Genomic DNA, 57671 nt, shown 5'->3' with positions numbered 1-57671 from the left:
CTGCCGCAGGGCGCGGCCAGCGGCACGGTGGGCCGTCAGGCGACCACCGCGATTCTGGTGCTGGGGGCCATCTGGTTACTCAATGACTATCGCGGCGTGCCGACGCCGGTATTGCTGCTGGTCATGCTGTTGCTGGCGGGCATGTTTATGGCTACCCGCACCGCCTTTGGCCGTCGTATCTACGCCATCGGCGGCAATATCGATGCTGCGCGCCTTTCGGGCATTAACGTGGCGCGCACCAAGCTGGCGGTGTTTGCCATCAACGGCGTGATGGTGGCGATCGCCGGGCTGATCCTCAGTTCGCGGCTGGGCGCTGGCTCGCCGTCGGCGGGTAACATCGCGGAACTCGACGCGATCGCCGCCTGTGTCATCGGCGGCACCAGTCTGGCCGGGGGCGTCGGTTCCGTGGCGGGGGCGGTGATGGGCGCCTTTATCATGGCATCGCTGGATAACGGCATGAGCATGATGGATGTGCCGACCTTCTGGCAGTACATCGTCAAAGGGGCGATTCTGCTGCTGGCGGTGTGGATGGATACGGCCACGCGGCGTCGGGTGTAATCGCGCGGACGATCACATTGTGGCGCAAACAATTTTTTTGCCCCTGTCAGCCGTGCTATGCAATGCGCTGAGCATTTAAGGGAACGCGCCACCATGCATGACAAACGCTATCGCATTACCCTGCTGTTTAACGCCAACAAAGTGTATGACCGCCAGGTTGTGGAGGGGGTCGGGGAGTATCTGCAGGCATCGCAGACTGACTGGGATATCTTCATCGAAGAAGATTTCCGCTGCCGCATCGACAACATCCGCGAATGGCTGGGAGATGGGGTGATCGCCGATTACGACGATCGCTCCATCGAAACCCTGCTGTCGAATGTCTCCGTGCCGATAGTGGGCGTCGGAGGCTCCTACCACCGGCCGCAAGATTATCCGCCGGTGCACTACATCGCCACTGACAACGCCGCGCTGGTAGAGAAAGCCTTTCTGCACCTGAAAGAGAAGGGGATCAACCGCTTTGCCTTTTATGGATTACCGGCCTCCAGCGGCAAGCGCTGGGCGCAGGAGCGGGAACAGGCGTTTCGCCAGCTGGTGGGGCGTGAGCGCTATCAGGGCGTGGTCTATCAGGGAATGGAAACCGCGCCAGCCAACTGGCAGCACGCCCAGAACCGGCTCGCCGACTGGCTGCAGACGCTGCCGCCGCAAACCGGGATTATCGCCGTCACCGACTCACGGGCGCGGCACCTGCTGCAGGCGTGCGAACACCTGAAAATTCCGGTGCCGGAGAAGCTTACGGTGATCGGGATTGATAATGAGGAGCTGACCCGCTATCTGTCGCGCGTGGCGCTCTCTTCCGTGGCGCAGGGCTCGCGGCAGATGGGCTATCAGGCGGCCAAGCTGCTGCACCGGCTGCTGGATAAGCAGCCTCTGCCGCTTCAGCGCATTCTGGTGCCGCCGGTAAAAGTGATCGCCCGCCGCTCGACCGACTTCCGCTCGCTGCGCGACCCGGCGGTGATTCAGGCGATGCACTACATCCGCTTTAATGCCTGCAAGGGGATCAAGGTGGAGCAGGTGCTGGATGCAGTCGGGCTGTCGCGTTCCAATCTGGAAAAACGCTTCCGGGATGAAACCGGCGACACCATTCATGCGATGATCCACCGCGAAAAGCTGGAAAAAGCGCGCGAACTGCTCGCGTCTTCCTCGCTTAACATCAATGAGATCTCACAGATGTGCGGCTATCCCTCGTTGCAGTATTTCTACTCGGTCTTCCGCAAAAGCTACGACACCACCCCGAAAGAGTACCGGCAGCATCACGGGGAGAATGTGTTGTAGGGGAGAGCCTCTGCGGCCTCACACCCGCTGCTCACTCTGCTCCAGCACCGCCAGCGCCAGCCCGTTCGCCGGATCAATCCGGGTCGCGGGGAAGTGCAGCTGGGTGTGCGTGGCGGTAAAGGCGAAGGCGTTGCCATGCGCCGTGTCGCGCACCGCTTTGCAGAAAAGCTCGCTGGCGCTCCACGGGCAATCAATAATGATGGTGGCGGGGTTCAGCAGCAGCATGATCTGACTCAGCGCCGCACCGAGATAGCCACCCGCCTGGGTCATCACCGTATCCACCACGCGTGGCGCGCTGTCGCGGTTCTGCCAGCTCAGGCCAGGCTGATGCTGCGCCAGCAGCTGATTCACGGCAGGTTTGCTGACCAGCGCCTCCAGACAGCCGCGCCGGCCACAGCTGCAGCGTGGCCCGCCTGGCTGAACGATCAGATGTCCCGCCTCACCTGCCGTCCAGCTGTGCCCGGTAAAGACGTCGCCATGCTGGATCAGTGCGCCGCCGATGCCCTCGGCAATCCGCAGATAAAAATGCCCGCTCTCCACGGAGAGTCCGTGCTGCTCGACGGCCAGCAGCGCCGCCGCTTTGACATTGTTCATGATGCGGATGGGCAGGCGAACGTGTCTGCGCAGCGTGCTCAGCAGGTCAACATCCTGCCATTCAAGCGGCAGGGAGAGATGCATCCAGCCCCGGCGGGGATCGACGATGCCGGGAAAGCCAAGGCCGAAGCCAAGCAGATCGGGATAGCGCTCTGTCAGTTCCCGGCAGAGCATCGCCAGCTCCGCCAGCAGGCGGGTCGGGTTACTGGTCTCGGTGCGCAGCGTCTGTTCCGCCAGCACCTGCGAAAAGTAGTCGCAGACCCGCCAGTGGATGACGTTGCGTTCCACCATAATGCCCGCGCTCTTGAGCTTTTCCGGCCGCAGGGCGATGCCGATTTTAGGCCGTCCGGCGGCCGCCACGCTGACCGGTCCCAGCTCCTCAATCAGCCCCTGATCCAGCAGGTCATCGATGATGAGCGAGACGGTGTTCTTACTGAGTTCCAGTGCCTCCGCCAGATCCTGACGCGACGTGACGCGCAGTTTACGTAACCGGGCCATTACCCGTTTCTGATTGTTCAGTCGCAGGAGTGCAGGGCCTTTGCCGTTTGTTTTCATCACGGATCCACCCAACAGAGGAGACAGATTTCAGTGTATCAGCCCGTGAGAAACGTTGATCTGACACTTTTGTGTGCTGTTTCACACAACCTCGCTATCAGGGATAACCCTCGGCAGCAGGCGGGCGGGTAAGCGAAACGGTGCGCGTTTCGGATAAGAGGGAGAGAACGAGAGGACAGCGGTGCGGCCCCGGAAGGAGAGCCGCACCAGCGGAGAGAGGCGTCAGCGCGCGGTGGAATTAATATTCGTCGCCGCGCACCCGGCTGCGGTAACTTTCCCAGTCAAACCGCACCCACAGGCTGTTGCCAAGCCGCATACGATCCATCACGCGCTCGCCCAGCAGGGCATTCATACCGGCATGGTCGAGGTTCGATAACATGCCGGTCGGGCGTTTGGAAGAGGAGCGGCGATCGACGATCTGGTTAATGATCACTTTTTCATAGCGCGATTCGCTCTGCATACCGATCTCATCGATCACCAGCAGGTCGACACTGCTCAGATCCTGAATCAGCCGCTCTTCGGTAATGCCGCTGCTGCCGCTGAAGGTGCCCTTCATGCTCGACATCAGGTCAGCGACCGTCACGATCAGCACGCTTTTGCCGCGCAGGATCAGGTCATTGCCGATCGCCGCGGCCAGATGGTTCTTACCGGTGCCGGGACGTCCTGAAAAGACAAAGCTGGCGATGCTGCCGTCAAATTCTGCGGCATACTGCCGTGCCAGCTCCAGCGCCTTACGCTGGCCCTCATTCTCAACCCGGTAATTATCAAACGAGCAGTTGATATGCAGTTCGCGAATGCCGGAACGGCCCATCACGCGCTGCATTTTCATGGCGCGGTTCTCGCGTACTATCGCCTCTGAGCGCAGGCGACCCTGCTCCTGATTCCACGCCAGCAGCTCCTGGCCATTGGCAAATTTGGGGCGGGTGCCTTCAGGCATCATTTTTTTCAGACGGCTAAAGAGATCGTTTGGCGTTTTCATCATTCACCTCGGAAACCATCGGGAATGGTACGGTCAGGATCGGGCAACTGGGTGATATCACGCTTCGGTTGCCCGCCATTTGCGGCGCGGTTCATCTGGATGCTGCGCGCCAGTTTCTGCTGCCACTGGACATGATGGAACATCCGGCCTTCCGCCTGCCAGTAGGCGACAAAGGCCGCCAGCTCGCCCGGCGTGACGGCTTCAGCCAGCGCCACGCCCCAGATCGCGGCCTGGCGCGTAAAGTCGGCATCCGGCTGCCAGCCCGGATACATGGCGAACTTCCCGGCCGGTGTGTGGATCGCGGCGGGCGCATCGTCATACAGGCTGTCATCCAGCGCCACATCATTCGGTTGCCGGGCGGCAGCTTCCAGCGCCAGCAGCTCGGCCAGACGCGCCGGGGTGATGGCATACATCACCGGCGCATAGTTATCTAACACCGCCAGCGTGCCCTTTTCCGCCTGCTGCAGGGCAGTCAGCGGATCCTGTCGGAAGGCATCCAGGCCAATGAGCGTTGAAGTTAAGATTTTAGCTGACATGAAAAGACCTGAGGTTAACGAACACCTTGCGCCGGGAACCTGTCGCCGGCGCAGAAGGGGTTATTGTACCTTTTTTAACGGAGGGGATCGCTTAAAAAGCAGGAGTGCGGGTCAGTGTGAGGTCACCGGCGACGTGGCATGGCGGGCCGGTGCAGATTCCGGTGCGCGCACGGTAAGGGCGGCAGCGGCGGGGCGGGTCTGCCATACATAGCGAACCGAGGCGAGCCAGCACAGGCTGTATCCCAGCAGCTCAGTCCCCTCTTCGGCCATGTTTTTCACCACCCGGTTGTAATCCCCCAGCATCAGGTGCTGCCACAGCACATGCACACCAAACAGCCGGGAGAAGACCAGCACCACTAAAAAGCCGGAGGCCATGACCGGCCAGCTGCGGTGCTGCACCAGGGCAGCCAGCGCATGCACGCTTTTTTTCGGCGTGCGCAGCGCCACGGCCAGTGAGCCCGCGGTGACGGCCAGCGCAAACCAGACCCAGCTGCCATGCTGAATGGCATCAAACACGAAGTCGAGTTCACGGATCAGCATACAGGCGTAAAAACCGGCGACCAGCGTCAGCGCGCCGCGCTGATCGGGACGGCGTCGGGCCGCGATAAAAAAGAGTGCGGCGATGGTCGCCAGCATCACTTCCTGAGTGGTTTCGGTGAATGAGGTCTCATGCAGTGCGTCGTTCATCCAGGCGACGTCGATGTAGACAGGAACGATGGTGAGGGCAAGAAACAGGGCTGCCAGCAGAAAAACCGCGATTTCGCGGCCAATAAGAGTGAGATCGTTGCGCATAGTGTTACCAGTATAATGATTAGCAGGCTCATTATATTTTAAACGCCCGACCGCCTTTCTCTTTTTATGCCCCGCTCAGAAGCTGGCGCTGAAGCCGAAGCTGTAAAGTTGCTGTTCCTGATTATTCAGCGCTTCGTTTTGTGAAAATGAGGCGAAAGCCGCCAGATTGTCGTTCAGCGGCAGCTGCGCCCCGATACTCAGGTCGATGCCCTCGCTCTGATCCGGGCCGTTCGTCGCCTCGCGGCGGGGAGTCTGGGGTGTCTCCGCCAGCAGATAGCGATAGCTGAGCTGCGCCCAGGGCGATATCCATCCCTGCTGCGAATCGATGCGCCAGCCGACGCTGGCACTCTGCTCGCGACTCTGCTGATCGCTGTAGTCACATTGCAGACAGTTCATGGGTTGCGGATCGACGGCATACTGCGCCACCGGCCCGGTGGTGAGCGACGGCGCAACAGGCATCTCCACGCCAGCCCGGTAGCGTTTTCCCAGCGGGGTGGTGCCTGCGCTGCCGGTTTCACTGTGCAGCGCGATGGGTGAGGCGGTGGGAGAGTTAATGGCGGCTTCAAACAGGGCGCGGTTTTCATCACTGAAGGTGAGGGGCGTCAGCGCGATCTTCTCTGCCAGTATCGTATCGTAGTCCGGCAGAAAGTCGGCGTGCGGGGGCGCAGAGAGGCCGCTCCGGGCAAAAGCCGGTGCCATTAAGATTAACAGCCATGCAGCACAGCAGGTTCTCAGACCTTTCCAACCGCTTTTCGGCGACATCTCTTCTCCAGGCAGGGCTGAAGTTATTATCCGGCGTCGTAATTAAAATTCGCGCTGTCTCTGTTATTTAACCGCTGATCGTTTAACTATCAACCGATTAATTTTAAGATCAAGCGGACCGCTAAAATATTCTCGTTAAAAGGAACAAAGCGATGCAACGATGTGGTTGGGTAACACAGGATCCCCTCTATCTGGCTTATCACGACAGGGAATGGGGGGTAGCGCAGAGAGACAAGCGTGCGCTGTTTGAGATGCTCTGTCTGGAAGGACAGCAGGCGGGACTCTCCTGGATCACCGTGCTGAAAAAGCGGGAAAATTATCGCGCGGCGTTTCACCAGTTTGATCCGCAGGCGATTGCGCAGATGGACGCGCCAGCGATCGACCGGTTGCTGCTGAACAGCGGCATTATCCGCCATCCCGGCAAAATCGCCGCCATTATCGCGAATGCCCGCGCTTACCTGGAAATGGAGGCGAAAGGTGAGGATTTCAGCCATTTCGTCTGGCAATTTGTCGATAACGTGCAAATCGTTCACCATTATCCCGACTACAGCCTGGCCCCCACCACGTCAGAGCAGGCCATTGCGCTCTCAAAGGCGTTAAAGCAGCGTGGTTTTAAATTCATCGGCCCGACAATCTGCTATTCCTTTATGCAGGCCTGCGGGCTGATAAACGATCATCAGAGCAACTGTTTCTGCCATCCTGATGCCATTACCCGCTGATTCTCCATAAATCAGGATTTTTCCTCATACATCCCTGTTCCACAGGCGGCATAATCGTGCCACTTATGGGGAAGGTTTTCCCCTGTGTCTCGACTGTAAGGGAACAAAAATGCAGAAGAAATTAATCGCGATCACCCTGTTACTGAGCGGCAGCCTGGCCCTGCCTGGCTGCACCACCAATCCTTACACCGGTGAATCACAGGCGGGTAAGTCAGGCGTAGGCGCTGGCCTGGGCGCATTAGTGGGTGCCGGTGTCGGCGTGCTTTCATCGTCGAAGAAAGATCGCCGTAAAGGTGCTCTGATTGGTGCCGCAAGCGGCGCGGCACTGGGCGGTGGCGTGGGCTACTACATGGACGTGCAGGAAGCGAAACTGCGTGACAAGATGCGCGGCACCGGCGTCAGCGTGACCCGTAATGGCGATAACATCGTCCTGAACATGCCCAACAATGTCACCTTCGACTCCAGCAGCAGCAATCTGAAACCCGCAGGCGCGAACACCCTGACCGGTGTTGCAATGGTGCTGAAAGAGTATCCAAAAACGGCGGTAAACGTCGTGGGTTACACCGACAGCACCGGCACCCGTGCGCTGAATATGCGTCTCTCTCAGCAGCGTGCTGAAAGTGTCGCCAGCGCGCTGATCGTGCAGGGCGTGGCCAGCGATCGCCTGCGTACGCAGGGGGCAGGCCCGGATAACCCGGTTGCCACCAACAGCACCGAAGCCGGCAAAGCGCAAAACCGTCGCGTTGAGATCACACTCACCCCGCTGGGCTAACCGTGGTCGCCCCCTCCCGGGGGCGCCCTTTTTTCTGGAAAGTCTCACGTTAAAAGCACCAGAAAGCGTTCTGTGGATAGAGCCAGCAGAGGCTTTATGGTAGCCTGATCAAAAATTGATCAGTGGAAATTCCCCTATGTCTCTTAAAGCCATCGCGGCGGTTTTAGGTCTCTCTGTCACCACCGTCAGCCGCGCCCTCAATGGTTACCAGGATGTCGCTCAGGAGACGCGTAAACGCATCGAAGCGGAGGCGCAACGGCGCGGCTACCGGCCTAATGCGGCGGCCAGACGGCTGAAAACCGGTCGCGCTAATGCGGTGGGCCTGGTCTGTCCGTCGGGGGCTTCGCCTCTGAGTGGCAGCGATTTCAGTGACATGTTACTGGCACTGGAGCATCATCTGGCCGCTTATGATATTAACCTGCTGCTGCTGACAGATAAGCAGCAGAATCCTCCGGCGCTCACCCGCCTGTTGCGCAGCGGGGCTGTCGATGCCCTGATTATCGGCCACACCCGGCCAGATGACTGTCGGCTTCATGCGCTGCTGCAGACCGATTTTCGCTTTCTGACGCTGGGTCGCAGCGATCTGCCCGCAACCTATGCCTGGTTTGATGTTGACCACCTTGCCGGTTCGCAGCTGGCGGTGGAGTGGTCGCTGGCACAGGGACGGCGGCGGATCGCCTGGCTTGGCAGTGAGGAGAACAGCAGCCGCGCGCGCGACCGGCGTCAGGGCTATCTGACGGCGCTGGGTGATCTCGCGCCTTATGCGATGGCGGCAGTGGCACCGACGCGCCGTGCCGGCTATCAGCAGACCCGGCAGTGGCTGGCAGAGGGGCCGATGCCGGAGGTGATCATCACCGACTGTGGTGCGCTGGCGGAAGGCGCGGCTGTGGCGCTGCATCAGGCCGGACGCGCAGCGGGTGAGGATGCCATCCTGCTGGCAGGCTGGGAGGGATTACCGGGGGATGCGATTCTCGATCATCCCATTGTCGCGATTCGTCAGGCAACGCCACATCAGGCTGGAGAGCAGGTGGCGGAGATGATTGTCCGGCTGATCGAGGGTGCGCCGCCGGAGACGTTACAGACCCTGTGGCAGCCCTGGCTGCAATTACCGGCGTAGCGCTTTTTGCTCCGGGCTGCGCTTGTGCTAGTCTCTGCCGAATTTATAATTTTGCAGGATATCTCATGAAAACCAGGCCGCCTCGCGCCACCATCAGCGATGTTGCTCACGCGGCTCGGACCGGTAAAACCAGCGTTTCACGTTATCTGAACGGTGAACTGCATCTGCTCTCCGCCGATCTGAAAGCGCGGATTGAACAGGCGATAGCGGACCTCAGCTATCGTCCGAGCCAGATGGCACGCGGTCTGAAACGCGGGCGTACGCGCCTGATTGGGCTGATTATCGCCGATATCACCAACCCCTATTCCGTCGATGTCATGAGTGGCATTGAAGCCGCCTGTCGTGAGCAGGGCTTTACGCTGCTGATGTGTAATACCAACAACGAAGTGGATCTGGAGCAGCACTACCTCCAGCTGCTGAGCAGTTATCAGGTTGAAGGCATCGTAGTCAATGCGGTCGGGATGCGCGAAGAGGTGCTGAATCATCTGCAGCAGTCCCTGCTGCCGATGGTGCTGATTGACCGCAAAATCCCCGATTTTCCCTGCGATGTGGTGGGCCTGAACAACGCCGAAGCCGCCGAAACCGCTACGCGCCATCTGGTCGACAATGGCTATGAGGCACTGATGTTTCTCAGTGAGCCGCTGGGCAGTGTCAACACGCGCCGCGAGCGTCTGCAGGCGTTCCGCCATCTGCTGGCGGCGCATCCGCAGGTTGAGCATCAGAATGTGGAAGTGGTGCTGCATCAGCCCGAGGCGCTGGACGCGGCGCTACTGGCATTCCATCAGCAGCATGCGGGCAAACGCTGTGCGGTAATGGTCGCCAACGGGGCGCTGACGTTGCAGGTGGCGCGATCGCTGCAGCGACTCAACCTGCAGTGGGGCCGCGATATCGGCCTGCTCGGTTTCGATGAGCTGGAGTGGGCGGCGCTGGCCGGTGTCGGGATTACCACGCTGAAACAGCCGACCTGGCAGATTGGCTTCAGTGCGCTGGAGCGACTGATTGCCCGTATTGATGGCAGTGACCTGCCGGTTGCCGAACAGGTGTTCTCCGGCGAACTGATCGTTCGCGGCTCCAGCCAGCCGCTTCCCTGAGATTCAGGTTTGTTCTTACTTCGGGCTGTGCGGGCAAATCAGAGAGTGTGCCGTTAAGGTATTGTCGAAAGGGACGAAAGAAGCCTGCTCAGGACAGGCTTCTTACTGGCTTACAAAGGCAGGCCGGAAAGAGTTAAATTAACAGCACACACGCTGAGAGGGCCTGGGCCTGGCGTCGAGAAAACTTTTATATTATCAAACCATTCATCCGGGCTTCCCCCGAAGATAATAAAGTTTTTTTCTGGCTCGCCTGAATTACTCATATTCACGGCGCCAGCAACGCGTTCGGCTTCTGACTTATCTATGTTTCTCATTTCGATCTCCTTAATTTGCATCCGTGTAGTCGTATATTTTCGATAACCTTTTCTAAGGATTCCTGCCTGAGGATGTCGCCCGTTAATAGCGTTACAGGCAGAGCTTTATATTCTTTTCTTACTTGTATTTTGTCTATCTCTTTTTTCTGCCAAAGACCGCATGCCGCAAAGGCTTTACTTTCAGGCGTGGCGGTTGCAGATTCCATCACACTTTCAAATATCTTTACGGAGTTGTTATCTTTTAAAGCTTTTTCGTATATCATTTGTTGCGGCATTTCCTTCGCAATAAATCCATTGAAGCCCATCGAAAATAGAGTGGCAGTGGAGAGTTCCTTTTTTATGTCCTGATCGGGTTGGGCTGAAACCGTTGTTAATCCTGAAGCAAGTAATAATGTTATTAAAATCCATTTCATCTGCAAAACCTCCGTTTGCTATCTTATTACCGACTATAAATGACGCTGAGCAATAATAGGATGGAAATAAAGGAATTAAATTTAACAGCATCATAAAATGACGGTTTTTGTTTTTTCCGATCCGTTTTTGCATTAATCCCGCTAACGCTTTTCAGTGACGATGACTTCATAGCTATCCGCATCCCTCTTAACATGATAAAAATCCTCACTTTTTTCCTTCATCGGAGCTCTCTGATATGCACTTAGCGTACAATCCTGCGTTTGTAAGCCTCAGACCTCTCTTCGTGCTCGCTTCGTGAGCACGATCATAGTTTCACAGTTTGCTGCTTTGCTTTGGAACCGGTTCCATTTAGGGTTTTTGTATCCGCTACGCGCAAAAACCTGCCATGGAGCAGAACATGAAACCTGACATCATTGTGGTGACCGCCGCTTATGGCCATGCGCAGATCGCCGCACTCGGCGGCCAGACTGCGCTGCTGCCGATCATTCAGCAGGCTGGTGCTGATGGCGTCGAAATTCGCCGCGAATTGCTTGATGACGCGGCGCTGGCCGATCTGCCCGCACTGGCGCAGGCGGTGGCACAGCATCAGCTTCAGGCCAGCTATTCGGTGCCCGATACGCTGTTTTGTGACGGCGGCGAAATCAATCCGCGCATAACCCACTACGTTGAAGAAGCACGCCAGTTAAATGCGCAGCGGCTGAAAGTCGCGCTGGGACATTTCACCGGCGCACTTCACCGTGAAACGCTGCAGGCGCATCTGGCAGCACTGCCGTGTGAACTGACGGTGGAAAACGATCAGACCGAACAGGGCAAACTCGCACCCTCCGTCGCGTTTTTCACGGCGATCAGAGAAGCCGGGCTACCGATCACGATGACCTTCGACATGGGGAACTGGTGCTGGACCGGCGAAAACGCCTTCCAGGCCGCGCAGCAGCTGGCCGCGCAGGTCGGCTATGTGCACGTCAAAGCCGCCGTTCCGCATCAGGAGAGTTTCCGGGCAATTGCGCTGGATGAGGCGGACGCTGGCTGGCGTGACCTGCTGCAACAGCTGCCCGGCTCGGTGCCGCGCGGTATTGAATTTCCGCTGGAAGGCGACGATCTGATTGCGGTGACGCGCCACTATGTGTCGCTGCTGCGCAATGTGTAAGGAGTAAAAATGAGTCATCACACCCAATATCACACCGGTCCGCTTGATGTGGTCACCATCGGCGAAGCGATGGCGATGTTTGTCGCCCGTGAAACCGGCGATCTCGCCGCCGCAGAGACCTTTGTTAAACGCGCAGCAGGCGCAGAACTCAATGTCGCGACCGGCCTGGCGCGTCTTGGCCTGAAAGTGGGCTGGGTCAGCCGGGTTGGCGATGACGCCTTTGGTCGCTTTATCTGCCAGCAGCTGAAAAAAGAGGGCATTGACCACGCCCGGGTCACGGTCGATAACCGTTATCCCACCGGTTTCCAGCTGAAATCCAAAGTCGATGATGGCTCTGACCCGCTGGTGGAGTATTTCCGTAAAGGCTCGGCGGCCAGCCATCTGTCGGTTGACGATTTTGACGCGGACTACTTTGGCTCGGCACGCCATCTGCACCTCAGCGGGGTGGCGGCAGCGCTCTCAGAGAGTTCACTGGAACTGCTGAAGCACACGGCCAAAGAGATGCGCGCGCGCGGGAAAACCATTTCGTTTGATCCGAATCTGCGGCCGGTGCTGTGGCGCAGTGAAGAGGAGATGCGTAAGCAGCTCAATCTGCTGGCGGAGTATGCCGACTGGGTACTGCCAGGCGAAAAAGAGGGGCTGATCCTGACCGGCTACCGTCAGCCGGAAGCGATTGCAGATTTTTATCTCGATAAGGGTGTGAAAGCGGTCGTGATTAAAACCGGTTGTGACGGCGCCTGGTACAAAACCGCACAGGGTGAACAGGGACAGGTGGCGGCGATAAAAGTCGACAACGTGGTCGACACCGTAGGGGCCGGTGACGGTTTTGCCGTCGGCGTGATCAGCGCCCTGCTGGAAGGTCAGACGTTGCCGCAGGCGATTCGCCGCGGCAACAAAATTGGTTCGATGGCGATTCAGGTCATTGGTGACAGCGAAGGTCTGCCGACGCGTCAGCAACTGGGCGACGAGTAGTTCACGCGCCCCTCTACAGACACAGGAGTTCCCGATGAAAAAGCAGACAATCGCGCCAAAACGCTGGTGGTTCATCATGCCCATCGTGTTTATCACCTACAGCCTGGCGTATCTTGATCGTGCAAACTTTAGCTTCGCCTCTGCCGCCGGGATTAATGACGATCTCGGCATCACCAAAGGCATGTCCTCGCTGCTGGGCGCGCTGTTCTTCCTGGGATACTTCTTTTTCCAGATCCCGGGCGCAATTTATGCCGAACGCCGCAGCGTGAAGAAACTGATTTTTGGCTGTCTGATCCTGTGGGGTGGCTGTGCATCGCTGACCGGTGTGGTCAGCAACATTCCGATGCTGGCAGCGATTCGCTTTGTGCTGGGCGTGGTGGAAGCGGCGGTGATGCCGGCCATGCTGATTTACATCAGCAACTGGTTTACCAAATCGGAACGTTCGCGCGCCAATACCTTCCTGATCCTGGGGAACCCGGTCACCGTGCTCTGGATGTCGGTGGTGTCGGGCTATCTGATCGAATCCTTCGGCTGGCGTGAGATGTTTATCATTGAAGGGATTCCGGCGGTCATCTGGGCGATTGCCTGGTGGTTCCTGGTGCAGGATAAGCCGTCTCAGGCGCGCTGGATGAGCGATGCAGAGAAAGCGGCCCTGCAGGCTGAGCTGCAAAAAGAGCAGGAAAACATCAAGGCGGTGCGTAACTACGGTGAAGCGTTCCGCAACCGTAATGTGATCATCCTCTGCCTGCAATATTTTGCCTGGAGCATCGGTGTGTATGGCTTTGTGCTGTGGCTGCCGTCGATTCTGCGTAACGGCACGCAGATGGGCATGGTTGAAGCGGGCTGGCTGTCAGCGGTGCCTTATCTGGCGGCAACCATTGCGATGGTCGTGGTCTCCTGGGCGTCGGACAAAACCCAGAATCGTAAGCTGTTTGTCTGGCCGCTGCTGCTGGTGGGGGCGCTGGCGTTCCTTGGCTCTTACCTGGTCGGCTCAAGCAACTTCTGGGCCTCCTACACCCTGCTGGTGATTGCCGGTGCCGCGATGTATGCGCCTTACGGACCGTTCTTCGCCATTATTCCTGAGATGCTGCCACGCAACGTCGCGGGCGGGGCAATGGCACTGATCAACAGTATGGGTGCACTGGGGTCATTTATCGGGTCCTGGATCGTCGGCTATCTTAATGGGGCGACCGGCAGCCCGGCAGCCTCCTACATCTTTATGGGTTCGGCTCTGCTGGTGTCGGTGTGGCTGACGCTGATAGTGAAACCGGCGCAGAACAAAGCGCCGCCGCTGCGGGGCGCAAAACCGGCCTGAAAGCGTAAACGCTGAAGCGGGCTGGCCCGGTGCAGCTCCACAACGCCTGCACCGTTCGCACAGGCCTTGCCGGGCCTGTACGGAGGCCGCCCAGGCGTAAACGTCAGCCTCTGTTTTCTCCGGGCGGCCCGCAAGCCGCCCGCTACTTATTTGTTTGATCGGGAGCCACTGAATGAAACCCGCTGTAATTCTCTATAAAAAACTGCCTGACGACCTTTATGCACGCCTGGCTGAACAGTGTGACGTGACGGAAGTGAGCAATCTTTCGCCAGAGAGCCAGCAGCAGCACGCTGCGGCGTTCCGCCAGGCCGAGGGCCTGCTGGGATCGGGCGGAAAAGTGAATGGCGAGCTGCTGGCGAACATGCCTAATCTGCGCGTCTGCTCCAGCGTCTCGGTGGGCTATGACAATTTTGACGTGGCGGCGCTGAATGCGCGTCATGTGGTGCTGATGCACACCCCGACCGTGCTGACGGAAACCGTGGCTGACACCATGATGGCGCTGGTGCTGAGCACCGCGCGTCGGGTGCCGGAGCTGGATGCCTGGGTCAAAGCGGGCCACTGGCAGAAGAGCATCGGACCGGCGCAGTTCGGCATCGACGTACACCATAAAACGCTGGGCATTCTCGGCATGGGACGGATCGGGATGGCGCTGGCGCAGCGCGCCCACTTTGGCTTCGGCATGAAAATCCTCTACAACGCGCGCCGTGAGCATGAGGAAGCGCAGTCGCGCTTTGGCGCGCAGCGCTGCGAACTGAAAGAGCTGCTGCAGCAGAGTGATTTTGTCTGCATCAGCCTGCCGCTGACTGACGAAACCCACCATCTGATTGGGGCCGCCGAGCTGGAACTGATGAAGCCGGATGCGGTACTGATCAACGCCGGTCGCGGGCCGGTGGTGGATGAGAAGGCGCTGATCGCCGCGCTGCAGGCGGGCAAACTGCACGCCGCCGGGCTGGATGTGTTTGAGCAGGAGCCGGTTCCTGCCGACTCTCCGCTGCTGTCGCTGCCGAACGTGGTGACGCTGCCGCACATCGGTTCTGCTACCCACGAAACCCGCTACGGCATGATGCAGGATGCGGTAGAGAATCTTATCGCCGCGCTCGGCGGAAACGTCGATAAAAACTGCGTTAACCCTCAGGCGCTGAAATAATCGCCACGCCTTTCCATTGCGCCCGCCGATGGCGGGCGTTATGGTGAACCCCCGATTCGCAATCACAAATTTTTAACCGCTATGTCCTTTTCTCAGTTCGGCGACAAATTTACCCAACATTCCGGCATTTCACGTCTGATGGAAGATATGGGCGCAGGCCTGCGTACGCCCGGCACCATCATGCTTGGCGGCGGTAATCCGGCGCAGATCCCGGCCATGAACGACTACTTTCAGCAGCTGCTGCAGCAGATGCATGAGGAGGGCAAACTCAGCGAAGCACTGTGCAATTACGACGGCCCGCGCGGCAAAGCGACGCTGCTGGAGTCGCTGGCCGGGCTGCTGCGCGACCAGCTTGGCTGGCCGATTACCGCGCAGAATATCGCGCTGACCAACGGCAGTCAGAGCGCCTTCTTCTATCTGTTTAACCTGTTTGCCGGTCGTCGCGCCGACGGCAGCAAAAAGCGGGTGCTGTTTCCGCTGGCGCCTGAGTACCTTGGCTATGCGGATGCCGGTCTGGAAGAGGAGCTGTTTGTGTCGGCGAAGCCGAATATTGAGCTGCTGCCGGAAGGACAGTTTAAATATCATGTCGATTTCGAGCATCTGCCGATGAACGATGAGGTAGGGCTGATCTGCGTCTCGCGTCCGACCAACCCCACCGGCAACGTGATCACCGATGAGGAGCTGATCCAGCTGGATGCGCTGGCGCAGCAGCATGATGTGCCGCTGCTGATCGATAATGCCTACGGCGTGCCGTTCCCCGGCATCATCTTCAGCGAAGTGCGTCCGCTGTGGAATCCCAACATTATTCTCTGCATGAGCCTGTCGAAACTCGGCCTGCCGGGCGCACGCTGCGGCATCATTATCGCAGACGAGAAGACCATCTCTGCGCTGAGCAACATGAACGGCATCATCAGCCTGGCCCCCGGCAGTATTGGCCCGGCCATCGCCAATGAGATGATTCGTCGCGGCGATCTGCTGCGGCTCTCTGAAGAGGTGATTAAGCCGTTTTATCAGCAGAAGGTTGCGCAGACGATTGCGATCCTGCGTCGCCATCTGTCAGCAGAGCGCTGCCTGATCCACAAGCCGGAAGGGGCGATTTTCCTCTGGCTCTGGTTCCGCGATCTGCCGATCACCACGGAAACGCTCTATCAGCGGCTGAAAGCGCGCGGGGTGCTGATGGTGCCGGGCCACTTCTTCTTTCCGGGACTGGAGCAGGCGTGGCCGCACACCCACCAGTGTATGCGGATGAACTACGTGCCGGATGCGGAGAACATCGAGCGGGCGGTGCAGATTCTGGCGGAAGAGGTGGAGAACGCCTGGCGCGACAGCTAAGCCTGCGCGTCGGTTAACGACAGCTGGCACCACTGCGCCAGCTGTCGGATCGCCTGTTCCACTTCCGCATTCCAGCCAAAACCGGCATTCAGCCGGAAACAGTGATCGTAGCGCTGATCGGTGGCAAAAATATGGCCCGGCGCAATCCCGATGCCCGCGTTGCGCGCCTTGAGAAACAGCTCGCGCACGTTCAGCGCCTGCGGCGGCATGGCGACCCACAGCACATATCCCCCTTCCGGGTCGGAGACCGTTGTCCCGGCCGGAAATTCCCGCAGCACCGACTGACGCATTTCGCTGATTTGCCGAGCCAGTTCGCGCCGCAGCTTGCGCAGGTGAGCATCATAGCCGCCGCTGCACAGCAGTTCCGCCACCGCGGCCTGCGACAGCACCGAGGTGCCCATGGTGGAGGTATATTTCAGCGAGGCGATCTTACGCATGTAGTTGACGCTGTGGACCCAGCCGATGCGGATGCCGGGTGCCACGGTTTTCGAGAAGCCGCTGCAGAGAATGGCGTTGGGGCTGAAGGCACGCATCGGGAAAGGGCGACGCTCACCAAAGGCGGTATCGCCAAAAATATCATCCTCAATGATCACCACATCGTTTTCATCGGCCTGGCGCGCAATATAGGCTTTCTGCTCGTTGGGAATGCTTTTTCCCAGTGGATTGTTGACGTTGCACAGCGTCAGAAAGACCCGCACCGCTTTGCGCTGAAACAGACGGGTGAGGGTTGCCACATTCACATAGCCTTCCGGCCCGGCTTCCACTTCAATCACCCGTAAATTGAGGTTATGCAGCATCTGCAGCAGGACGAAATAGCAGGGGGACTCCACCGCCACCACATCGCCTGGCTGGGTGGTGGCGCGCAGTGACAGCGAGATCGCCTCAATACAGCCGTTGGTGATCAGAATATCGTCGGCGCTGATATTGCAGCCGTAATCGACTGCGCGCCGGGCAATCTCCGCTTTCAGCGGCGCATAGCCGGTGCCCTTCACCGTATTGCCGAGCAGGGCGGGTTTGCTGTAACCCATCTGGCGCATCAGCAGGCCAATCCGCCTGATCGGATAGAGGGCACTGTCGCCGTTCGCCAGATCGAGGCGCACCCGGCAGTCTGATCCGAGCATCGCCAGATGCAGTTCGGTCTGCTCATCCAGCGGGGCGATGGCGCGCGGCTGTTCGCTGACGGCGGGTAACGCACGCGAAGCGGGCCGCTGTGGGGCAACAAAAAAGCCCGACTTCGGGCGGGCGACGGCGTAGCGCTCATCTTCCAGCGTACGCAGGGTTTTCAGGGCGGTGGTGAGGCTGACATTGTACTGTGTCGCCAGGGTGCGCACCGAGGGCAGACGGCTGTCGGGTGCCAGTGAACCGGCATGGATCGCCTGTTTAATCTGTTCTGCTATCTGGCGATAACGGCTGCTCTGACTCTCCTGTTCCCCGATAACCCCGGTCATCTGTTCCACCCCATATCGCGCTGATCTGTGCATATTCAACAGAGTACATTCAAAGTACTTTAGGCTGCATCTCTTAATTATTCATGACGCTAAACGGCGCACAGCGCCCGGCTGCCGTCGGGCCTGTGGCCATAACGGCAGGCCGTTCACCTAAGGAAAATGTGAAAGATGAATAATCTGCCCGCCATGATGAAAGCAATGGAAGCGTATCTCTCACCGGCCATCATCGCGTCGGCTCAGCGCTGTTCGGCCCGTCTGCTGGCGGCGTTACCCGATAAGCAGCCTGAGAACAACCGCGTCCTGCTCGCCTATGGCGGCGGCAAAGACAGCAGCTACATGGTGGCTTACGTGCGCTACATTCAGGGGCTGATCTGGCAGCAGCAGGGCACCACCTTTCATCTGCGGGTCAGCACCAACCGTCACGCGGCGATGAACCAGAGCGTCATGGATAATATTCATCGCGTTTATCAGTCGCTGGCGATGCATGACGATGAACGGGTGACCTGTCTGGTGGTGGATGGTCTGCTGATCCGCCCTTTCGCCCGCGATCTGCCGATGCCGGACAGCGTGCGTGAGCAGAACCGCAACGATGTGCTGATGAATGGCCACCGCTTTCGCGCCGATGCGCGCTCCACCTTCTGCAACGCCTGCAACCTCAGCATGGTCAACTCCTTTGGCCTGGCGGCGGACTACAACGGCGGGGTGGATATGATTATCACCGGCGATTCGCCGCAGGAGCAGGCCGCCTATGTTGCCTGGGCGCGTCACCTCTCACGACTGTTTGATGCGCCGGTCGCGGAAAAAAGCCGTGGCTTCAGCGGGTTCCTGCAGACGCTGGATGGCGTCGCAGAGCGCTACTTCCGCGACATCTACGGGGCCGGCCAGCTCACCCCCGCGCACCGCATCACCCACCAGCTGGCGCGCGATCCGCTCTTCTTCAATATCTATCAGGACACGGCCTATGAAGCGGGTGCGCACTGGGCGCTGCTCAGCGACTTTATGGGCTTCCGGTTTGATGAACTGATGTTCAGCTTTTCTGAGTCCGACTGCGGTAACCCGACGCTGATGGCGCATCTGCGCGGACTGCGGGCCGAAACGCTCCTGCAGCGCAGCTACGCCGAGGGGATCCGGGAATATGTGCGCTTTGCGCTGGGGCTGATGGTGAAGAAGGATTTTCCCCCGCAGCTGATCGACGAGATGGCGGCGCGCTATCAGGATGACGCCGCGATCCGGCAGCAGCGGCAGCGCGCAGCCGCGTTCGCCGTGCAGGCGTTTGACCTCAGCGAAGCGCAGCTGATCTGCATGATCTACTCGCCCTTTCTGGGACAGGGCCAGCAGCTCGGTCACTGGCTGACCGGGCAGCAGATCGCGCTGGAAGAGGCCGCTATCCGCGACCTGCTTGAGCAACGCAGTCAGGACATCGCGCTGGCCAGGGCGTTAACGCACCTCTCCGGCATGACGCTGACACAGATGCGCCACTGCTGGCAGAGCAAGCCGGTCAGCTCGCTGCTGGAGGGAAAAAGCCCCGATCCCCTGTCGCGCGTGCTGCGCTTCGATCCCCATAAAGCGGTGATTCAGGTCAGTAACGGTGTGCTCAATGACACGGTGACAGAAGTCATCTCTGGGCGATAACCCGGTAAGGCGAGGCGATGAAAAAGATTTTTCTGCAAATTGGCGCCACCCGCGATGGACAGAACCCTTACTGCGCGGTGGCAAAGCGCGAAGGCTATTTCACCGTGCTGGCGGAAATGGGCGATTTTGTCGATTACCAGTCACTAAGCCTGGCGCTGCCTTTTGATCTGATTATTCGCCTCGACCGCCCTGAGAATCCGTGGGAGGTGATGCAGGCTTATCTGCACGCCGGTTTACTGGCGCATCCGCTGGTGGTGCTGGCGGGCTTTGAAGCCTACAACGCCAGCGCCGGACGACTGCGCGACATGCTGGCCGGGCCGGACGCGCCCGCCGCCTTTATTCCGCTGGATAAATATGCGCAGCGCATGGCGCTGAAAAAAGCCTGGCCGCGCTTCCCGCAGCCGGAGTTCCGCTTTTTTGCCTCACCGCTCAGCATTCTGGATGCGGAGCAGGCGCTGATCTACCCCTGCGTCGTTAAACCGGTAGATGGCGGCGGCGGGCTGGGCATCTGGCTGATTGAGCGGGCCGATCAGCTGCGCAGCGTGGTGAAGCAGCTGGTGCAGACCATGAACTATGGCGGGCGCGGCTTCAGCGGCTTTATCGTGGAAAGCGCCCTGATCGGCGAGGAGTTTTCGCTGCAGGGTGTGGTCGCGCACGGGCATCCCCGGGCGCTGACCTGCTGCCAGAAGGTGATTGAGCAGCACCGGGACAGCGAAGGCTGCGTCAGCTTTTATGAGTCGGGGCATGTGGCGATGGCAGCAGCGGCGCTGCCCGCCGCGTTCAGCAGTCTCATGACCTTCTGCTGCGAAACCTTTGGCTACCGTCAGGGCGCGTTTCATATCGATTTCATTGTGGTTAACGGCGTGCCGCATTTTCTGGAGATGGGGTTCCGGCTCTCTGGCATGGGGGTGGCGACGCTGGTTGAGGAGGCGACCGGTATCAACTGGGCTGAGGTGACTTTCCGGCTGGAGGCGGGAGGCACCCTGCCTGCCTTTGCCCTGAGCACGTCACGCGCTGTCGGCCAGCTGCGCCTGCGCCAGCCCGCACAGCTGCAGGCGGCGGAACGCTGGATTGAACAGCATCAGCAGGGGGCGCTGTTACCCCCCCTCCGGTTGCCTGCGTTGCAGGTGTCATCCCGCTCATCGCTCTACGCCGATCTCACCCGTCACGCCGGCATTCTGGCGACCTTCAGCCTCAGCGCCCCGACGCGGGAGCCCGTTATGACCCTTTTTCAGCAGGTGATTGCCGCGCAGCCGGTGACCGCCGGGAGAGACAAAGTATGTGCAGAATGATTCTGGCGCATGGCAGGTTCGACAGCGCTCAGATTCTGGAGGCGGCGCGCGCCATGAGCTGCGGCGAAGGAGCCGAACACGATGGCCCAATTAAATCCCATCCCAACGGCTGGGGCTGCCTGTGGCTGGAAGCGGGGGAGATCCGCACCCTGCACGGCACAGGCGCGTTTGCGGAAGCGCTGCCGGACATCGATGTGGATCGGCTGCGCAGTCCGTTTCTGGCTGTGCATGTGCGCCACGCCACGCTGAGTAAAAATCAGGGGCTGGCCTTTTCTCATCCGCTGACGCGCCACAGCGCGGGTCATCAGTGGTACATGATGCACAACGGCTTTCTGCCGACCATCCACCGCCAGCTTGGCCTGGCGGAATCCCGTTTCGATTCAGAAGAGTACCTGCGCTACCTGGTCGATCAGACCACGCCCGCCGACTTCACCCGCGACTATCTGCGCGCAAAGATGGCGCAGGTGGAACCCGGCGGCAGCGCAGGCAATGCCATTTTCGTCACCCGTGACAAAGCCTGGGCGTGGCAGTGGTATCCCCACGACACCCCCTGGCCTGACTATTTTACGATGCATTTTCGGCAACAGGAGGATTGCACGCTGATCGCTTCTGAACCCGTGACAATACCAGGCAGCGCCGGCAGCTGGCGGCGAATGAACAATCATGAACTCTATGAAATTCCGTTTAGGGAGTGATAAACATGGCTATTTTCAATCAGTTCCGCGTGATTAATCCCAGCATGTTTGTGGAGTCGACCTGGCTGGATGACATCGTCACGGCGCGTGTGCCGCTGCTGGTGCTGCGTAATTTCCTGACGCCGGAGGTGCGGGAAGCGGTGGTGGCGGATCTGCAGCGCTGCCGGGAAAAGATCCGTGTTTCTCACTATCCGAATGGCGCGCTGACCACGCTCGGGCCCTATCTGGCGCGTCACACCGCAGAGCCCGATAACTATTTTACCGAGCTGCGCGATATCCAGCCGGCGCTGCCCCCTTCACTCACCGCCCTGCGTGAGCAGATCTACCTCTGGGTTCAGCATGCGCTGCGGCTGGAGAGCCTGCGCATCGCCCAGGAGCCGGGCCACGGCGACTATGCCGGTTCTATCGTGCGGTTTCATGCCGATGGCGTCGCGAACCCGTTACACAACGACAATATCGTGCGTGATGCCGCCGGAACCGGGCTGGCGGTGACGCAGATTCTCCATCAGCTCAGCTGCGTGGTCTGCCTGCAGGAGTGCAATGCGGGCGGGGCGCTGCGGATCTACAACAAAAAATGGGCACCGGAGGATGAGCGGTTCAAAACGGCCGGTGAGCTGGGCTATCCCGCTGAGGTGATTGAACACAGCGAAGTCTGCGAATTTTCACCACGCAGTGGCGATATCTATCTGTTTAATCCCGCTTTTTATCACGAGATTGATCGGGTTGAAGGTGATACCCGCATCACCATGGGATTCTTTTTCGGGCTGACCGATAAAAAAATGAAACACGCTATCGCCTGGAGTTAATCCGGTCCGGGCCAGACAAGGAGAGGGATATGACGACGTTTGAAAAAATCACCGCGCTGCTGGATCAGCATCAGGCCAGCTACCGCGTCGTGGAGCATGAGGCGATAGGGCAGACCGACCAGATCAGCCAGATACGCGGTAATGCACTGGGTCAGGCGGCTAAGGCGATGGTGCTGGAGGTCGTCATGCCGGACGGCGCGCCGCCGCGTCCGCTGCTGGCGATTGTGCCGGGCGACTGCCGGATCAATTTTAAAAGTGCGGCGCGCGCTATCGGCGGAAAGAAATCCTCTTTCGCCGCGCCGGAGCTGGCGCAGGCGCTGACCGGCTGTGTGATGGGCGCGGTGCCGCCATTCAGTTTTGATGACCGGCTGGCGCTGCGGGTCGATACCCGGCTGCAGCAGGTCGGAACGTTATGGTTTAACGCGGGCGAGCTGGATAAATCGATCGCGCTGGCTGTAGATGACTATTTTCGCATCGTGGGGGAAGCGTGCTGTGCTGATATCGCGACCCCGATTGCGATCACCGCCTGACGGCGGCTCAAGGAGTTTCTGATGTCGGTAAAAGATATGCTGTTAGCGTTGTGCGTGGTGGTGGCGTGGGGCGTCAATTTTGTAGTGATCAAGCTGGGGCTGCAGGGGATGCCGCCTTTTCTGCTCGCCGGACTGCGATTCACGCTGGTCGCCTTCCCTGCCATTTTCTTTGTGCGCCGTCCGCCGATCCCGCTGCGCTGGCTGGTGGTTTACGGTATGACCATCAGTTTTGGTCAGTTTGCGTTTCTCTTCCTGGCGATTCAGCTCGGTATGCCAGCAGGCCTGGCCTCCCTGGTGCTGCAGGCGCAGGCGTTCTTTACCCTGCTGCTGGGGGCGCTGCTGCTGGCGGAGAAGCTGCGCTGGAACCACATCACCGGGATTATCATCGCCACGCTGGGGATGTTTCTGCTGGCGACGGCAGGCATGGAAGGACAGACCAGCGCCGGCATTACGCTGACGACTATGATGCTGACGCTGTCGGCGGCCCTGTCATGGGGGCTGGGTAACATTACCAACAAGATCATTATGCGGAATCGCAGCGTGCCGATTATGTCGCTGGTGGTCTGGAGTGCGCTGGTGCCGGTCATTCCTTTCTTTGCCTGCTCGCTGCTGTTTGAGGGGCAGGAGGCTATCGTCAGCAGCCTGCTGCACATCGGGCTGCAGACGGTACTGGCGCTCTTCTATCTGGCCTTCGTCGCCACCATCGTCGGCTACGCCATCTGGGGAAATCTGCTCAGCCGTTACGAAACCTGGCGCGTTGCCCCGCTGTCGCTGCTGGTGCCGGTGGTCGGGATCATTACCGCTGCGCTGGTGCTGGATGAGCATCTTTCCGGGCAGCAGATGCTGGGCGCCTCGGTGATTATTGCCGGCCTGCTGATCAACGTGTTTGGCGGCGTGCTGGGACAGCGTTTCGCGATGCGAACGCAGCCGTAAGGGCAAGGCCGGCGTCAGATATAAGGGCAAAAAATATCGCCTTGAGGTCAGGTGACAGGCTCAGGGAGCATACGCCTTTCGCAAAGACGCAATAGACGCCATCCCTGGCATGCTCAGCGCGGCCCATCCCTGGTCCGCGATGCTTTGCTACAGGCGTATGCTCCCATCGCTTTGAACTTATCAGCCGTCTGAAACAGGGGATCGGAGCAACATTTTTTGCCTTATGAATCTCCACTGATCTTAAAAACGAAAAACGCCGCATTAGCGGCGTTTTTTATGGTTACTTCAGAAATTACTTCAGAATCTCAATACGGCGTGGTTTGGCTTCTTCCGGCACCAGACGTTCAAGATCGATACTCAGCAGACCATTTTCGAGACGGGCGTCGCGCACCACGATGTGGTCGGCAAGCTGGAATTTACGCTCGAAGTTACGCTCGGCGATACCCTGATACAGGTATTTACGCTCGGCCTGCTCTTCCGGATGGGCACCCCGTACAGTCAGCACATTGTCGTGCGCTGTGATATCAAGCTCGCTCTGAGAGAAACCGGCCACCGCGATGGTAATGCGGTAGTGATTTTCATCGACCAGTTCAACGTTATAGGGAGGATAACCCCCGTTGCTCTGATTCTGGTTTGATTCGAGCAGGTTAAACAGGCGATCGAAACCGATAGCTGAGCGATAAAGTGGGGTGAGATCAAAGTTACGCATATTAAGACTCCTGAATTTCAGCAAGTTTTGGCAACCTTCCACTACTGGACAGGCTGGATCCGGCACCTCACTGTCCCTTTCGGCGACGGTGAGCGCGTCCGTAAACTAAAAATGGGTGCCAAAGGAGAATTTTCAAGCGTGCAGAATGCAATTTTTTTCGCCAATCTCAGGAAATGACATACACTCAGAACACCTTTTGTCAGACCCGAACGGACTTCGCCCCAGAGTGTTGACGTTGTCTGGCAAGCCAACTCAGCCCGGCGCATGTCAGGGCTGAAGGGATGATGATAATGAAATTGATGAAGACCTTACCTCTGGCTGGAATGGTTTGCTGCGCAATGGCGACAACCGGTTGTTCCAGCGTGATGTCACACACAGGTGCGAGTCAGGGCTATTATCCAGGCACCCGGGCCAGCGCGGATATGCTGACCGACGGGGACACCAGCTGGGCGCTGAAGCCGCTGGCGCTGATCGATCTTCCTTTCTCCGCCGTGATGGATACGCTGCTGCTGCCGTGGGACTACTACCGCAGCGACAAAGATAAATCACTCGACTCCCCGCGGGAACGCATTCTGCAGAGCGAAAAGCTGGCGCACACGCAGGAGAGCCTGGCGCAGGCGCAGCCTATGCCTCCGCTGCGCCCTCAGCCGCAACCGTAAACAGCTGCCGCCAGCCCTCCACCTCGCGCATATACGCAATCTGCGTGCCGTCAGGTGACCAGACGACCGCGTCGCCTGAGGGGGCGTCATCCGTTCTGCGCGTCAGACGCTGGCACTCGCCGCTCTCAGCGTCACATCGCATCACGCTGTTATCACAGATAAAGGCGACGGCCTGGCCATCGGGATGCCAGCTGAAGGCGGACTGAATGCTGCTGCCGAGACGGGTCACCTGACGCGGTTCGCCGCCGTTGGGAGAGACCGTCCAGAGCTGGATCACCCCTCCCTCATCTGCCATCAGAAACGCAATCTGGCTGCCATCGGGCGCACTGCGCAGCCAGTGGCGCGGTTGCAGCGCCAGACCACGACCGTACGTCAGACGGCGCTGCCTGACGCCAGCCGGGGGCGCAGGTAACTGCTGGCTGCTGCCCTCCAGCGGGCTGGCACCGGGCCGGGCGTAATCGTCCAGGGCTTCGGGCAGATCAACAACAAACACTTCAGGACGCTTCTCTCCCTCCGCCGTCAGCGTGTCGCCGATGAACGCGATGGCCCAGCGCTGCCAGCGGCCGTCCGGTTTCTGATAGCCGCGGTTACCGATCCAGCACTCTTCATAGGCACGGTTGATCTGGTCGCTGCCCGGCTGCGGTGCCGGATGCGTCTCGCTCACCAGCAGGCAAAAGTAGCTGCCGTCATACTCCCGCGGATGCTGCTTAACCGGCGTGACTGCGCGCAGCGGCACCGCGATGCCGACGTTGCGCAGATCCAGCCGGGTATCCCGTTCATGCATGACATGGTCATTGTAGGTAAAGCTCAGGCGTGAACCGTCGGGACTGAAGACATGCACATGCGACCCGCCCCGCAGCGCGCCAGGCGTAAAGGGGGGCGTGATGTCGCAGGCATCCAGATTGACAGCGGTGGCGTTCTGAACGATCACCCCGCGGCGGTGATGGAAATCATACTGCCACCGCGCATCGGGATATTCCGGGCCATGAATGCAGACGTAGCGCGGCGGCATATCGGGGCTGACCGTCACCACGCCGACATGAGCCCCGTGCTTTGCCTGATAGAGCACCTCCACCTCACCGGTCATCACATTGACCCGCTCAATGGTCTGGCTGGTAAAGGAGGCGCCCGAAGGACGCACGTCAAATGCCAGCCACTGGCTGTCGGCAGTCCAGACATTGATATTGGTGAGTTGATGCTGACGGGCAGCAAAGGTGATCTGTTTTTCTGACATGGTGAAACCCGTGCAGGAAGCGTTGCCCGACAAATTACGCGATTCTGTTTCGCGCTGCAGCTTTTTTACCGGGTTCCGGGCCAGCGCGGCCCGGAAAGCGCAGGGCGGTTACAGCACTAACTCTTCAATGGCATGTGCGACGCCATCTTCCATATTGGTTTTCGTGATGAACTGAGCGATAGCCTTGACCGAATCAATCGCATTGCCCATGGCGACACCCGTGCCGGCATACTCAATCATCGCCAGATCGTTCTCCTGGTCGCCTATCGCCATCACCTCTTCCTGCTTCAGGCCGAGCTTCTCCGCCAGCATTCTGACGCCCTGACCTTTGTTGACCCGGCGATCGAGGATTTCGAGGTAATAAGGCGCACTCTTCAGGATGGTGTAGGTCTGCTTAGCGTGCGCTGGCAGGCGGGCAATCGCCGCGTCGAGCAGGGCCGGACGGTCGATCATCATCAGTTTTGGGAAGCGCGTCGCGCGGTCCATCTCTTCCACCGCACGATAGCGCACCGGAATCCCGGTCAGGCTCGCCTCATGAATGGTGTATTCGCTGATGTCTTTGTTGGGCGTATAGAGATGGGATTTGTCGAACGCCTGGAAATGGACGCCAAGTTCACGCGCCAGCTGCTCAATGTAGAGGTAGTCGTCAAAGGTCAGCGTCACTTCCGCCACGCACTCACCATCTTCAGCCTGATGAACCAGCGCGCCGTTGTTACTGATCGCGTACTGGCCGGGGGTCTGCATATCCAGCTCCATCAGATAGCGCTGGATACCCACAAACGGCCGGCCGGTGGTCAGCACAATCGATACCCCCTGCTGGCGGGCGCGATCAAGGGCAGATTTCACCCCCGGCGTGATCTCATGCTGGGGATTGAGCAGGGTGCCATCCATGTCGATAGCGATCAATTTAATAGCCATAGAGTCCTCGTTGCGTCTGGGTTTGGTTCAATGCTAGCGCGATTCAGCGCGTATTGACCAGTTTCATAGCAGGCGGGCACCCCCGGCCGACCGTCAGCGTCAGGCGGTAAACAGATCGCGGTGAATTTTAATCACGGCTTTTCGGATAATGGCGGGTTCACCCGGCGCGCAGCAGGGGCGATGAATATCGTGCGGAAAAAAGATCGCGAACATACCGGGCAGCAGCGTGATCACCGACTCATTCAGCGTCTTCTGATAAAAGACCACGTCGCGTTGCTGAGCAAAATCCTCGGTCACTCGCTGATCGGGGTGGGCACGGGCCACGCCGATATTCTCGCTGCCGGCCAGCAGAAACTGAATGTCGATGTAGCTGAAGTGGGATTCTGCCCGACGCGCGCTCGCTGGTTCGGTCATCATCTCCTGCACCAGGCAGAACATCTTATCCTCAGGCAGGATGGCATATTTACCGGTGTCGAGCTGGCTGAAGTCGGTGTCAGTAATCCAGCGTATCGCCTGATCGATAACCGGATGAAAGGCGTGACGTTCTCTGTTCCAGTCGTGACAGTCGCAGACAATCATAAGGTAACTCCCTGTATTAACGTTGTGCGCGCTGAAGGCGCAAAGAGAGGCAAGCGTAAAGGAGCAGGGCGGGGGAAAACGTGATCGGTCTCGCAGCACCGGGCGCGGCGTTCGCCGCGGCGGCATAAAAAAAAGGCCATCACCGGAGTGATGGCCTGTCCGGTCTGCGACCGATCAGATATCGATATTGGCTGCTTTCAGCGCATTCTCTTCGATGAAGGCGCGGCGCGGTTCAACCGCATCGCCCATCAGCGTGGTGAACAGCTGGTCAGCACCAATGGCATCTTTGATGGTGACGCGCAGCATACGACGGCTGTCCGGGTCCATGGTAGTTTCCCACAGCTGATCCGGGTTCATCTCGCCCAGACCTTTGTAGCGCTGAACAGAGAGGCCGCGACGCGACTCTTTAACCAGCCACTCAATCGCCTGTTCGAAGCTGGCCACCGGCTGACGACGCTCACCACGTTCAATGTAGGCATCCTCTTCCAGCAGGCCACGCAGTTTGCCGCCAAGATCGCAGATTTTGCGGTACTCCGGTCCCTGAATGAACTCCGCTTCCAGCGGGTAGTCGGTATCCACACCGTGGGTGCGAACGCGCAGAACCGGCTCGAAGAGGTTCAGCTCGCGGTTTTCGCGAACCTGAGCCAGATAGGTGCTGCCGTGCGCTTCGCGTTCAGTCAGATAGCTCACCAGACCGTTCAGCCAGGTCGTGACCTCCGCTTCATTGGTCAGATCGCTCAGCGTGTCGTGATAAATCAGCGCGCGCAGCATGGCCATCGGATAACGGCGCTCCATACGCTTGATCATCTTCTGCGTGCTGTTGAAGTCAGAGACCAGCGTCTCCAGCGGCTCACCGCCCAGTGCCGGAGCGCTGGCGTTGGTGTGCAGCGTGGCACCATCCAGCGCGATGGCGATCTGATACTGATCCATCGCCTCGTCATCTTTGATGTACTGCTCCTGCTTGCCTTTCTTCACTTTGTAGAGCGGCGGCTGGGCAATATAAACGTGGCCGCGCTCAATGATTTCCGGCATCTGACGATAGAAGAAGGTCAGCAGCAGGGTACGGATGTGTGAACCATCGACGTCGGCATCGGTCATGATGATGATGCTGTGATAGCGCAGCTTGTCCGGGTTGTATTCGTCGCGGCCAATGCCACAGCCCAGTGCGGTGATCAGCGTGGCCACTTCCTGAGAGGCGAGCATCTTATCGAAACGCGCTTTCTCAACGTTCAGGATCTTACCTTTCAGCGGCAGGATAGCCTGGTTTTTACGGTTACGGCCCTGTTTGGCCGAGCCGCCTGCGGAGTCACCCTCCACCAGGTAGATTTCAGAGAGCGCCGGGTCGCGCTCCTGGCAATCCGCCAGTTTGCCTGGCAGGCCAGCCAGATCCAGCGCGCCTTTACGGCGGGTCATCTCGCGGGCGCGACGGGCCGCTTCACGGGCGCGCGCGGCGTCGATGATTTTACCGACCACGATTTTGGCGTCTGCCGGGTTTTCCAGCAGGTATTCCGCCAGCAGTTCGTTCATCTGCTGCTCAACCGCCGATTTCACCTCTGACGAAACCAGTTTGTCTTTGGTCTGTGAGGAGAATTTAGGGTCCGGTACTTTCACCGACACGACGGCAATCAGGCCTTCACGGGCATCGTCACCGGTGGCGCTGACTTTGGCTTTCTTGCTGTAACCCTCTTTATCCATGTAGGCGTTCAGGGTACGGGTCATCGCCGCACGGAAACCGGCAAGGTGCGTACCGCCGTCACGCTGCGGGATGTTGTTGGTAAAGCAGTAGATATTTTCCTGGAAACCGTCGTTCCACTGCAGCGCCACTTCCACACCGATGCCATCTTTCTCGTTTGAGAAGTAGAAGACGGTCGGGTGAATCGGGGTTTTGTTTTTGTTCAGGTACTCAACAAACGCCTTGATGCCACCTTCGTAGTGGAAGTGGTCCGTTTTGCCGTCACGCTTATCTTCCAGACGGATCGAAACGCCTGAGTTCAGGAAGGAGAGTTCACGCAGGCGTTTCGCCAGAATGTCATACTCAAAATCGCGGACGTTGGTGAAGGTTTCGTAGCTCGGCCAGAAACGGACGCGGGTACCGGTTAAATCGGTATCACCGGTCACGGTCAGCGGCGACTCGGGAACGCCGTGGACGTAAATCTGCTGATGCACTTTGCCTTCGCGACGAATGGTCAGCTCCAGCTTCTGTGACAGGGCGTTAACGACCGAGACACCCACGCCGTGCAGGCCGCCGGAGACCTTGTAGGAGTTATCATCGAACTTACCGCCCGCATGCAGAACGGTCATGATCACTTCAGCGGCGGACACGCCCTCTTCTTCGTGAATACCGGTCGGAATGCCGCGTCCATCATCCTGCACCGAGACGGAGTTATCCGCATGGATGGTGACCACAATGTCACTACAGTGACCAGCGAGCGCTTCGTCGATTGCGTTATCCACGACCTCGAATACCATGTGATGCAGACCGGTACCGTCATCGGTATCGCCGATATACATGCCCGGGCGTTTACGTACCGCATCAAGCCCCTTCAGGACTTTAATACTGGAGGAGTCATAAGAATTCGACATCAACGTTTCTCGCTCATTTTAATCTTCAGGTTGAACCGCTATTTTACCCTGTTCCACGCGGAACATCTTGCCCTTTTCGTCGCTCATGTCGATTACATGTCCGGCCGAAATGGCGCTGACAAAGACCTGAGCCTGGGTGGCTTTTAACCGTTCCGCCAGCAGGCGTCGGCGGCTCTCATCCAGCTCAGAAGCAAAGTCATCAATGAGGTAAATACAGCGGCGTCCGCTCTGGCTTGTCAGGAACTCGCCCTGTGCCAGACGCAATGCACACATCAGCAGCTTGAGCTGCCCGCGTGAGAGTAAATCTTCCACCGGCGTCCCTTCAGCCCGGATGCGAAAATCCGCTTTATGGGGGCCGCTGGCGGTGTAGGTCAGTGCACGATCGCGCTCAAAGTTACGCTCCAGCAGCTCGCCATAGTCGCTCTCTTTGTCCCAGCCGCGCTGGAAGGAGAAGCGCAGGTCAAATTCCGGCAGGAACTGGCTGCAGGTGCCGGTGATTTCGGCGGAAATGGCGGCACTGTATTCCGCCCGCCAGAGGCTGATCTGTTCAGCCAGCGGCACCAGCTCCTGATCCCAGGGACGGATCTGGCTGTAGCGGGTGACCTGACGCAGCGCGGCGTTGCGCTGCTTAAGCAGGCGACGCAGGTTGTTCCAGGCGTTGAAAAAGCCAGGCGTATTATGGAAGCAGCCCCAGTCAACATAGGCTCTGCGGTATTTGGGGCCGCCATTAAGCAAACTAAAGCCTTCGGGTGTAATTAATTGCATCGGCAGCAGCTGTGCCAGCTCGGCGACTTTGTGACCGTCGCTGCCATCAATGCGCACTTTACTGTCACCGGCCCGGTTTTTGGTCAGTCCGACCGAAATTTCCCGCTCTTTGCTCTCCAGCCGTCCGTGCAGCACAAAGGCCGCTTCGTCGTGACGGATGACGCGCCCCGCCTGCAGGCTGCGAAACGACCGGCCATGCCCCAGCGTATGGATCGCCTCTAACACGCTGGTTTTGCCGCTGCCGTTGACGCCGACCAGGAAATTAAAGCCGGGAGCCAGTTGCAGGTCAGCCTGTTCGATATTACGAAAATCTTTAATAAGAAGGCGGGTTAAAGCCATGAATCAGTCCAGCGTGAGGGGCAATGATCGGGATAAAATGGTAAAAATTCAGGACTTACCTTTAACAATCCAGGGCGTCGACGGCGAAGCAGGTTTGCCCGACATCCCCGTCACCAGGCCGTCGGCGTCGCCGCCAGTCTGGTTCCGGCCAGCGCGCAGACCCTGGGAGCATACTGAAGTATGTGACCAGGGGCGAGCACTGCCCGGAATCAGAATGGCAAGTAAGCCAGGCCGATATGTAACACCTACAAGCGCATGGGCATGACGACATAGGCCGCAGCAGGACTCGCCACATCCTCAATCTGCACGCTCGACACCGAATCGGTCAGCAGCAGACGCACGTTCTCACACTTCAGCGCGTTCAGCACATCCAGCACGTAACTGACGTTAAAGCCAATCTCCAGTTCGGTGCCGTTATAGCTGACATCCAGCATCTCTTCCGCCTCTTCCTGTTCAGGGTTATTGGCGGTGATCTTCAGCTGGTTTTCGGTGATATAGAGGCGCACCCCGCGGAACTTCTCGTTGGAGAGGATCGCCGCACGGGCAAACGCCTGTTTAAGCAGGTCACAGCCCGCTTCCAGCACTTTGTCGGGATTCTTCGGCAACACGCGGCGATAATCGGGGAAACGACCATCAACCAGCTTAGAGGTGAAAATGTAGTCGCCGACGTGTGCACGAATATTGCTGCCGCCTATCTGCACCTGCAGCGGCGTCTCGCCGCCATCCAGCAGACGCAGCAGCTCAATCACGCCTTTGCGCGGCACAATCACCGAATGACTCGGCAGCGCCTGGCCAACCGGCATTGAGCAGACGGCCAGACGGTGACCGTCCGTCGCCACGGTGCGCAGTTCTTCCCCTTCGGTTTCAAACATCATGCCGTTGAGGTAGTAACGCACATCCTGATGCGCCATGGAGAACTGGGTCGCTTCGATCAGCCGCTTCATCGTCGCCTGCGGCAGGGTGAATTCGACTTCACTCTGCCAGTCGTCAAGATTCGGGAAGTCACTGGCGGGCAGGGTGGACAGCGAAAAACGGCTGCGTCCTGAGCGCACCAGCATGCGATCGCCTTCCAGCGCCAGCGTGATCTCTGCGCCATCCGGTAAGCCACGACAGATATCGAGGAATTTACGCGCCGGAACGGTGGTTGCGCCAGGCTCATGTGCCTGCGTCAGCGCCACACGTGCCACCATCTCCATTTCCAGATCGGTACCGGTCAGCAGCAGCGAACCTTCTGTTACCTGCAGCAGCAGGTTTCCGAGGATTGGCAGCGTTGGACGCCCGCCCAGCGGGCCACTTACTTGTTGCAGCGGCTTCAGCAGCTGCTCACGTTCAACAATAAATTTCATAGCGTCACGAAGATAATGTTCTGATGAGATTAGAGAAATCTTCTTTGATATCGTGGCTCTCTTCACGCAGCTGCTCAATCTTGCGGCAGGCGTGAAGCACCGTTGTATGGTCGCGTCCCCCAAAAGCGTCGCCGATTTCCGGCAGGCTATGGTTCGTCAACTCTTTCGCCATCGCCATCGCCATCTGGCGCGGACGTGCAACCGAACGCGAACGGCGCTTGGAAAGCAGATCGGCGACCTTGATTTTGTAGTACTCAGCCACGGTCTTCTGAATATTATCGATGGTGACCAGCTTTTCCTGCAGCGCCAGCAGATCGCGCAGCGCTTCACGCACGAAGTCGATCGTAATCGCCCGGCCGGTAAAGTTGGCGTTGGCGATCACGCGGTTCAGCGCGCCTTCCAGCTCACGCACATTGGATCGTAAACGCTTGGCAATAAAGAAGGCGACTTCACCCGGCAGGCGGATGTCATTCTCATCCGCTTTTTTCATCAGGATCGCCACCCGCGTTTCCAGCTCAGGCGGCTCGATCGCCACCGTTAACCCCCAGCCGAAACGGGACTTAAGACGATCTTCCACCCCGTTGATCTCTTTGGGGTAACGATCCGAGGTGAGGATGATCTGCTGATTGCCTTCTAATAAGGCATTAAAGGTGTGGAAGAACTCTTCCTGCGATCGCTCTTTATTGGCAAAGAACTGAATGTCATCGATCAGCAGGGCATCTACTGAACGGTAATAGCGTTTGAACTCTTCGATCGCATTGTTCTGCAGTGCCTTAACCATATCCTGCACAAAACGCTCGGAGTGCATGTAAACCACTTTTGCATTGGGTTTACGGGCAATGATGCCGTTACCTACCGCATGCAGCAGGTGCGTTTTACCCAGACCGGTGCCGCCATACAGAAACAGCGGGTTATACGCGCCGCCGGGATTATCCGCCACCTGACGTGCCGCCGCGCGCGCCAGCTGGTTGGATTTACCCTCGACGAAGTTGTCGAAGTTATGACGGTTATTCACATTCGAGCGGTAGGTCACGTCGGCCGGTGCCGGCACATTGTCCCAGCTGGGACGCACGATTTGCGTCGGTGCCGGACGAACATGGCTCTGCACGGGCATCACCGGTGCGCTGACGCTGGCCATGACCGGCTGGCTGACCGCTGCCGCCTGCTGCTGAACCGGGCGCGTGCCGACTTCAAAACGCAGCGCGGGCACGTTCGGGCCACAGAATTCATTCAGCAGCGCATTGATACTATTGAGGTATTTATCCCGGACCCAGTCGAGTACGAAGCGATTTGGAGCATACAAGGCAAGCGTATTGTCGTTTAACTCAGCCTGCAGTGGACGGATCCACATGCTGAATTCGGTGGCAGGAAGCTCATCCTGCAAACGGGCAAGACACTGTTGCCAAAGCGTAAGTGACACGGCGGACTCCACTCGTACAAATTCGATAAGAATAGTAGGCGTTACTCTAAGAAACGTTCATTTTTTGACACAGACGAAAGAAAGCGCCTGCGACCGCTATCAGCGGTTTTCCAGCCTGCAATCAGCGGAGGATCGTCAGCGGAAGGGCGGATCATAGCGCAAAGCGAGACAGAGATCTTCCCTTTCTACACAGTTTTGATCCTTTTTATCCACAGGCCAGAGGCGCGCAAAGAAGTTTACGCCAGTTGCCGGAAAAACCCGCAGGGATCTGGCGAAAAGCGTCAGAATTTCGGACGATGTCTCGTTTTATCCCCACGATCCCGCCTCCCGATCGTAATAAGATCCCGTACGATCCTTGCGCTTTAGAGCGGAGCCCGTATAATTCCCCACCCGACATTGCGCCCCAAAGCAAAATGTCGGAACTCAGCGGGCTGTATGCGGGTTTTCAGGTACCGTGCCACGCGAAGTAAATTGACTCGGGACTGTACAATTATTACAATCCCGCCTCTTTATTAAAGACACATTGAGGCGTCGGTCGATTTACTGGCCCGAAACGCGTCACCCAGTGAAAATTTTCAAGTTTAGGTAGAAACCGCCATGAAACGCACTTTTCAACCGTCCGTACTGAAGCGCAACCGTTCACACGGTTTCCGTGCTCGTATGGCAACAAAAAATGGTCGTCAGGTTCTGGCACGTCGTCGTGCTAAAGGCCGTTCTCGTCTGACCGTTTCTAAGTAATAAAGCTAGCCCTCATGGGTAAGCTCGCATTTCCCAGGGAGTTACGCTTGTTAACTCCCACTCATTTCACTTTCGTCTTCCAGCAGCCACAACGGGCTGGCACGCCGCAAATCACTATTCTCGGCCGCCTTAACGCGCTGGGGCATCCCCGCATCGGTCTTACCGTCGCTAAAAAACATGTGAAACGCGCCCACGAACGCAACCGGATCAAGCGATTGACCCGCGAAAGCTTTCGTCTGCGTCAACATGAACTGCCGTCGATGGACTTCGTGGTGGTCGCGAAGAAGGGGGTTGCCGATCTGGATAACCGTATGCTGGCGGAAGCGTTGGAGAAATTATGGCGTCGTCACTGTCGCCTGGCGCGCGGCTCCTGATCGTCCTGATACGCGTCTATCAACGCGGTATCAGTCCATTACTGGGACCACACTGTCGGTTTCACCCGACCTGCTCTCATTACGGAATTGAGGCGTTACGCAGGTTCGGCCTGATAAAAGGCAGTTGGTTGACATTAAAACGCGTATTAAAATGCCACCCCTTGAACCCGGGTGGTGACGATCCTGTGCCGCCAAAAACCTTTGATACCAGAGAACATTAACGATGGATTCGCAACGCAATCTCTTTCTCATCGCTTTTCTGTTCGTGACCTTTATGATCTGGCAAGCCTGGCAGACGGACCACGCTCCGCAGCCACAGCAGACGCAGACCACACAGGGCACCAACAGCGTAGCGGGTGATACCGCCAGTCAGGGTGTACCGGCCAGCGGTCAGGGCCAGACGATCACCGTTAAGACCGATGTCCTGTCATTAAATATCAACACCCGCGGCGGTGATGTAGAACAGGCACAGCTGCTGACTTTCCCGGACAAACTGGGTTCTGACCAGCCGTTCCAGCTGCTTGAAACGACGCCAGCCTTCCTTTATCAGGCGCAGAGTGGTTTAACCGGCCGTAATGGTCCGGATAACCCGAACAACGGTGCGCGTCCGCTGTTCACCACGGCACAGGATCACTTCGAGCTGGCTGATGGCCAGGCTGAACTGCGTGTGCCGATGACCTATACCGCTGAAAATGGCGTGGTTTACACCAAAACCTTCATCTTCAAGCGTGGCGAATATGCCGTTAATGTCGACTATCATGTCAACAACACCACCCAGCAGCCGCTGGAAGTGTCGCTGTTTGGCCAGCTGAAGCAGACTATCGATCTGCCTAAGCATCGTGATACCGGCAGCAACAACTTTGCACTGCATACCTTCCGTGGCGCGGCGTACTCCACCAGCGAGTCGAAATATGAGAAGTACAAATTCGACACCATCGCGGATAACGAGAACCTGAACACCACCACCAGCAATGGCTGGGTGGCGATGCTGCAGCAGTACTTTGCAACCGCATGGGTTCCGCGTACCGAAGGCACCAACACCCTTTACACCAGCAACCTGGGTAACGGCGTGGCGGCGATTGGCTATAAATCTGCACCGGTAACCATCGCCGCAGGCGCACAGCAGAATCTGGGCGCAACCCTGTGGGTCGGCCCGGAAATTCAGGACAAGATGGCTGCTATTGCTCCGCACCTTGATCTGACCGTGGATTACGGCTGGTTGTGGTTTATCTCTCAGCCGCTGTTCAAGCTGCTGAAATTTATCCACAGCTTCATCGGTAACTGGGGCTTCTCCATTATCGTGATCACCTTCATCGTGCGCGGCATCATGTACCCGCTGACTAAAGCGCAGTACACCTCGATGGCGAAGATGCGCATGCTGCAGCCGAAAATTCAGGCGATGCGTGAGCGTCTGGGTGATGACAAGCAGAAGCAGAGCCAGGAAATGATGGCGCTGTATAAAGCAGAGAAAGTGAATCCGCTGGGTGGCTGTCTGCCGCTGGTGATTCAGATGCCTATCTTCCTGGCGCTCTACTACATGCTGTCAGGCTCGGTTGAACTGCGTCATGCGCCATTCATTCTGTGGATCCATGACCTGTCTGCGCAGGACCCGTACTACATCCTGCCGATTCTGATGGGCATCACCATGTTCTTCATTCAGAAGATGTCACCGACCACCGTGACCGATCCGATGCAACAGAAGATCATGACGTACATGCCGGTGATCTTCACCGTCTTCTTCCTGTGGTTCCCGTCAGGTCTGGTGCTGTACTACATCGTCAGCAACCTGGTCACCATTCTCCAGCAGCAGCTGATTTATCGCGGCCTGGAAAAACGTGGTCTGCATAGCCGCGACAAGAAGAAAGCGTAAGCGATCCAGCGCGGGAGCCATCCCGCCCTATATAGTCTATTCTCAGGCGGTCAAAGCGACCGCCTGTGTTTTTTGTAGCGAGAGAAAATTTATGAGCCACAGCGATACCATTGTTGCCCAGGCAACACCGCCCGGACGCGGCGGCGTCGGCATTCTGCGCGTCTCTGGCGCACAGGCGGCAGAGGTCGCCCGCCAGCTGCTGGGCAAACTGCCTAAGCCGCGCTACGCCGATTATCTGCCGTTTACCGACAGCGACGGCAGCGTGCTGGATCAGGGTATCGCGCTGTGGTTCCCTGGCCCCCACTCCTTTACCGGCGAAGATGTGCTGGAGCTGCAGGGCCACGGCGGCCCGGTGATCCTCGACCTGCTGCTGAAGCGCATCGTGGCCCTGCCAGGCGTGCGGATTGCTCAGCCAGGTGAGTTTTCCGAACGGGCGTTCCTGAATGACAAGCTCGATCTGGCGCAGGCCGAAGCCATTGCCGATCTGATTGATGCCAGCTCCGAACAGGCCGCTCGTTCAGCCGTTAACTCGCTGCAGGGCGCTTTCTCCACCCGGGTCAATCATCTTGTGGAAGCACTCACGCATCTGCGCATCTACGTCGAAGCGGCTATCGACTTCCCGGATGAAGAGATCGATTTCCTCTCTGACGGCAGAATCGAAGCGCAGCTGAATACGGTCATCGGTGATCTGGATGCCGTCCGTGCCGAAGCGCGTCAGGGCAGCCTGCTGCGTGAAGGAATGAAGGTGGTGATTGCGGGCCGGCCAAATGCCGGTAAATCGAGCCTGCTGAATGCGCTGGCGGGCCGTGAAGCCGCCATCGTGACCGACATTGCGGGCACCACCCGCGACGTGCTGCGCGAGCATATTCATATTGATGGCATGCCGCTGCACATCATCGACACCGCCGGTCTGCGTGAGGCCAGCGATGAAGTGGAGCGCATCGGGATTGAGCGCGCCTGGCAGGAGATTGAACAGGCGGATCGCGTGCTGTTTATGGTGGACGCCACCACCACCGATGCCACCGAAGCGGCGGCCATCTGGCCCGATTTCGTTTCGCGTCTGCCGCCACAACTGCCGATCACGGTCGTGCGTAATAAAGCGGATGTGACCGGTGAGTCTCCCGGTCTGACGGACGTCAATGGTCACTCACTGATTCGTCTGTCGGCACGCACCAGCGAGGGCGTCGATGCGCTGCGGGATCACCTGAAGCAGAGCATGGGCTTCTCCGGCAATATGGAAGGCGGCTTCCTGGCGCGTCGCCGTCATCTGCAGGCGCTGGAATTAGCGGCAACCCACCTGCAGCAGGGCAAAGCACAGCTGCTCGGCGCCTGGGCGGGCGAGCTGCTGGCTGAAGAGCTGCGCCTTGCTCAGCAGGCGTTAAGCGAGATCACCGGCGAGTTCACCTCTGACGATCTGCTGGGACGTATTTTCTCCAGCTTCTGTATCGGTAAATAATCCCTCTGGCCTGGCGGCGTAGGCTGTCAGGCTGGCTTTCCCGCCGCGCGCGTTCCTCCGTTATTCCGCTCTCTGCAGTGATTCTTGCCGATATGTTATTTTGCGGCGGCACGCCATTATCGTATAACGGTAGAGGCGCCGATCTGATGTACCGCTGCAGAGTGTGGTGAGCGATCCCGCTCCCGCCGCATCAGGCCGCAAGCCGACCCTATACGTGAAGCTATTCGGGCGAACCTTTTCGCCTGCTACAGGAGAGTTGCATGAGTACACCGCTCGATAAGACCGCTCTGGACACGCTGTTTAACGACGCCCGCACCCACAGTTACTGGCAGGATAAGCCGGTCGATAATGCCCTGCTGGAACAGCTCTATACCTTAACGGCTCTGGGGCCAACGTCGGCAAACTGCTCGCCTGCGCGTTTTATTTTTGTGACCTCGGCGGAGGGGAAAGAGAAGCTGAAACCGGCCCTCTCTTCCGGCAATCTGGACAAAACCATGAGCGCACCGGTCACGGTGATTGTGGCGTGGGATCGTGAGTTCTATGAGCAGCTGCCCGCCCTGTTCCCGCATGCTGATGCGCGCAGCTGGTTTACCGGCAGTCCGGAAGCGGCAAAAGAGACGGCTTTCCGTAACAGCAGCCTGCAGGCGGGTTATCTGATTCTGGCGGCCCGTTCGCTGGGGCTGGATGCCGGTCCGATGTCCGGTTTTGATCCGGCGAAAGTGAACGACGCCTTCTTCCCGGACGGTCAGTATCAGGTCAACCTGCTGATCAACCTTGGCTATGGTGAGGCATCAAAACTGCATCCGCGCCTGCCGCGTCTGAGCTTTGAGCAGGCAAGCCGTTTCGCCTGATGCTACCCGCGTCGCGATCCGCATCGCGACGCTTCTCCCAGGCGCTCCCGCCTGCTCTGTGCTCTCCGTTCGTCCTATTCCGAATTTAGCCCAATCCGTGCGTTGCCGGGTGCATTAAGTTAAGAAAATTCTTACAATGCCTCTGATGATTATCTGACCATTTTCACGGAGCGACAGATGGCTGGTCATTTTGTACGCTGGACGGGTGACCCCGGTTTCCCGGCCAGTGAGATGCACATTCCCCAGGCAATCCGGGACACGGCACAGCAGTTTGCTGACAAACGCCGTGGACGCTTCCTTGCCGCGCGTATCCTGCTGGCACAGCTGATGCAGCGGATTTATGGCATCAATGAGCTGCCGCGCTTAACCATTCAGGATAACGGACGGCCCACCTTTGCCGACCGCGATCTGCCCGATTTCAGCATCGCCTATGCGGGTAATACCGTAGGGGTGCTGCTGGCCGAAGAGGGCGGACGTGCCGGTCTGGATATGGAGATTGTGCATGCGCGGAGCCGTCAGACGCAGGAGCAGCTGATTCAGGGGCTGACCTCCGGCGAAATCGCCTGGATCAATGCCCAGCAGGATGCGATGGAAGCGGTGACCCAGATCTGGACGCTGCGCCAGAGCATTCTCAAGCTGACGGGAGAGGGCGATCGGGGGCTGGATTCGCTGCGTCTGCTGCCGGGTGCGGGGCGGCTGCGGTCGTCGCTCTATCCCGATATTCAGGTGGTCTGCGATGCAGAGCCTGTGCTGGTCTGGTCGTGTGCGCTCTCATCCGCGACCCAGCGGCTCTATCTGTGGGAGATGGATAACGCCTTTCAGTGGCGCGCATTACGGGAAATGGAGATGGGCAAGCCCAATATCGGGCCGCATGCGCTGCGACTGACCAGCCTGCCCAGCGAGCGCAATCTGCATCCTGAGATGTGACAACGCCGCAACCGGTGGGTTGCGGCGATCAGTTACTGCGCTCAGTGCGCGTCGATAAAGACAATCTTCAGTACGAACAGCAGGGCAACAATCACCACGCAGGGGCTGATCTCACGCCAGCGCCCGGTGCCCAGCTTCATCACACAGTACGCGATAAACCCCAGCGCAATGCCTTCGGTGATAGAAAAGCTGAACGGCATCATGGCGGCGGTGACAAATGCCGGAACGGCTTCGGTTAAGTCATCCCAGCGCACGCGCGACAGGCTGGCCGTCATCAGCACACCCACGTAAATCAGCGCGCCCGCCGCGGCGTAGGCCGGCACCATGGCCGCCAGTGGTGACAGGAACGTCACCAGCAGGAACAGCAGGCCGGTGACGACCGCCATCAGGCCGGTACGGCCACCAATCGCCACCCCGGAGGAGCTCTCGATATAGGCGGTCACCGAGGAGGTGCCCGCCAGCGCGCCACTCACTGAACTGATGCTGTCGACATACAGCGCCTGCTGCATGCGCGGAAAGGTGCCGGTTTCATCGGTCAGGCCCGCTTTATCGGTGACGCCAATCAGCGTGCCGGAGGAGTCGAACAGATTGACCAGCATAAAGGAGAAAATTACCCCGGCCATACCGATATTGAATGCGCCTTTGATATCGACCTGACCGACCACCGACGTTACCGACGGTGGCGCGGAGAAGAGGCCGACAAACTTCACATCGCCCAGCATCCAGCCGATAGCCGTGGTGATCAACATGGAGATCAGCACCGCCGCGTGGATATTACGCGACGCCAGAATGGCGATAATAAAGAAGCCCAGCGCGCCCAGTAGCACGCTGTGCGAGGTCAGGTTGCCTACGGCCACCAGGGTATCGGGGTTAGCCACAATAATGCCCGCATTCTTCAGCCCCATCATGGCGATAAACAGGCCGATACCGGCGGTAATGCCGACGCGCAGGCTGAGCGGGATATTGGCAATCATCCAGTAGCGGACCCGCAGCAGCGTCAGGATCAGCAGGCCGACCGCACCCCAGAAAATGGCGCCCATGCCGACCTGCCAGGAATACCCCATCGCCCCGACCACCACAAAAGCGAAAAAGGCGTTCAGTCCCATAGCGGGTGCCAGCGCTACCGGCAGATTGGCAAACAGGCCCATCAGAATGCTGCCGAAGGCGGCAATCAGACAGGTGGTGACAAATACCGCCTGCGTATCCATGCCCGCGACGCCCAGGATCTGCGGATTGACGAAGACGATATAGACCATCGTCAGAAAGGTGGTGATACCCGCGATCACTTCGGTACGCACCGTGGTGCCATGTTCCTGCAGCCTGAAAATGCGCTGCAAAACGCCTTGCTTGCTCATGCCATCCATCCAGAAGAAAAAATCATCGGCGCGTATCCTGGCGATTTTACCGGGGCAATACAATGATTTTTCGCAACCGATTGCCAGTCTCGCAATCTGTACGGAGTGCGGTAAAGTGAGGAACCCACACCTGAATCGAAGGATAGAATCTGATGTCAGTAGAATGCGTCTTTTTTGATTGCGATGGCACGCTGGTGGACAGTGAATTGCTCTGCACCCAGGCCTACGTGAATACCTTTTCCCGCTATGGCCTGAAGCTGTCGCTGCAGGAGATGTTTGAAAAGTATAAGGGCGTCAAACTTTACGACATCATTCGTGATGTGGGTGAGGCGCATCAGGTGTCGCTGCCGATGGAGGAGGTCGAAACCGCCTACCGCGCGGAAGTGGCGCGACTGTTCGACCAGCAGCTGCAGCCGATCGCCGGTGCGAAAGCGCTGGTGGAGCAGATCAGGGTGCCGATGTGCGTGGTCTCAAACGGAACGGTAAAGAAGATGCAGCACTCGCTGGGATTAACCGGCATGCTGCCGCTGTTTGCTGAGCACCTCTACAGTGGCTATGACATTCTGCACTGGAAGCCCGATCCGGAACTGATGTACCACGCGGCGGAGCAGATGCAGGTGCCGATTGAGCGCTGCATTCTGGTGGATGACTCCGAAGCGGGCGCCCGCGCCGGGATCGCCGCCGGGATTCCGGTCTACTACTACTGCGCAGACGCGCATAACCCGGAACTGGATCATCCGCTGGTGACGCGCTTCGATGACATGGCGCAGCTGCCTGCGCTGTGGCGCGCCCGTGGCTGGGATCTGGTGTAGCGCGGCCCATGAGTCACACCGTCTGGTTTTTAACCCTGCCTGGCGTCATGGTGCTGGATCTGACCGGTCCGGCCGAGACGCTGAAACTGGCGGGCGATCATTTTACGCTGCGCTACATTGGCCCGCAGCCGGAGGTTGTCTGCTCCACCGGCATGACCATTGGCGGCATCGAACCGCTGCCGGAGCAGCTTCCCGCCGACAGTCTGCTGGTGGTGCCGGGCGTCTATGACTCCCGGCACTGCTTCGCCACGCCGCAGGCCGCCGAGGCGCGCCAGTGGCTGATCCGCCAGCAGGCTGCGCTGCGCGCGCAGACCTGTATGCTGATCTGCGTCTGCTCAGGTGCCCTGCTGGCCGCGCAGGCAGGGCTGCTGGATGAGGTGGAGTGCACGACGCATCATGATGTGATTGCCCGTCTGAAAGCGGCCGCCCCGCGTGCACGGGTCAAAGAGAACCGGGTGTTTGTCGGGCACGGGAACATCTGGACCAGCGCGGGCATCACGGCGGGTATAGACCTGGCGTTGCATCTGATTAATCAGCTCTGTGACACGCCCACGGCGCTGGCGGTGGCACGCGAAATGGTGGTCTGGTTTCGCCGTGCCGGTGATGACCCGCAGCTCTCGCCGTGGCTGCGTTACCGCAATCATCTCCATCCCGCCATTCACCGGGCGCAGGATCTGATGATTGCCCATCCTGAGCATGGCTGGACGCTGACCGAGCTGGCCGGACGCACGCACGTCAGCAGCCGCCATCTGGCACGGCTCTTTCGTCAGCATCTGGGGATCAGCGTGCGTGAGTATCACGAACAGCTGCGGGTAGGGGTGGCGCGTCAGCGGCAGCAGCAGGGAGAGTCCGCCGAGAAAGCGGCGCTGGCGGCAGGATTTTCATCGGCGCGCCAGCTACGACGCGCCCGTCAGCGCGAAGCCGATCAGCTGACAAAGTGACGGGTGTCGACGCGTTTCAGTGCCATGCCCAGCAGCAGGCTGCCGCCCAGCGTCAGCCCGAACACCCAGGGCAGGTCGAGCCACGGGCGTGACATGTCATCGTAGTGATGCGTGCGCAGATAGTGGATAAACAGCGCGTGAAAGCCGTAGATCGGCAGTGAATAGCGCGCAATCAGCGAAAAACCGGGCAGGGTGCGCTGGTTGAGACAGTTTTTAAATACCACCAGCAGGCTGATCGCGGCGATAAACACCAGCGGTCCGCAGTAGAGATACCAGGTATCGTTAAACGCGCCATTAACGATCAGCGCCTTTTTGGTGCCGAGGGTAATGCCCGCCACACAGGCGATAAACAGCCCGGCGGCGAGCGGTGTCAGGCCGCGCCGGGTGGTCTCCATCGAACCGATAGCCCGCCCCAGTAGCGCATAGAGCAGATAGTAGATACTGTCGCCACTGACATAGAGATTCACCGGCAGAAAATGAAAGGGGCCCAGCGACTGGCTGACCGTATTCGGGTTGGCCAGCACTGCCAGTACCAGAACCAGCAGCGCCACATAGCGCGCCTGGACGGTTTTCACCTGAATCAGCGGCGACAGCAGATAGATACCGATCAGCGCAAAGAAGAACCAGAGGTGATAAAACACCGGCTTCTGCAGCATCTTCAGGATCGATCGCCCTTCGCTGATGGGGGTCAGCCAGGTGATATAGGCGAGTGACACGGCGCTGTAGAACAGCAGGCAGAGAACCAGCCGGAGCATATGGCGCGGCTGGGCGCTGCGCTCACCGAAAAAGAGGTAGCCGGAGATCATAAAGAACAGCGGAACGCAGACGCGTGAGGCCGAGTTCAGCAGATTAGCGGCATCCCAGGCGACCCCCTTTACCGCCATCGGCCCGGTGATATACCAGGTGGTGGTGTGAATGACGATCACCATCAGGCAGGCAACCGCGCGTAAATTATCGATCCAGTAAATCTTCTGCGGCATGGCGTCCTCTTGCGCATAGCGTCCGTGCGGAAAAGCGTAGCCAAATGCGACCGGCGCAACAACTGCCGCCAGCAGGATTCAGACCCCTCTGTACAGCAGCGCGCTGAATCCCCCTTAAACGGGCCGCTATCGTCCGGGATTTACGGCTGCACATCGCGCGGTCAAAGGGTATACTGTCGGCCTCTTTTTTTAATCCAACCGAAGCGCGTGCACACTTAACATGCAAAAGTTTGATACCAAGACCTTTCAGGGGCTGATCCTGACCTTGCAGGATTACTGGGCGCGTCAGGGCTGCACCATTGTTCAACCGCTGGACATGGAAGTGGGCGCTGGCACTTCACACCCGATGACCTGCCTGCGCGCACTGGGCCCGGAGCCAATTGCCGCCGCCTACGTGCAGCCATCACGCCGTCCTACCGATGGCCGCTACGGTGAAAACCCGAACCGTTTACAGCACTACTACCAGTTCCAGGTAATCATCAAGCCTTCACCGGATAACATTCAGGAGCTCTACCTTGGCTCACTGAAAGAGCTGGGTATGGACCCGACGGTGCATGATATTCGCTTCGTCGAAGATAACTGGGAAAACCCGACGCTGGGTGCCTGGGGACTCGGCTGGGAAGTGTGGCTCAACGGCATGGAAGTGACGCAGTTCACCTACTTCCAGCAGGTTGGCGGCCTGGAGTGTAAGCCGGTGACCGGCGAGATCACCTACGGCCTGGAGCGTCTGGCGATGTATATCCAGGGCGTCGACAGCGTTTACGATCTGGTGTGGAGCGACGGTCCGCTGGGCAAAACCACCTACGGCGACGTGTTCCATCAGAACGAAGTGGAGCAATCCACCTATAACTTCGAATACGCCGACGTCGACTTCCTCTTTACCTGCTTTGAGCAGTACGAGAAAGAGGCACAGCATCTGCTGGCGCTGGAAAAACCGCTGCCACTGCCCGCCTACGAACGCATTCTGAAAGCGGCGCACAGCTTTAACCTGCTGGATGCCCGCAAAGCGATTTCGGTCACGGAGCGTCAGCGCTATATCCTGCGCATCCGTACTCTGACCAAAGCCGTGGCTGAAGCTTACTACGCCTCTCGCGAGGCGATGGGCTTCCCGATGTGTGCTCGTAAAGCGCCAAAACTAGAAAATAAGTAAGAGGCAGCCATGACTGAACAAACCTTCCTGGTGGAGATCGGCACCGAAGAGCTGCCACCAAAAGCCCTGCGCAGCCTGGCGGAAGCCTTTGCTGCGCAGGTTACCGCGGAACTGGATGCCGCGAACCTGAGTCACGGCGAGGTCAGCTGGTTTGCTGCACCGCGTCGCCTGGCGCTGAAAGTGGCGAACCTGAGCGCCGCACAACCTGATCGGGAAGTGGAGAAGCGCGGACCGGCCGTCGCTGCGGCGTTTGACGCGGACGGCAACGCCACCAAAGCGGCCGAAGGCTGGGCGCGCGGCAACGGCATCACCGTCGACCAGGCCGAGCGTCTCGCTACTGATAAAGGCGAATGGCTGGTTTATCGCGCCCAGGTGAAAGGCGAAGCGGCTCAGACGCTGCTGCCAGCAATGATTGCTAACGCGCTCGGCAAACTGCCGGTGCCAAAACTGATGCGCTGGGGCGACAGCGATGTGCAGTTTGTCCGTCCGGTACACACCGTGACGATGCTGCTGGGCGATGAGCTGATCCCTGGCACCATTCTGGGCATTGAGTCAGGACGTCACATTCGCGGCCACCGCTTCATGGGCGAAAACGACATCATCCTTGAGAGCGCCGATCAGTATCCTGACGCGCTGGAAAAGCGTGGCAAAGTGATCGCCGATTATCAGACCCGTAAGGCGATGATCAAAGCGGATGCTGAAGCGGCCGCGCGCCGTTTAGGCGGCAATGCCGATATCAGCGACAGCCTGCTGGAAGAGGTCACGTCGCTGGTGGAGTGGCCAGTGGTGCTGACTGCCACCTTTGAAGAGAAATTCCTCAAGGTGCCCGCCGAAGCGCTGGTTTACACCATGAAGGGCGATCAGAAATATTTCCCGGTGTATGACAACGACGGCAATCTGCTGCCGAACTTCATTTTCGTCACTAACATCGAATCCAGCGATCCGCGCCAGATTATCGCGGGCAACGAAAAAGTGGTGCGTCCACGCCTGGCCGATGCGGAGTTCTTCTTTAATACCGACCGTAAAAAGCGTCTGGAAGATCACCTGCCGCGTCTGGAAACCGTGCTGTTCCAGAAAGAGCTGGGCACGCTGCGCGATAAAACCGATCGCATTCAGGCGCTGGCGGGCTGGATCGCTGGCCAGATCGGCGCCGATGTGAACCACGCCACCCGTGCCGGCCTGCTGTCGAAGTGTGACCTGATGACCAACATGGTCTTTGAGTTCACCGACACCCAGGGCGTGATGGGCATGCACTACGCGCGTCACGACGGCGAAGCCGAAGATGTGGCGGTCGCGCTGAATGAGCAGTATCAGCCGCGTTTTGCCGGTGACGATCTGCCGTCCAGCCCGGTTGCCTGTGCGCTGGCGATTGCCGATAAGATGGATACCCTGGCCGGTATTTTCGGCATTGGTCAGCATCCGAAAGGCGACAAAGATCCGTTCGCGCTGCGTCGTGCGGCGCTGGGCGTGCTGCGTATCATCGTTGAGAAGAACCTGCCGCTGGATCTGCAGACCCTGACGGAAGAAGCGGTGCGTCTGTATGGCAGCAAGCTGAGCAACGCCCGCGTGGTGGATGATGTGATCGACTTTATGCTGGGTCGCTTCCGCGCCTGGTATCAGGAAGAGGGTCACAGCATCGATACGCTGCAGGCGGTACTGGCGCGTCGTCCGACCCGTCCGGCTGACTTTGATGCCCGTATGAAAGCCGTGTCGCACTTCCGTACGCTGGAGGCGGCGTCAGCACTGGCAGCGGCAAACAAACGCGTCTCAAATATTCTGGCAAAAGCGACTGAACCGCTGAATGAGAGCGTGCAGGCGTCGCTGCTGAAAGAGAATGAAGAGATCCAGCTGGCGACCTTTGTCACCGCGCTGAGCAGCAAGCTGCAACCTTACTTCGCGGAAGGCCGTTATCAGGATGCGCTGGTCGAACTGGCACAGCTGCGTACCGCGGTCGATAACTTCTTCGATAAAGTGATGGTGAACGCCGACGATCAGGCGGTGCGAATCAATCGCCTGACGCTGCTGTCAAAACTGCGTGAGCTGTTCCTGCAGGTGGCGGATATCTCGCTGCTGCAGTAATCCTCTCTGGTTGAGGCAAAAAGGGACGAGCAATCGTCCCTTTTTTATTTTTTCTGGTCTGCATCCTGAATCCGGCGGTCAGCGTGACCGTTTCAGCGGCCGCTTTTTTAATGTTCAAATGAGTACAAAACGTGCTTAAAACAACCGGAAAATGTCATCCGGGTGCAGGTAAAACCCGCCATTATCTGGCTTTGTATTTTTCTTTTTATTGTTAAATATCAATAATCTGATTTGATTCTCCTCTCCGATTCAACCGTCTCTTCTTTCCGTCAATCCGCAGCTTAAGAAACCGCCTGAAAAAAAGTTCGCCCTCTTGTTTTTGCTCTTTTCAGAGTGATAATTCGCCAGAAGTTACACTCCGTTACAGTTAGTGAAATGGAATTTTCATGAAAAGGAATTCTTTATCGTTATGGCATTCGCCAGAACGTCTGCTCGCCATAGTCGCGGGCGCGCTGTTCTGCTTCTCTTTACCGCTGATGGCAGCCCCGGCTGCCGAAACGTCTCGCGAACAGGGCCAGGCCATTGATGCCCGCGAACAACAGCGTCAGCAGACGCGTGAGCGCGTGCTGCAACAGCAGAATGCGCCGCAGGTGAATGAACATCTTCCGCGTCCTGATAGTCGGTTGCCCGGTTATCCTGCTAATGAGCAGCCCTGCTTTACCATCCATCGGATCGCCCTGACGGGCGAGGCAGCCAGCCGTTTTCAGTGGGCGCTCGATGCTGCTTCAGACGCTACCGGCCGTTGCCTGGGCGGACAGGGCATCGTGCTGGTCATCAACAAAGTGCAGAATGCGATTCTCGCCAAAGGCTATGTGACCACCCGCGTTATGGCGCAGGAGCAGGATCTGACGAAGGGCGTGTTGACGCTGACGCTGCAGCCTGGCCGTATCAGCCAGATCCGCTTCGAAGAACCCGTTTCCTGGCGTGGACGGCTGTGGAATGCTGTTCCGGCGTCATCGGGTGATATTTTGAATCTGCGCGATATTGAGCAGGGCCTGGAGAACTTTAAGCGGGTGCCCAGCGCCAGTGCTGACATTAAAATTGTGCCGGGCGAACAGGAAGCCACCAGCGATCTGCAGGTCAACTGGCACGAAGGCAGACCGGTACGGCTCAGTCTGGGACTGGATGACAGCGGATCTGAAAGTACCGGACGCTACCTCGGTTCTGCCACGCTGGCTGTGGACGCCCCCTTTGCGCAGAACGACCTCTTTTACGCCAGCATCGGCAAAAATCTGTTTGAGCGTGGGCCGTTCGGCAGCCGCTCGCATACCCTGAATTACTTTTTCCCGATCGGGTACTGGGCCGTCTCCGCCAACTACAACGACTACACCTATCACCAGAACATTCCCAATGCCAATGAGGTGCTGCGCTATAGCGGTAAGAGCGACAACGCCCAGCTCACGGTCTCCCGCCTGCTCTATCGCGACCAGTCCAGTAAAACCACGCTGAATCTGCGCGGCTATCGCAAACACTCCACCAACGCCGTCAACAATATCAACATAGAGCAGCAAAAGCGGCGCACCGCAGGCTGGGAACTGGGCCTGAATCAGCGCAGCTATTTTGGCAGCAGCACGCTGGACGCGAATATTGCCTGGCGGCGCGGTACAGGGGCATTCAATGCATTACCTGCACCGGAAGAGCCGCGCCATCAGGGCAGTGCGCGTACCGGCATACTGCTGGGCGACCTCGGCATCAACCACCCTTTCGCCCTCGGCGAGCAGCCATGGCGGGTCTACAGCAGCGTGCGAGGACAATGGAGTCCGAATGCGCTGACGCCGCAGGAGCGCATGGCGATTGCCGGGCGTTACACGGTACGCGGCTTTGACGGTGAACAGATGCTGTCAGGTGAAAAAGGTCTGCTGTGGCGCAACGAGATCGGCTGGGATCTTTTCTCACGCGGGCATGAGCTTTATCTGGCCGCCGATTATGGTCGGGTAAGCGGGCCTGGCGCCCGGGATCTGGTCGGGCATCAGCTGGCAGGCAGTGCCATCGGCGTACGTGGCTCACTCTGGAGTCGCTTCAGCTACGACCTGTTTGCGGGCGTGCCGCTCTTTAAACCCGAGGGTTTTCATACCTCCGGCGCCACGGCGGGTTTCAGCCTCAACCTGGAAATCTGACCACTCACTTTCACACGGATGTGACCCATGAATAAACATTGTTATCGTATTATTTTCAGCCGCACCCACGGTGAACTCCGGGTGGTGTCCGAACTTGCCCGCAGTTGCAGCACTGAACCCGGCCAGAGCCGGGGAAGCGGTGCGGCGCGTCTCTGGGTTACGTTACGCCGCACGGCGTGGCTGCTGGGAGTGGCGCTGTTTGCCGGGCCAGCACTGGCGAACGGCATTGTGGCGGATGGCAACGCTACGCCAGGTCAGCGGCCGGACGTCATCGCTACTCAGAACGGGCTGCCGCAGGTCAATATTACTGCGCCCAATCAGGCAGGAATCTCACACAACCAGTATCAGCAGTTCGACGTCGCACAGAACGGTGCCATCCTCAATAACTCAGCAGTGATGACCTCCACACAACTGGCCGGCATGATTCAGGGCAACCCGAACCTCAAGCCTGGCACTGCACCCGCGCGGGTGATCCTCAACGAAGTGAATAGCAACAATCCCAGCCAGCTTCGCGGTTATATGGAAGTAGCGGGCGGACGGGCGCAGGTGATCGTTGCCAACCCGGCCGGGATTGTCTGCAACGGCTGCGGCACCATCAATGCCGGACGGATGACGCTGACCACCGGCAAACCGCAGCGCAACGCTGACGGCAGCCTGGCGGGTTATCAGATTGAGCGCGGCGTGGTGCGCATTGAAGGCGGCGGACTCAACGGCGATCCCCGTCATGATACTGAATACGTAGACGTTCTGGCCCGCGCGGTGGAGATCAATGCGGGCGTCTGGGCCAAAAAAGAGCTGGCGGTGGTGGCTGGTCGCAACCGCATCAGTGCCGACACCCAGACGATCACACCGCTGGCTGACGACGGTAGTACCAGACCTGAACTGGCGATCGACATGGGCCAGATGGGCGGCATGTACAGCGGCCAGATCCGCATGATTGGCACCGAAGCGGGCGTCGGGGTACGAAATCAGAACGCCCAGGTGCAGGCGGGTAAAACGCTGGTGGTGAGCAGCGAAGGTAAACTCGTCTGGCAATCGGCGGCACAGGATGGCGTCACGCAGGCCGCAGGCGACATCAGCCTGGCGGCCAGAGACAGCGTTGATTATCAGGGCAAGCTCCACAGTGGCGGTCAGCTGACGGTTCAGAGCCGAGAAGGCGGGATTACCCTGTCCGGCACGCTGGCGGCGGCTGGTGACGTACGGCTGACTGCGGCCCGCAGCATTCAGAGCAGTGGACACCTGCTGGCGGGCAGCGATGCCAGCAGCCAGATTGTGCAGGAAGCCAGTCTGCAACTGGAGAGCCAGGATACCATTCGCGCCAGTGGCAGCCTGTTGAGCAAAAAAGAGGTCAGCGCGCGCGGACGCCGGGTCGATCTCAGTGGCGCTCAGGTCGCTGCCAGCCGCGCCACCCTGACGGCTCAGGAAGCGGGGGTTGCCGTGCGTCAGGCGGTGATTAATGGCACACAGCTGGTGATTAACACGTCAGGTGATATCGAAGCGCAGCAGGCACAGATTAGCGCCGGACGCTGGCAGGTCGACGGACGCAGCCTGTTCAGCCAGCAGGCGGGATGGTCGCAGACCGGCAGTGGCGAGAGCCGCTTTACGTTGTCTGGCGGGCTGGACAACAGCGAGGGTTCGATTGAGAGCCAGCAGCTCAGTTTTCAGGCCGCCTCGCTCAACAATCAGCGTGGCCGTATGGTCGCGCTTGATAACGCAGCGCAGCACTGGCGGATTGATGGGCTGTTTGACAACACGTCGGGCGAGCTGGGCAATAACGGCGATCTGACGCTTGAAACCGGCAGCCTGCATAACCAGGGCGGCACCATCAAAACCCAGGCGTCGCTGTCTGTTACTGCCCGCGAGGCGGTTAACAACAGTCAGGGGAATTTTCTGGCCGGTAATGCGCTGACGCTTAGCGCGAGCGGCGATCTGGATAATTACGCGGGCACCCTGAACGGCGGCCAGCTGTCGCTGACCGCGCAGCATCTGAATAATGCGCAGGGCGAGATTATCAGCCAGCGTGATCTGAGCCTGACGGCAAGCGGACTGGATAACTCAGAGGGCAAAGTGATTGCGCTGCAGGATTTGAGCCTGACGACGACACAGGGCCTGGACAACAGCGATGGCGGGATCGAAGCGGGTCATTATCTTTCGCTCAACAGCGGCGGATTCTGGCAGAACAGCGGTGGGACGGCGCAGGGCGGTGAGCAGGTTACGGCGACGGCAGATCAACTCAATAACGCCAGCGGCCGCTTGCAGTCTGGCGGTGATCTGACGCTGACCAGCCGCGGCGATATCCTCAACCAGGGCGGAAAACTCACGGCGAAAAACGCTCTCGCGATCCAGGGCACCGCCGCGACGCTGTTTGATAACGATGGCGGGTCGCTGCAAAGCGGCGGCGATCTGCGCCTGCAGTGTGGCGCGCTGAACAATCGTCAGTCAGGACAGATTCTCAGCCAGCGGGCGCTGACGCTCAGCCTGGCAGGCGACTGGGACAATCAGGGCGGCACCCTGACCGGCAACGGCAGCACGCAGGCCAGCGCCGCAAATCTGTTGAATGCCGGGGGCGCGGTCAATGCGCTGGACGCGCTGGATATGCAGTTCGCGGGTCGTCTGGATAACAGTAATGGCCGCATCTTCAGTCGGCTAAGCCAGACGCTCCAGGCGCAGGAAATTGGTAACGCCCAGGGCTGGATGGGCAGTCAGGCGAACTGGACTGCCGCGACTGCCGGTTTCGATAACACGGCGGGCCACGTGCAAAGTCAGCAGCAGGCTGAGCTCTCGGCAAACTGGCTCAGTAATGCCAGCGGCGTGTTGCAGTCAGCCGCCGGGCTGGCGCTGCGCGTTGCACAGGATATCAATAACCTGGCCGGTAAAGTCTCTGCGCAGCAGCAGCTGACCGTTCAGGGTCAGACCAGAGGCAGCCGCACCGGTAACATTAACAATGCAGGCGGCCAGTGGCTGGCTGGTGAAGGGCTGACGATCACCGCTGAGCGTCTCGATAACACTCAGGGTGGTCTGCTCTACAGTCAGCGGCAGTTAAGGCTGAACCTGGCCGGGGATCTGAATAACCGGGCGGGCAACGTGCAGAGCGGCGAAGCGCTCCAGCTTGATGCGCAGATGCTGAACAACGCGGGCGGCCACATCGACAGCCAGCAACAGCTCAGCCTGCAGCTGTCAGGAGAGATGGATAACAGCGGCGGTGCGGTGCGCAGTAACGGTGAACAGCAGATTCATGCTGCGATGGTCAATAACCGTCAGGGCATCTTCAGCAGTCGTGAGGCGATTAATCTGACAACAGGGCAACTGGAGAATGCCAGCGGCACACTGATCAGTCAGGGCGCGGGAAATTATCACCTCAGTGTGCTCAACAACCCGCAGGGCAAAGTTCACAGCGGCGCGGCGCTCTCCCTTGACGCTGCGCAACTGAACAATCAGGGCGGCCAGCTGGTCGCTACCCAGGATCTCGTGCTGAAGGCCACGGCGATCGATAACAGCACACAGGGTGTGCTCAGCAGCCAGGCGGGACTCTCACTGCAGGCCGATCGTCTGAGTAACCGCGACGGCGGCCTGTTACTCGGCACGACCTTTACCGACATCGCTGCCCGTGACATCGATAACAGCAGCGGACGGCTGCAGAGCGCCGGAACGCTCCTGCTTCGGGGTGTTGCACAGCTGGATAACCGGCAGGGACAGATGCTGGCGAATGGCGATCTCACCCTCAACGCCGATCTCTCACCGACTGATTCACCGCTGGTGCTGCTCAATCAGCGCGGACGGCTGGAGAGTGCGGGCGCATTAACCATCCATGCACACGCTTTCGATAATCAGGGCGGCACCCTGCTCGGCCTGCAGGCTCTGACGCTGACCGCGCAACAGGATTACACCCGCCAGGCGGGTGAAACCCTCAGCAGTAACGGCACGGTGACTTTCTCGCTGAGCGGGGCGTTTATTAACCTGGTGGACTGGCTGCTGCCGGGTAATCTGGTGCTGAATGCCTCGGCTATTACCAACCCGGCGATGCTGGTAGGTAAAACCGTTCAGCTCACGACCGGTGCGCTGCTGAACAGCGGGCGGCTTGAAGCCGACGCCCTGACGCTGAATGTCGATTCGCTGGATAACAGCGCGACCGTGATGGGCGATGAGATCACCGTGCGTGGTCGGGTGATCGACAACCATGGCCAGCCGGCGGTCATCGCGGCCACCCAAAGCCTGACGCTGCAGGCCCGCGAGCGGCTGAGCAACAAAGATAGCGCATTGCTCTACAGCGGCGATCGCCTGTTCCTGCACAGCGACGACCTGATCGAGAACCGGGCGAGTTTTATTGAAGCAGACGGTGATATGACGCTGGAAGCGCGGCGGCTCGACAACCTGCGCGAAGGACTGGTGATTGAGCGCGAGGCGGAGAGCAGCGACTACAGCTGGCATCGTTATAACTATTACTGGCGCTCTTACGGCTCAGCAGTAAGCTCCGATCTCAGCACCATGGCGTCTACCACTCAGCAGTTGACCTTCCAGGATGAGGCAGCGGCACAGAGTAATCCTTACGGCACGCTGCTGGCGATTGACGCTGCAGGCAAACGCGCCCAGGTCCGAGTCATGAACAATCAGGGTGTGCTGACCGATCTGTGGGTTAACTATCTGGCGCTGAACCCCAATGCCGACGGCACCTATGCCATGACGTTCTATGAAACCCGCGGATTCCGGCAAAATAATGTACCGACTCCCTATCAAAATACGGTTTGGCGTGAACATGATCGTGGACATCTGGAGCAGTGGGATCCCGAAAAGCATATCGACATCGACAATGCGCCGTTCGTTACTGATTACAACAATTTCCGTGAACGAACTGTAACCGGAACCGTAACGCGTGATCGGCTGGTTAGTGAAGGCATCGGCGCCCGTATCCTGGCGGGTGGCAACATGATCCTGCGCATTATTGACCAATTGATTAATGACGCCAGCGTGATTACAGCCAACGGTAATCTGACACTGGATGGCGGTGGCAGCATTGATAACCGCGGCTACTCGGTCAATGAGCGACGGCAGGAAGTGATTGTCGATCATATGGATAAAGACACTCACCACTGGTATCCAACCTTCAATTCTGACGAGACCACGGCCCTGGCTACCATTGATGGCATCATTACGGGCAACGGTAACGTCAGTATCAGCGGAGCGAGCATCAGTAACACCACCGTTAATCAGGCGCAGATCAGCCAGCTTGAAGCGGCGCTGCAGGCGGTGGACGCCGAGCGCGCAGAGTATGAACGTAACCCGCTGGCTTTTGCCATAGACGGCGTCGCTCACCATGATGGCGACACAGAACTTGCGGCGGGTAATTCATCGGGTCGCCCGCTGTTACCGGCCGAGCTGGCGCTGACGGCGCTGCAACAGCTGGAGAAAGTCGCCACAAGCATCCCCAATAACGGCCTGTTCAGCCAGCATACTGCGGCAGGTAGTCCGTTCCTGGTGGTGACTGACGAGCGCTTCACCAGTCGGGAGAAATTTATCAGCAGCGACTATCTGCTCGAACGGGTGGGCTATAACCCGTCGCAGGTGCATAAACGACTGGGCGACGGTTTTTATGAGCAGCGGCTGGTGCGCGAGCAGGTCCTGGCGCTGACCGGCAGGCCTTCCGTTAATGGCTGGGATGCGATGACGCAGTATCAGGAGTTGATGAATAACGGCTCAAAAGTGGCGCAGGATTTCCATCTGGTGCCGGGTGTGGCGCTGACGCCGCAACAGATTGCAGCGCTGCAGCAGGATATCGTCTGGCTGGTCAGCGAAACGGTGGATACGGCAGAGGGTCCGCAGAGCGTGTGGGTGCCAAAAGTCTATCTGGCACAGACTACCCTGCGCCTGACCGGTGATGGCGCGGTGATTGGCGGCTGTAATCTGCAGCTCTCGGCGGACAGCGTGACCAACGCCGGAAATCTCTTTGCGGACAAGGCACTGTCAGTCGACAGTAGTCAGTTCCTGCATCTGGGCGGCGACATCAAGGCTGGCAGCATTGATGTGAAGGCGGAGACGCTGACGATCAGCACCGATCTGCAGAATGCCCTGCGCCAGGCGACGATGAGCGCTGACGATATCAGCCTCAGCGGCACCGATATCCGGCTGCAGGGCGCGAAGCTCAATGCCACCGATAACCTCAGCCTGAGTGCACGCAACAACCTTGAAATCGGCACTGCAAAAAGCAGCCACAGCGGCAGCCTGAACGTGATTGCCGGGGCGATGGGAAATCGCACCAGCCGCGGCATGGAAGAGGCGGGCAAGCGCATGGCGCAGGTCAGCGGCGAGTGGCAGCAGGCACAGGGCAGTGAGCTTAACGTGGGTGGTAACCTCCTTCTCTCGGCGGGGCGTGATCTGACGCTGACCGGCAGCCAGGCCAGCGCTACCGGCTCTGCCCGGGTTGAGGCTGGCGGCGACATCCACATCGGCGCGGAGACCACCACCAATACCACCCATCTTGAGGCCAACAGCCGGACCTCATCGGTCAGCAACAGCCGTCAGGAAGATCGTCTGCTGCTCAGTTCCCTGAGCGGTGATCAGGGCGTGACGCTGGTGGCAGGCAATAATCTGCTGGCCGAAGGCGCGCAGGTTGACAGTTCACAGGGCCAGATTGGCGTCAGTGCGCAGAGCGTTACCATTAAGGATGCGCGTGCCCATACACAGGACCTGGACAGCGAGAACAGGCGCCTGGGTAATACCCTCAGCCATCGTGACGAGGAGACGGTTCGCGAAGGCAGCATGGGAAGCACCTTCAGCGGACAGCAGGGCGTAACGGTAATCGGGCGTGAGGGTGACGTGACGGTCACCGGCAGCACGCTGCACAGCGAACAGGGTGCTGTTGCGCTGCTGGCGAAAAAGGATGTCATCCTCAACCACACGACAGACAGCGAGCACCGCGCCTCACAGGAAAAAAGTCGCGGCCGGAAAACCAAGGGTGAACGCGCGGAGGAAATGCTGCGTGAGAACGTGGTGGGGAGCACGCTCAGTGGACATGATGGCGTCACGGTGGTGGCGCAGGAGGGCAGCATCACCGCCACGGCCAGCACGCTGCACAGTGAGCTGGGTGCCGTTGCGCTGCAGGCGAAACAGGATGTGACCCTCAATACCGCCACCGAACGGGAGTCACTGTTCAGCGAATCCCGCTCAGAGAAAAAAAGTTTCCTGAAGAAAAAGAGCAGCCACAGCATCTCGCTGGATGGCGCCACCCGTGAGAACGGCAGCCTGCTGAGCGGCGAAAGCGTCACGGTCATCGCCGGACGTGATCTGACGGTGACCGGATCGGCGGTGGTTGCCGACCGGGACGTCAATCTGCGGGCCGGGCGCGACGTGGAGATCGGCGCGGCGACCGAGACCGAGAGCCACTATCAGCTGGAAGAGAAGAAAAAGAGCGGCCTGCTGGGCAGCGGTGGCATCGGCTTCACCGTCGGCAAACAGTCAACCCGCCATGAAATCGATGAGAAGGGCACCACCCAGAGCCAGAGCATCAGCACCGTCGGCAGCAGCCAGGGCAGCGTCAATGTTACGGCGGGCAACCGGCTGCACGCCGGCGGCGCAGACCTGGTGGCGGGGAAAGATCTGAACCTGACGGGCGACAGCGTAACTATCGACCCGGGCTTTGATATACGCAGCCGTAAGGAAACCTTCGAGCAGAAACAGAGCGGTCTGACCATTGCCCTGTCAGGCACGGCGGGCAGCGCGCTCAATACCGCGGTCAGCAGCGCACAGCAGGC

At 58.9% G+C, this 57671-nt stretch carries 49 protein-coding genes (1 of these 49 running past the window's edge); 31 read left to right on the top strand and 18 right to left on the bottom strand.

What is annotated here, in order from left to right:
* Together xylH and xylR are read left to right on the top strand one after the other, a co-directional pair.
* A protein-coding gene (xylH, locus tag HFD92_RS19315) for a xylose ABC transporter permease XylH (RefSeq protein ID WP_167429518.1) crosses the window boundary here: on the top strand, window positions 1-558 show its end. 627 nt of this gene lie to the left of the window's left edge; 558 of the gene's 1185 nt are visible here — the last part of the coding sequence; its start codon lies beyond the left edge, outside the window; its stop codon occupies window positions 556-558.
* A gap of 93 nt (window positions 559-651) precedes the next feature.
* Entirely contained in the window at window positions 652-1830 is a 1179-nt protein-coding gene (xylR, locus tag HFD92_RS19310) for a D-xylose utilization transcriptional activator XylR (RefSeq protein ID WP_009088236.1), read from the top strand.
* Between the two features lie 18 nt (window positions 1831-1848).
* Here xylR and HFD92_RS19305 read toward each other — a convergent pair whose 3' ends face one another.
* The 5 genes from HFD92_RS19305 to HFD92_RS19285 all read right to left on the bottom strand — a co-directional run bounded on the left by HFD92_RS19305 (window position 1849) and on the right by HFD92_RS19285 (window position 6048).
* A complete protein-coding gene (locus HFD92_RS19305; RefSeq protein WP_167429517.1) occupies window positions 1849-2979 on the bottom strand; it encodes an ROK family transcriptional regulator in 1131 nt (376 codons plus the stop codon).
* A 238-nt stretch (window positions 2980-3217) separates the two neighbouring features.
* A complete protein-coding gene (gene dnaC / locus HFD92_RS19300; RefSeq protein ID WP_009088239.1) occupies window positions 3218-3958 on the bottom strand; it encodes a DNA replication protein DnaC in 741 nt (246 codons plus the stop codon).
* On the bottom strand, window positions 3958-4494 hold the full coding sequence (dnaT, locus tag HFD92_RS19295; RefSeq protein WP_009088241.1) for a primosomal protein DnaT: 537 nt from the start codon (window positions 4492-4494) through the stop codon (window positions 3958-3960). The genes dnaC and dnaT overlap by 1 nt, the downstream gene beginning before the upstream one ends.
* 111 nt (window positions 4495-4605) lie before the next feature.
* The gene (locus tag HFD92_RS19290) at window positions 4606-5286 is read right to left on the bottom strand and encodes a hypothetical protein (RefSeq protein WP_167429516.1); all 681 of its coding nucleotides are present in this window, start codon (window positions 5284-5286) and stop codon (window positions 4606-4608) included.
* A 75-nt stretch (window positions 5287-5361) separates the two neighbouring features.
* Window positions 5362-6048 (bottom strand): autotransporter, encoded by a 687-nt coding sequence (locus tag HFD92_RS19285; RefSeq protein ID WP_167429515.1) that lies wholly within the window; start codon window positions 6046-6048, stop codon window positions 5362-5364.
* Between the two features lie 152 nt (window positions 6049-6200).
* On the opposite strand from HFD92_RS19285, the gene HFD92_RS19280 reads away from it, so the two are divergent.
* From HFD92_RS19280 to HFD92_RS19265, 4 genes are all read left to right on the top strand, one after another.
* The gene (locus HFD92_RS19280; protein ID WP_167429514.1) at window positions 6201-6767 is read left to right on the top strand and encodes a DNA-3-methyladenine glycosylase I; all 567 of its coding nucleotides are present in this window, start codon (window positions 6201-6203) and stop codon (window positions 6765-6767) included.
* 109 nt (window positions 6768-6876) lie between these two features.
* On the top strand, window positions 6877-7539 hold the full coding sequence (locus HFD92_RS19275) for an OmpA family lipoprotein (RefSeq protein ID WP_009088249.1): 663 nt from the start codon (window positions 6877-6879) through the stop codon (window positions 7537-7539).
* Between the two features lie 136 nt (window positions 7540-7675).
* Window positions 7676-8656: a LacI family DNA-binding transcriptional regulator gene (locus HFD92_RS19270; protein ID WP_140029603.1), complete on the top strand. Its 981-nt coding sequence runs from the start codon at window positions 7676-7678 to the stop codon at window positions 8654-8656.
* A gap of 65 nt (window positions 8657-8721) precedes the next feature.
* Window positions 8722-9747 (top strand): LacI family DNA-binding transcriptional regulator, encoded by a 1026-nt coding sequence (locus tag HFD92_RS19265; RefSeq protein ID WP_046100901.1) that lies wholly within the window; start codon window positions 8722-8724, stop codon window positions 9745-9747.
* A gap of 110 nt (window positions 9748-9857) precedes the next feature.
* Here the strand turns inward: HFD92_RS19265 and HFD92_RS19260 are convergent, their stop codons facing one another.
* Together HFD92_RS19260 and mchS3 are read right to left on the bottom strand one after the other, a co-directional pair.
* Window positions 9858-10061 carry a hypothetical protein gene (locus HFD92_RS19260; RefSeq protein ID WP_140029604.1) on the bottom strand — a complete coding sequence of 68 codons (204 nt, stop codon included), beginning with the start codon at window positions 10059-10061 and terminating at the stop codon, window positions 9858-9860.
* Window positions 10058-10474, bottom strand: a complete 417-nt coding sequence (gene mchS3, locus HFD92_RS19255) for an MchS3 family protein (RefSeq protein ID WP_167429513.1) — start codon at window positions 10472-10474, stop codon at window positions 10058-10060. Before mchS3 ends, HFD92_RS19260 begins: the two co-directional genes overlap by 4 nt.
* A gap of 398 nt (window positions 10475-10872) precedes the next feature.
* Here mchS3 and HFD92_RS19250 point away from each other — a divergent pair, with 398 nt between their 5' ends.
* The 5 genes from HFD92_RS19250 to HFD92_RS19230 all read left to right on the top strand — a co-directional run bounded on the left by HFD92_RS19250 (window position 10873) and on the right by HFD92_RS19230 (window position 16388).
* Complete coding sequence (locus HFD92_RS19250) at window positions 10873-11622, top strand: hypothetical protein (RefSeq protein ID WP_033736115.1); 750 nt, start codon at window positions 10873-10875, stop codon at window positions 11620-11622.
* 9 nt (window positions 11623-11631) lie between these two features.
* Window positions 11632-12594: a sugar kinase gene (locus HFD92_RS19245; protein ID WP_009088257.1), complete on the top strand. Its 963-nt coding sequence runs from the start codon at window positions 11632-11634 to the stop codon at window positions 12592-12594.
* Between the two features lie 34 nt (window positions 12595-12628).
* The gene (locus HFD92_RS19240) at window positions 12629-13909 is read left to right on the top strand and encodes an MFS transporter (RefSeq protein WP_009088258.1); all 1281 of its coding nucleotides are present in this window, start codon (window positions 12629-12631) and stop codon (window positions 13907-13909) included.
* A 172-nt stretch (window positions 13910-14081) separates the two neighbouring features.
* Window positions 14082-15056 carry a glyoxylate/hydroxypyruvate reductase GhrB gene (gene ghrB / locus HFD92_RS19235; RefSeq protein ID WP_009088261.1) on the top strand — a complete coding sequence of 325 codons (975 nt, stop codon included), beginning with the start codon at window positions 14082-14084 and terminating at the stop codon, window positions 15054-15056.
* An 81-nt stretch (window positions 15057-15137) separates the two neighbouring features.
* Window positions 15138-16388, top strand: coding sequence for a valine--pyruvate transaminase (locus HFD92_RS19230; protein ID WP_167429512.1), 1251 nt, complete (start codon window positions 15138-15140; stop codon window positions 16386-16388).
* Here HFD92_RS19230 and HFD92_RS19225 read toward each other — a convergent pair.
* Window positions 16385-17836 carry a PLP-dependent aminotransferase family protein gene (locus HFD92_RS19225; protein WP_167429511.1) on the bottom strand — a complete coding sequence of 484 codons (1452 nt, stop codon included), beginning with the start codon at window positions 17834-17836 and terminating at the stop codon, window positions 16385-16387. The two genes, HFD92_RS19230 and HFD92_RS19225, sit on opposite strands and share 4 nt — an antisense overlap.
* 168 nt (window positions 17837-18004) lie before the next feature.
* On the opposite strand from HFD92_RS19225, the gene HFD92_RS19220 reads away from it, so the two are divergent.
* The 6 genes from HFD92_RS19220 to HFD92_RS19195 are packed head-to-tail and all read left to right on the top strand — an operon-like array spanning window position 18005 to window position 23724.
* Window positions 18005-19468: a hypothetical protein gene (locus HFD92_RS19220; RefSeq protein WP_167429510.1), complete on the top strand. Its 1464-nt coding sequence runs from the start codon at window positions 18005-18007 to the stop codon at window positions 19466-19468.
* A 17-nt stretch (window positions 19469-19485) separates the two neighbouring features.
* A complete protein-coding gene (locus HFD92_RS19215) occupies window positions 19486-20760 on the top strand; it encodes an acetyl-CoA carboxylase biotin carboxylase subunit family protein (protein ID WP_167429509.1) in 1275 nt (424 codons plus the stop codon).
* Window positions 20748-21455, top strand: coding sequence for a class II glutamine amidotransferase (locus HFD92_RS19210; RefSeq protein ID WP_033736116.1), 708 nt, complete (start codon window positions 20748-20750; stop codon window positions 21453-21455). Before HFD92_RS19215 ends, HFD92_RS19210 begins: the two co-directional genes overlap by 13 nt.
* Window positions 21456-21460: 5 nt before the next feature.
* The gene (locus tag HFD92_RS19205) at window positions 21461-22261 is read left to right on the top strand and encodes a hypothetical protein (RefSeq protein ID WP_111209006.1); all 801 of its coding nucleotides are present in this window, start codon (window positions 21461-21463) and stop codon (window positions 22259-22261) included.
* 29 nt (window positions 22262-22290) lie between these two features.
* The gene (locus tag HFD92_RS19200; protein ID WP_046100909.1) at window positions 22291-22791 is read left to right on the top strand and encodes a YbaK/EbsC family protein; all 501 of its coding nucleotides are present in this window, start codon (window positions 22291-22293) and stop codon (window positions 22789-22791) included.
* 21 nt (window positions 22792-22812) lie between these two features.
* The gene (locus HFD92_RS19195) at window positions 22813-23724 is read left to right on the top strand and encodes an EamA family transporter (protein WP_009088275.1); all 912 of its coding nucleotides are present in this window, start codon (window positions 22813-22815) and stop codon (window positions 23722-23724) included.
* Between the two features lie 292 nt (window positions 23725-24016).
* Here the strand turns inward: HFD92_RS19195 and ibpA are convergent, their stop codons facing one another.
* Entirely contained in the window at window positions 24017-24433 is a 417-nt protein-coding gene (gene ibpA, locus HFD92_RS19190; protein ID WP_009088277.1) for a small heat shock chaperone IbpA, read from the bottom strand.
* A 290-nt stretch (window positions 24434-24723) separates the two neighbouring features.
* On the opposite strand from ibpA, the gene HFD92_RS19185 reads away from it, so the two are divergent.
* Window positions 24724-25092, top strand: coding sequence for a YceK/YidQ family lipoprotein (locus HFD92_RS19185; protein ID WP_033736117.1), 369 nt, complete (start codon window positions 24724-24726; stop codon window positions 25090-25092).
* On the opposite strand, the gene HFD92_RS19180 is transcribed toward HFD92_RS19185, so the two are convergent.
* From HFD92_RS19180 to dnaA, 7 genes are all read right to left on the bottom strand, one after another.
* Window positions 25058-26326 carry a DUF3748 domain-containing protein gene (locus HFD92_RS19180; RefSeq protein WP_167429508.1) on the bottom strand — a complete coding sequence of 423 codons (1269 nt, stop codon included), beginning with the start codon at window positions 26324-26326 and terminating at the stop codon, window positions 25058-25060. The genes HFD92_RS19185 and HFD92_RS19180 overlap by 35 nt on opposite strands.
* Window positions 26327-26434: 108 nt before the next feature.
* The gene (yidA, locus tag HFD92_RS19175) at window positions 26435-27244 is read right to left on the bottom strand and encodes a sugar-phosphatase (protein WP_009088282.1); all 810 of its coding nucleotides are present in this window, start codon (window positions 27242-27244) and stop codon (window positions 26435-26437) included.
* A gap of 99 nt (window positions 27245-27343) precedes the next feature.
* Window positions 27344-27823, bottom strand: coding sequence for a YhcH/YjgK/YiaL family protein (locus HFD92_RS19170; protein ID WP_009088284.1), 480 nt, complete (start codon window positions 27821-27823; stop codon window positions 27344-27346).
* 174 nt (window positions 27824-27997) lie between these two features.
* Entirely contained in the window at window positions 27998-30406 is a 2409-nt protein-coding gene (gene gyrB, locus HFD92_RS19165) for a DNA topoisomerase (ATP-hydrolyzing) subunit B (protein ID WP_009088286.1), read from the bottom strand.
* A gap of 18 nt (window positions 30407-30424) precedes the next feature.
* Window positions 30425-31510, bottom strand: coding sequence for a DNA replication/repair protein RecF (recF, locus tag HFD92_RS19160; protein WP_009088288.1), 1086 nt, complete (start codon window positions 31508-31510; stop codon window positions 30425-30427).
* A 245-nt stretch (window positions 31511-31755) separates the two neighbouring features.
* A complete protein-coding gene (gene dnaN, locus HFD92_RS19155) occupies window positions 31756-32856 on the bottom strand; it encodes a DNA polymerase III subunit beta (RefSeq protein ID WP_009088289.1) in 1101 nt (366 codons plus the stop codon).
* Window positions 32857-32860: 4 nt separating this feature from the next.
* Window positions 32861-34276 (bottom strand): chromosomal replication initiator protein DnaA, encoded by a 1416-nt coding sequence (gene dnaA / locus HFD92_RS19150; protein ID WP_009088291.1) that lies wholly within the window; start codon window positions 34274-34276, stop codon window positions 32861-32863.
* A gap of 597 nt (window positions 34277-34873) precedes the next feature.
* Here dnaA and rpmH point away from each other — a divergent pair.
* From rpmH to HFD92_RS19115, 7 genes are all read left to right on the top strand, one after another.
* Window positions 34874-35014, top strand: a complete 141-nt coding sequence (gene rpmH, locus HFD92_RS19145; protein ID WP_003849659.1) for a 50S ribosomal protein L34 — start codon at window positions 34874-34876, stop codon at window positions 35012-35014.
* Between the two features lie 14 nt (window positions 35015-35028).
* The gene (gene rnpA, locus HFD92_RS19140; protein WP_008926396.1) at window positions 35029-35388 is read left to right on the top strand and encodes a ribonuclease P protein component; all 360 of its coding nucleotides are present in this window, start codon (window positions 35029-35031) and stop codon (window positions 35386-35388) included.
* A complete protein-coding gene (gene yidD, locus HFD92_RS19135) occupies window positions 35352-35609 on the top strand; it encodes a membrane protein insertion efficiency factor YidD (RefSeq protein WP_008926397.1) in 258 nt (85 codons plus the stop codon). Before rnpA ends, yidD begins: the two co-directional genes overlap by 37 nt.
* A 2-nt stretch (window positions 35610-35611) precedes the next feature.
* Entirely contained in the window at window positions 35612-37258 is a 1647-nt protein-coding gene (yidC, locus tag HFD92_RS19130) for a membrane protein insertase YidC (RefSeq protein ID WP_046100913.1), read from the top strand.
* 91 nt (window positions 37259-37349) lie between these two features.
* Window positions 37350-38714 (top strand): tRNA uridine-5-carboxymethylaminomethyl(34) synthesis GTPase MnmE, encoded by a 1365-nt coding sequence (gene mnmE, locus HFD92_RS19125; protein WP_167429507.1) that lies wholly within the window; start codon window positions 37350-37352, stop codon window positions 38712-38714.
* A 260-nt stretch (window positions 38715-38974) separates the two neighbouring features.
* The gene (locus HFD92_RS19120) at window positions 38975-39565 is read left to right on the top strand and encodes a malonic semialdehyde reductase (RefSeq protein WP_167429506.1); all 591 of its coding nucleotides are present in this window, start codon (window positions 38975-38977) and stop codon (window positions 39563-39565) included.
* Between the two features lie 177 nt (window positions 39566-39742).
* On the top strand, window positions 39743-40492 hold the full coding sequence (locus HFD92_RS19115) for a 4'-phosphopantetheinyl transferase superfamily protein (protein ID WP_167429505.1): 750 nt from the start codon (window positions 39743-39745) through the stop codon (window positions 40490-40492).
* 41 nt (window positions 40493-40533) lie between these two features.
* Here HFD92_RS19115 and HFD92_RS19110 read toward each other — a convergent pair whose 3' ends face one another.
* Entirely contained in the window at window positions 40534-41847 is a 1314-nt protein-coding gene (locus HFD92_RS19110; RefSeq protein WP_167429504.1) for an NCS2 family permease, read from the bottom strand.
* A gap of 152 nt (window positions 41848-41999) precedes the next feature.
* Between HFD92_RS19110 and yieH the strand changes: the two genes are divergently transcribed.
* A complete protein-coding gene (gene yieH / locus HFD92_RS19105) occupies window positions 42000-42659 on the top strand; it encodes a 6-phosphogluconate phosphatase (protein WP_167429503.1) in 660 nt (219 codons plus the stop codon).
* A gap of 8 nt (window positions 42660-42667) precedes the next feature.
* The gene (locus HFD92_RS19100; protein WP_167429502.1) at window positions 42668-43600 is read left to right on the top strand and encodes a GlxA family transcriptional regulator; all 933 of its coding nucleotides are present in this window, start codon (window positions 42668-42670) and stop codon (window positions 43598-43600) included.
* Here the strand turns inward: HFD92_RS19100 and HFD92_RS19095 are convergent.
* On the bottom strand, window positions 43585-44580 hold the full coding sequence (locus tag HFD92_RS19095) for an acyltransferase (protein ID WP_009088311.1): 996 nt from the start codon (window positions 44578-44580) through the stop codon (window positions 43585-43587). The genes HFD92_RS19100 and HFD92_RS19095 overlap by 16 nt on opposite strands.
* A 220-nt stretch (window positions 44581-44800) precedes the next feature.
* On the opposite strand from HFD92_RS19095, the gene glyQ reads away from it, so the two are divergent.
* From glyQ to HFD92_RS19075, 4 genes are all read left to right on the top strand, one after another.
* A complete protein-coding gene (gene glyQ / locus HFD92_RS19090; protein ID WP_167429501.1) occupies window positions 44801-45730 on the top strand; it encodes a glycine--tRNA ligase subunit alpha in 930 nt (309 codons plus the stop codon).
* Window positions 45731-45739: 9 nt separating this feature from the next.
* On the top strand, window positions 45740-47809 hold the full coding sequence (gene glyS, locus HFD92_RS19085) for a glycine--tRNA ligase subunit beta (protein WP_009088313.1): 2070 nt from the start codon (window positions 45740-45742) through the stop codon (window positions 47807-47809).
* Window positions 47810-48195: 386 nt separating this feature from the next.
* Window positions 48196-49926, top strand: a complete 1731-nt coding sequence (locus HFD92_RS19080) for a ShlB/FhaC/HecB family hemolysin secretion/activation protein (protein WP_167429500.1) — start codon at window positions 48196-48198, stop codon at window positions 49924-49926.
* Between the two features lie 27 nt (window positions 49927-49953).
* Window positions 49954-57671: filamentous hemagglutinin N-terminal domain-containing protein (locus HFD92_RS19075; RefSeq protein WP_167429499.1), on the top strand; the 7718-nt coding region annotated here is incomplete at its 3' end.

Origin of the sequence: Pantoea sp. EKM101V, from assembly GCF_011800325.1 — a bacterium.
In the GTDB taxonomy this organism is placed as follows: Bacteria; Pseudomonadota; Gammaproteobacteria; order Enterobacterales; family Enterobacteriaceae; genus Pantoea; species Pantoea anthophila.
The sequence above is the reverse complement of the archived record's forward strand: the minus strand, read 5'-3'. Positions and strand labels throughout refer to the sequence as shown.

What these genes read in the sequence shown, in the direction of transcription:
- xylR (WP_009088236.1), top strand. Translation starts at nt 652, where the DNA reads ATGCATGACAAACGCTATCGCATTACCCTGCTGTTTAACGCCAACAAA.
- HFD92_RS19305 (WP_167429517.1), bottom strand. Translation starts at nt 2,979, where the DNA reads ATGAAAACAAACGGCAAAGGCCCTGCACTCCTGCGACTGAACAATCAG.
- dnaC (WP_009088239.1), bottom strand. Translation starts at nt 3,958, where the DNA reads ATGAAAACGCCAAACGATCTCTTTAGCCGTCTGAAAAAAATGATGCCT.
- dnaT (WP_009088241.1), bottom strand. Translation starts at nt 4,494, where the DNA reads ATGTCAGCTAAAATCTTAACTTCAACGCTCATTGGCCTGGATGCCTTC.
- HFD92_RS19290 (WP_167429516.1), bottom strand. Translation starts at nt 5,286, where the DNA reads ATGCGCAACGATCTCACTCTTATTGGCCGCGAAATCGCGGTTTTTCTG.
- HFD92_RS19285 (WP_167429515.1), bottom strand. Translation starts at nt 6,048, where the DNA reads ATGTCGCCGAAAAGCGGTTGGAAAGGTCTGAGAACCTGCTGTGCTGCA.
- HFD92_RS19280 (WP_167429514.1), top strand. Translation starts at nt 6,201, where the DNA reads ATGCAACGATGTGGTTGGGTAACACAGGATCCCCTCTATCTGGCTTAT.
- HFD92_RS19275 (WP_009088249.1), top strand. Translation starts at nt 6,877, where the DNA reads ATGCAGAAGAAATTAATCGCGATCACCCTGTTACTGAGCGGCAGCCTG.
- HFD92_RS19270 (WP_140029603.1), top strand. Translation starts at nt 7,676, where the DNA reads ATGTCTCTTAAAGCCATCGCGGCGGTTTTAGGTCTCTCTGTCACCACC.
- HFD92_RS19265 (WP_046100901.1), top strand. Translation starts at nt 8,722, where the DNA reads ATGAAAACCAGGCCGCCTCGCGCCACCATCAGCGATGTTGCTCACGCG.
- HFD92_RS19260 (WP_140029604.1), bottom strand. Translation starts at nt 10,061, where the DNA reads ATGAGAAACATAGATAAGTCAGAAGCCGAACGCGTTGCTGGCGCCGTG.
- mchS3 (WP_167429513.1), bottom strand. Translation starts at nt 10,474, where the DNA reads ATGAAATGGATTTTAATAACATTATTACTTGCTTCAGGATTAACAACG.
- HFD92_RS19250 (WP_033736115.1), top strand. Translation starts at nt 10,873, where the DNA reads ATGAAACCTGACATCATTGTGGTGACCGCCGCTTATGGCCATGCGCAG.
- HFD92_RS19245 (WP_009088257.1), top strand. Translation starts at nt 11,632, where the DNA reads ATGAGTCATCACACCCAATATCACACCGGTCCGCTTGATGTGGTCACC.
- HFD92_RS19240 (WP_009088258.1), top strand. Translation starts at nt 12,629, where the DNA reads ATGAAAAAGCAGACAATCGCGCCAAAACGCTGGTGGTTCATCATGCCC.
- ghrB (WP_009088261.1), top strand. Translation starts at nt 14,082, where the DNA reads ATGAAACCCGCTGTAATTCTCTATAAAAAACTGCCTGACGACCTTTAT.
- HFD92_RS19230 (WP_167429512.1), top strand. Translation starts at nt 15,138, where the DNA reads ATGTCCTTTTCTCAGTTCGGCGACAAATTTACCCAACATTCCGGCATT.
- HFD92_RS19225 (WP_167429511.1), bottom strand. Translation starts at nt 17,836, where the DNA reads ATGACCGGGGTTATCGGGGAACAGGAGAGTCAGAGCAGCCGTTATCGC.
- HFD92_RS19220 (WP_167429510.1), top strand. Translation starts at nt 18,005, where the DNA reads ATGAATAATCTGCCCGCCATGATGAAAGCAATGGAAGCGTATCTCTCA.
- HFD92_RS19215 (WP_167429509.1), top strand. Translation starts at nt 19,486, where the DNA reads ATGAAAAAGATTTTTCTGCAAATTGGCGCCACCCGCGATGGACAGAAC.
- HFD92_RS19210 (WP_033736116.1), top strand. Translation starts at nt 20,748, where the DNA reads ATGTGCAGAATGATTCTGGCGCATGGCAGGTTCGACAGCGCTCAGATT.
- HFD92_RS19205 (WP_111209006.1), top strand. Translation starts at nt 21,461, where the DNA reads ATGGCTATTTTCAATCAGTTCCGCGTGATTAATCCCAGCATGTTTGTG.
- HFD92_RS19200 (WP_046100909.1), top strand. Translation starts at nt 22,291, where the DNA reads ATGACGACGTTTGAAAAAATCACCGCGCTGCTGGATCAGCATCAGGCC.
- HFD92_RS19195 (WP_009088275.1), top strand. Translation starts at nt 22,813, where the DNA reads ATGTCGGTAAAAGATATGCTGTTAGCGTTGTGCGTGGTGGTGGCGTGG.
- ibpA (WP_009088277.1), bottom strand. Translation starts at nt 24,433, where the DNA reads ATGCGTAACTTTGATCTCACCCCACTTTATCGCTCAGCTATCGGTTTC.
- HFD92_RS19185 (WP_033736117.1), top strand. Translation starts at nt 24,724, where the DNA reads ATGAAATTGATGAAGACCTTACCTCTGGCTGGAATGGTTTGCTGCGCA.
- HFD92_RS19180 (WP_167429508.1), bottom strand. Translation starts at nt 26,326, where the DNA reads ATGTCAGAAAAACAGATCACCTTTGCTGCCCGTCAGCATCAACTCACC.
- yidA (WP_009088282.1), bottom strand. Translation starts at nt 27,244, where the DNA reads ATGGCTATTAAATTGATCGCTATCGACATGGATGGCACCCTGCTCAAT.
- HFD92_RS19170 (WP_009088284.1), bottom strand. Translation starts at nt 27,823, where the DNA reads ATGATTGTCTGCGACTGTCACGACTGGAACAGAGAACGTCACGCCTTT.
- gyrB (WP_009088286.1), bottom strand. Translation starts at nt 30,406, where the DNA reads ATGTCGAATTCTTATGACTCCTCCAGTATTAAAGTCCTGAAGGGGCTT.
- recF (WP_009088288.1), bottom strand. Translation starts at nt 31,510, where the DNA reads ATGGCTTTAACCCGCCTTCTTATTAAAGATTTTCGTAATATCGAACAG.
- dnaN (WP_009088289.1), bottom strand. Translation starts at nt 32,856, where the DNA reads ATGAAATTTATTGTTGAACGTGAGCAGCTGCTGAAGCCGCTGCAACAA.
- rpmH (WP_003849659.1), top strand. Translation starts at nt 34,874, where the DNA reads ATGAAACGCACTTTTCAACCGTCCGTACTGAAGCGCAACCGTTCACAC.
- rnpA (WP_008926396.1), top strand. Translation starts at nt 35,029, where the DNA reads ATGGGTAAGCTCGCATTTCCCAGGGAGTTACGCTTGTTAACTCCCACT.
- yidD (WP_008926397.1), top strand. Translation starts at nt 35,352, where the DNA reads ATGGCGTCGTCACTGTCGCCTGGCGCGCGGCTCCTGATCGTCCTGATA.
- yidC (WP_046100913.1), top strand. Translation starts at nt 35,612, where the DNA reads ATGGATTCGCAACGCAATCTCTTTCTCATCGCTTTTCTGTTCGTGACC.
- mnmE (WP_167429507.1), top strand. Translation starts at nt 37,350, where the DNA reads ATGAGCCACAGCGATACCATTGTTGCCCAGGCAACACCGCCCGGACGC.
- HFD92_RS19120 (WP_167429506.1), top strand. Translation starts at nt 38,975, where the DNA reads ATGAGTACACCGCTCGATAAGACCGCTCTGGACACGCTGTTTAACGAC.
- HFD92_RS19115 (WP_167429505.1), top strand. Translation starts at nt 39,743, where the DNA reads ATGGCTGGTCATTTTGTACGCTGGACGGGTGACCCCGGTTTCCCGGCC.
- HFD92_RS19110 (WP_167429504.1), bottom strand. Translation starts at nt 41,847, where the DNA reads ATGAGCAAGCAAGGCGTTTTGCAGCGCATTTTCAGGCTGCAGGAACAT.
- yieH (WP_167429503.1), top strand. Translation starts at nt 42,000, where the DNA reads ATGTCAGTAGAATGCGTCTTTTTTGATTGCGATGGCACGCTGGTGGAC.
- HFD92_RS19100 (WP_167429502.1), top strand. Translation starts at nt 42,668, where the DNA reads ATGAGTCACACCGTCTGGTTTTTAACCCTGCCTGGCGTCATGGTGCTG.
- HFD92_RS19095 (WP_009088311.1), bottom strand. Translation starts at nt 44,580, where the DNA reads ATGCCGCAGAAGATTTACTGGATCGATAATTTACGCGCGGTTGCCTGC.
- glyQ (WP_167429501.1), top strand. Translation starts at nt 44,801, where the DNA reads ATGCAAAAGTTTGATACCAAGACCTTTCAGGGGCTGATCCTGACCTTG.
- glyS (WP_009088313.1), top strand. Translation starts at nt 45,740, where the DNA reads ATGACTGAACAAACCTTCCTGGTGGAGATCGGCACCGAAGAGCTGCCA.
- HFD92_RS19080 (WP_167429500.1), top strand. Translation starts at nt 48,196, where the DNA reads ATGAAAAGGAATTCTTTATCGTTATGGCATTCGCCAGAACGTCTGCTC.